Genomic DNA, 57,671 nt, shown 5'->3' with positions numbered 1-57,671 from the left:
GCGGGAGCGGCGACGGCAGCGAGGCGTGCAGCATCGTCTCGAGCGCCGCCTCCTTGCCGACGAAGCCGTACAGCGGCGGGATGCCGGCCATCGACGCGGCGGCCAGCGCGGCGATCACCGCGAGCACCTTCTGGCGGTCGCCGAGCCGGGCCAGGCGCCGGATGTCGCGCGTGCCGGTGGCGTGGTCGATGATGCCGACCACCATGAACAGCGTCGCCTTGAACAGGGCGTGCGCGGTGAGCATCGTCATGCCTGCGAGCGCGACGTTCCGCTCGCCCGTGCCGACGAGCACCATGAGCATGCCGAGCTGGCTGACCGTGCCGAAGGCCAGGATCAGCTTGAGGTCGAACTCCCGCAGGGCGCGCCAGCCGGCCAGGATCATCGTGAGGATGCCGAGGCCCAGCACGATGACCCGCCACGACGTGAGGTGCGCGAAGGCGGGAGCGAGCAGCGCGACGAGGAAGACGCCGGCCTTCACCATGGCGGCGGCGTGCAGGTAGCCGGAGACGGGCGTCGGCGCGGCCATGGCGCCGGGGAGCCAGAAGTGGAAGGGCACGATCGCCGACTTGCTGATCGCGCCGATGAGGATGAGCACGACGCCCACCTCGACGCCGATGGAGATCGTCGACGGGTCGCCGACGGCGCGGGCGATGACCTCGGAGAACAGGTACGTGCCGTAGTGCTCGCCCAGTTCGATGATGCCGACCAGCATCGCGAGGCCGCCGAGCGTGGTCACGAGCAGCGCCTGCGTCGCGGCGCGGCGGCTGGTGGCGCGCTCGGCGTAATAGCCGACGAGGAGGAAGCTCAGCACCGAGGTGAGCTCCCAGAAGACGTACATGACCAGCATGTTGTCGCTGACCACGAGGCCGAACATCACGGCCATGAAGGCGACCAGTTCGGCCGCGAAGGTGGGCAGCTTGCGAGTGTTGGTGACGCCCGTGAAGTAGCCCGCGCAGTAGACGAGGATGACCGCGCCGATACCGAGCACGAGGACCGACATGACCGCGGCGAGCGGCGTGAGCCGCAGGTCGACGTTCATGTTCAGTGCCGGGACCCACTGCAGGGACTCCGTGCGGTCGGGCTCGCCGGAGACGGGCCAGACGGTGACGATCCAGACCAGGGCCGCGGCGGGCGCCAGGGCGAGCGCCAGGAATCCGCGCGCGCCGAAGCGACCGACCACGATGGGTGCGGCTAAGGTCGCCAGTGACAAACAGACAAGGATGACAAGCAAGGGCACTCCGTCCTTTTGTGAGCGGGGTGTCGTTCTTTTGGAATTCTACCGGTAGGCATGTCGGGAGCTGCATGGACCAGTCGACGGATCGTCCGACCACTTCGATCGCGCGGGTTGCGCGGGGCGTCTTCGGCGCCCTGACCGCGGCGGCGCTGCTCCTCGGGGCCGCCGGCTGCGGGGACGAGACCAAGGACACGCCCGCCGCCACCGTCACCCTGCCCGCGTCCTTCCCGAAGGCCGAGGTGCCGATCGTCGACGGCAATCTCATCGACGCCGGGGAGCGCTCGCAGGGCGGCGTCACCGTCTACAACGTGACGGTGCAGGCCGGCGACGGTGGCTACGACGCCGCGACGCGCAAGCTCACCGACGCGGGCTACCTGGCACTCGGCGCCGGTGCCGGCACGCCCGACAACGCCACCCGGTCCGCGCAGTTCTCGGGCAAGGGCTACGTCGTCACCGTGAGTTCGGTCCAGGCCGGTGCCGTCCCCAACGCCGTCTTCTACTCGGTCAGCAAGGCCTAGGTCTACGTCGCCCGACGGTCCGCGTACGCCTGCAGGTCCGCGACCTGCACCGGGTCCAGCGACGGCCGCACCGCCAGCCGCGCGGCCTCGACGTCGGCCGCGGTCACGGTGGCCGCGTCCATGTCGCGCCGCATCGCGGTGAGCGCGGCCTCGCGCAGCAGTGCGCTGCAGTCGGCGGGAGAGTAGCCGTCCAGCTGCTCGGCCAGCGCCGGGAGATCCACGTCGTCGGCCAGCGGGATGGAGCGCGAGCTGGTCTTGAGGATCTCCGCGCGGGCCTCGGCGTCCGGCGGCGGCACGAAGATCAGCCGCTCCAACCGGCCCGGACGCAGCAGCGCGGGATCCACGAGGTCGGGGCGGTTCGTCGCGCCCAGGACCACCACGTCGCGCAGCGGCTCGGCGCCGTCGAGCTCGGTGAGCAGCGCGGCGACCACCTTGTCGCCCACGCCCGAATCGCTCGACTGACCGCGCCGCGGCGCCAGGGCGTCCACCTCGTCGAGGAAGATCAGCGACGGCGCGCTGCCCCGCGCCCGCGCGAACAGGTCGCGGACGGCCTTCTCCGACTCGCCGACCCACTTGTTCATCAGCTCCGCGCCCTTGACCGCGTGCACCGACAGCTGCCCCGACGCCGCGAGCGCGCGCACCACGAAGGTCTTGCCGCAGCCGGGCGGGCCGTAGAGCAGCACGCCGCGCGGCGGCTCCACGCCGAGCCGCGCGAAGGTGTCCGGGTGACGCAGCGGCCACAGCACCGTCTCGGTGAGGGCCTGCTTGGTCTCGACCATGTCGCCCACGTCGTCGAGGGTGATCGACCCGACGGACACCTCCTCGGTGGCGGACCGCGACACGGGCCGGATCACGCCGAGCGCCCCGAGCAGGTCCGGCTGGGTGATGGCGATCCGCTCGTCGGTGCCGACCACCCGCGCCGCGGCGCGCAGCGCGCCCTCCCGGCACAGCGCCGCGAGGTCGGCGGCGACGAAGCCCGGGGCCCGCAGCGCGACCTCGTGCAGGTCCAGGTCCAGGGTCGGCGCGTCGCGCAGCAGCAGGTCCAGCAGCTGCTCGCGCTGCTTCGCGTCCGGGAGGTCGACGGCGACCGTCCGCTCGGCGAGGTCGGGCTCGCGCAGCCGCGAGTCCAGCTCGCCCGGCGCGGAGGTGGTGGCGAGCAACGCGACCCGCGGCGTCCCGACAGCGCGGCGCAGCTCGTCGAGGATCATCGTCGAGACGGGCTCGCGGGTCGCGGGCAGCAGCGCCTCCACGTCGCGGACCAGCAGCGCCGCGCCCGAACCGTTCACCGCCTCCCGGACGCGCGCCACCGCGGAGCGCACGCGCTCGAGCCGCGCCTGCGGCTCCAGGGCGCCGGTCAGCGCACCGTCGAGCTCGACGATCGGCCGCGGCGCCACGACGGACCGGGCCACGGTGGCCTTGCCGCCGCCCGTGGGGCCGGTGATGAGCACGCCGAGCCGGGCGGGCGCGCCCAGCTTCTCCAACAGCTCGGGCTCGTCGAGCGCGAGGGACAGCCACTCGGTGAGGCGGCGGACCGCGCCGTCGGCCCCGACCAGGTCGGCGACGGGGCGGACGGCCGGCGTCTCGACGTCCGGGACCTCCTCCGTGAAGGTCACGACCTCGGTGGCGGACGATGCGACGGCCGGCGCGGCCGGAGCGCCGGAATCGTCGGCCCACAGCACCGCGGAGTTCGGCTGGATCGACACCGGCCCCGGCGACGGGTCGACGGAGACCACGGTGAGCAGCTCGTTCGTCCACGTGATCCCGACCAGCCGCGACAGCTGCTGCACCGCCTCCGCGGTCGACGTGCCCGGCCCCAGGTCGCGGGGCAGCAGCGAGACGCTGTCGCCGGGCATCATCACCTTGCCGAGCAACGCCTGCCGTAGCGCCGCGCCGTCGAGGGCGTTGCGGGTGAGTGCGCTGCCGCGCAGGAGGACCCGCTTCGCGCCGTAGACCGTGGCGGGCGTGATCACGACGGTCGCGTCCTCGCGGAGGCCGCAGTTGGTGATGGTCAGCTCGTCCAGCAGCGCGACGCCGGGAGCGCTGCCCGCCGGCGCCGCCGCCACGACCGCGGCGGTGCGGCGCGCGCCGAGCAGCTCGATCCCGTCCCACTCGCGCAGGCCGAGCGCCGCGAGGGCCTCGGGGTGGATCCGGACGATGCCCCGTCGCGCCTCGAGGGCCGAGGTCTGCAGGCGGACGGTGAGCGAGAGGTTCGACACGCGATCCACCCTAGTTCGCGTCGCCGGACGGCGGCGGGCCGCGACGCGACCGGTTCAGTCCTCGCGCGTCGGGCGGCGCAGGCCCAGGCGGGCGGTGGAGCGCCGGGGACCGCGGCCGGCGGTGGCGGCGCGACGGTGCGGGCGCACCGCGCGGCGCTGCTCGCGGCGCATCTGCCGGCGCTCGGCGGGCTTGTTGTCCCAGGCCTCGGGGCGGGCGGTGACCCACCGCTTGGACCGCCACGCGAAGGGGATGTGCAGCAGGTACAGCGCGATCACCAGGAGCAGCGCGATGTACGGGTAGGTCAGCATCAGCGCCGCGAGGCCCGCGACCGCCACCAGCACGCCGGCGGCCTTCGCAGGCTGCACGGTCATCGTCTTGAAGCTGGAGGTGGGGATGCGGGAGACGGTGAGCGCGGCGACGAACAGCGTCCACGCCGCGACCATCGGGGTGCTGACCCACCAGCCGTCGCCCCACTCCTGCTGGGCGGCCAGCGGGGCCAGGACCAGCAGCGCGCCGGCGGGCGCGGGCACGCCGACGAAGAAGTCCTTGGTGTACGCGGGCGCCGTTGGGTCGGCGGCGAGGGTGTTGAACCGGGCCAGCCGGAGCACCATCGCCACGACGTAGAGCAGCGCGACGATCCACCCGGCGGGCGATCCGGGGAAGCACACGAAGTACAGGATCAGCGCGGGCGTGACGCCGAAGTTGATGGCGTCCGCGAGGGAGTCCAGCTCGGCACCGATCCGGGTGGAGGCGCCCAGCAGCCGCGCGACGCGGCCGTCGAGCCCGTCGAGGATCGCGGCGACGACGACCAGCATGATCGCCAGATCGACCTTGCCGTCCGCCGCGAACCGCACGCCCGTCAGGCCCGCGCACAGCGCGGCCACCGTCAGCATCGACGGCAGGATCATGACCCCGACGGGGCGGTGCGGCGCGGTGGACGAGTCGGTCACGGCAGGCGCGCGATCACGGTCTCGGCCGCCACCGCGCGCTGGCCGCTGTAGACGGTCAGCTCGGTGCCGGCGGGGAAGTACGTGTCGACGCGGGAGCCGAAGCGGATGATCCCGTAGGTTTCGCCCAGCTCCAGGGTGTCGCCGGGCGCGCAATCGGTGCGGATGCGCCGCGCCACGAGGCCGGCGATCTGCACGACGCCCACGGGGCCGTGCTCGGTGGCGAGACGCACCGAGTTCCGCTCGTTCCGGTCGCTGGCCTCGGGGAGGTCGGCGGGCAGGAACTTGCCGTCGGTGTGCACCACGGAGTCGACGACGCCGGCCAGCGGCGCGCGCTGCACGTGCGCGTCGAAGACCGACAGGAAGATCGACACGCGGGGCAGCGGCGCGTCGCCGAGGCCCAGCTCGCGGGGCGGGACGTGCTCGTCGACGAGGGTCACCTCGCCGTCGGCGGGGGCCACGGCGATGCCCTCGGTCTCCGGAACCACGCGGGCGGGGTGCCGGAAGAAGCCGGCGCACGCGGCCGCGGTGAGCAGGGCGGGAACCCGGATCCAGCTCTTGCGGTAGCCCACCGCGGCGACCCCGAGGGAACCCGCGATGAACGGGGTCCCCGCGGGGTGCAGCGGAGGAACGGTGTGCCGGATGAGCTCGGTGATGTGCTCGATGCCGGAGGTGTGCTCGGTCAGATGGCCGTCGACCGGCGTGCGAGGTCGGCGTGCCACCTAATCGTCCTTACTGTTCGCTGTCATATCGGGTGACATCTTCTCACCCGAGGGTGTGATCACTTGCGTCCGGTGACCAGCTTCACTGCTCCGATCACCACGCAGGCGCCGACCAGCGCGGTGACGAAGGTGAGGACCCAACCGAAGGTCCCGGTGTCGACGCCGGCCAGGCGTAGCACGTAGCCGCCGAGCCAGCCGCCGATGATGCCCGCGAGGACGTTCTTGATGATGCCCATCTGGCCGTCGGACTTCATGATCTTGCTGGCGATCCAGCCGGCGAGGCCGCCGATGATGATCCACGCGAACCAGCCGGGGCTGAAGTTGGCCGATGCGAGCATGACGGTGTCTGCGTACTGCGCGACCATGAGAATCTCCTCGTTAGTGGGTCAAGAGGATCAGTTCCACCGGGGTCCCCGCGGCCAGATGCTCGACCTCGGCGGGGACGTCCAGCAGGCAATCCGCCTGTGACAGCCATCGTAGGTAGTGCGAACCCGGCCCGCCGAGAACCGAGACCGAATCGGTACCGTCGTCGTTCCTCGTGAGGAGTCCGCGCAGGTACTGGCGCTTCCCGGGGATCGAGTCGACGGGCTCGGCGAGCCGCGCGACGCGACGGGCGCGGTCGGGCAGTCCCAGGGCGGCCCGCAGCGCCGGCCGCAGGAAGACCTCGAAGGAGACGAGCGCGCTCACCGGGTTCCCGGGGAAGGTCACGAACTTCACTCGCACGCCGCCCAGGTCGACGGTGCCGGAGCCCTGCGGCATGCCGGGCTGCATCGCGACCTTGACGAAGTCGACGCCCCGCGACGCGAGGGCGTCCTTGACCACCTCGAACGCGCCGGCGCTGACGCCGCCGCTGGTGACGACCAGGTCGACGCCGCCCGCGGAGATCCGCTCAGTGAGCCGGGCGAGGAAGGCGTCGGCGTCGTCCGCCACGAACCGCACGACCTCCGCGGTGGCCCCGGCCTCGCGGATCGCGCTCGCCAGCATCGGGGCGTTCGACTCGTAGATCTGCCCGGGCCGTAGCGGCGTGCCCGGTTCCACCAGCTCGGAGCCGGTGGACAGCACGGCGACGTGGGGCGGGGCCAGCACGGGCACCGTCGTCAGGCCCAGGGCCGCCGCGAGCCCGACGACGGCGGGCCCGACGGTCTCGCCGCCCCGCAGCGCGGTCTCTCCGGCCTCGATGTCGCTGCCGGCGGCGCGGAAGAACCGTCCGGGCTCGGGCGCCTCGTCGATCCGGACGCGCTCGACGCCGCCGTCCGTCCGCTCGACGGGGACGACGGCGTCGGCACCGTCGGGCACGGGGGCGCCGGTCATGATGCGGCACGCGGCCCCCGGCGGGAGCGCGGGCACGTCGGTGCGGCCGGCTGGCACGTCGAAGGCGACGGGCAGCACGGCGCCCGCGACGGCGTCGGCAGCGCGGACCGCGTAGCCGTCCATCGCGGAGTTGGTGAACGGCGGCAGCGAGAGCGGCGCGGGCACGTCGCGCGCCAGGACGAGGCCCAGGGCGTCCGCCACCGGCAGGTCGACGGTCCGCGGTGCGGGGACCAGCGCGGCGACAGCGGCGCGGTGCTCGTCGACGGGCCTCACGCGCCGGCCAGCCGGGTGAGCAGCAGCGCCTCGGCCAGCGCGGTGCGCCGCAGCTCGGACGGGTCGACGGACTCGTTGGGCGCGTGGATGCGGCACTGCGGCTCCTCGACGCCGAGCAGCGCGATCTCGGCCGTCGGGGCGGCCTTGCGCAGCTGGGTGCACAGCGGGATCGAGCCGCCCTGGCCGCTGAAGGCGACCTCGGCACCGTCGTACGCCTCGACGAGGGCCTCCTGCAGCACCCGGTAGGCGGGGCCGGTGGTCTCGGCGGCGAAGGGCTCGCCCACGGACTCGACGACCGCGTCGACGTGCGCACCCCACGGGGCGTGGTTGGTCAGGTGCGCGACGAGCAGCGCGCCGGCGTGGTGCGGGTCGGTGCCCGGCGGCACCCGCAGGTTCAGCAGGGCCGCGGCGCGGGGCTGGATCGCGGCGGCGGCGGTCGCCGTCGCGGGGGCGTCGAGGCCGATGACGGTGACCGCGGGCCGCGCCCACAGCTGGTCGGCGATGGCGCCGGAGCCGAGGATCGCGGCGTCGTCGTAGATCGCGGCGTCGGCGGCGAACTGCGCCGTCTCGTAGGGCTCGCCGGCCCAGCGCGCGGAGCTGTCGAGCCCGTCGATCGTGGTGTTGCCGAAGCCGTCCCGCAGCGTCGCGAGCAGCGCGATGAGGGCGGCGATCGCGTCGGGGGCGGCGCCGCCGAAGGCGCCGGAGTGCAGGTCGGAGGTGCCGGTGCTGAGCTCGACCCGCACGCTCGCGACGCCGCGCAAGGAGGTGGTGAGGGTCGGGCGGCCGACGGCGACGTTGCCGGTGTCGCCGATGACGATGAGGTCGGCCTGCGCCAGCTCGGGCCGCTCGGCGACGAGGTCCTCGAGGCCCGCGCCGCCGCCCTCCTCGGAGCCCTCGATGATGATCCGCACGCCGACGGGGAAGGCACCGTCCTCGCCGCGGACCGCCCGCAGTGCGGTCAGGTGCGCGACGAGGTTGCCCTTGCAGTCGGCGGACCCGCGGCCGTACCAGCGGTCCGCGCCGTCGGGGCCGGGACGGGTGGTGAGGGTGAACGGATCGGACTCCCAGGCCTCACGCGGCCCGGGCGGCTGCACGTCGTGGTGGCTGTAGAGCAGCACCGTCGGGGCGCCCTCCGGCGCGGGCGTGTGCCCGACGATCGCGATCGACCCGTCGGACGTGGTGACCTGCTCGATGCCCGCGATCCCGGCCTCCGTGAAGGCCTTCGCGACCCATGACGCCGACGCCGCGTTGGGCTCGGCGCCGAACTCGGGGGAGTCGTGCACGGACGGGTGCGCGACCAGCTCCGCCAGGTCCGACCTGGCCCTGTCCATCAGGTTCTCGACGGTGTCCTGCAGGCTGCGCGCGGTCATCGGCTCACCTTAGCGCGGCTTAAGTACGCGACAGGTTGCTCGTGGTGGACTAGTGACTCATGTGGAGAAGAGCAGCCCTGGGCGTGTTCGCCGCCGTGACGGCGGGTGTCCTCTCGGCGGGGTGCGCAGCCGGCCCGGGTGGCGATGCCGTTCCGGATCCGTCGGCCGTACCGCGGCCGGACACGGGCTCGTTCCCGACGTCCCCTCGGGCGGTGGGGACGCCGGACCGGGGCGACTTCGTCAAGCAGGAATCGATGCGCATGCTGGGCGCCCTCCCGCTGGTGTCGGATATCGACCCGGTGTACCGGTACGGCGGCGGCGGGGCGCGGGACTACGCCGGTGATTTCGATGTGCGGTACCGGGGCGAGCTCGGCTCGGTACCCGCGGGCAGGGTGGCGTCGGCCGAGCTGGTCGCCGAGGTGCGGGGTTCAACGGCCTACTGGGGCGCGCCGGGGCGGCCCGACGTGATCGGAGTCATCCTGTTTCGGATGCCGTCCGAGAAGGCGGCCGCGGACGCGGTATCACCCGCGCTGCTCGGCCGGGACGCCCCGTCGTTGGGACAGGAGTCGCCCGACAAGGTACCGGTCGACATCCCCGGGAGTCCCGGGATCGTCGCCTACTCGAAGACGTCGGCCCGCGAGGGCAAGGACGTCTTCGCCTTTGCCGCGATCAGGCAGTTCGTGCTCGCGGTGGTCGGTGACTTCGATGCCGATCGGATCAGGAAGTACACGGACGCCGCAGCGGCGGCGCTGGCCGGATTCACCGCGACCCCGATCGATCGGCTCGGCACCCTCGCGGTCGACGGCTACGACCTGGCTCGCCTGACGCTGCCACCACAGTCCGGCGGCGGCATGTCCGACTCCGCCCGCGCGATCCTCCCGGTGCGCTACGACGTCGTCGGCTCGAAGAAGTACTTCGACGACGCGGGGGTCGACGCCGCCGGTGCGGGTGCGAACGTCGTCTATCGCGCGCGCGACCGGGTTGGTGCCCTCGGCCTGGCGAAGGCGATGGTCGCCGAGATCCGGGACAACCGTCCGGGAGTCCAGTCGGAGGGGGTGCGGGGCGCCCCCGGAGCGGACTGCATGTCGTATACGACGGGGATTCTGACCCGGACGGAATGCGTGGTCCCGGTCGGGAGGTACGTCGCCCACTACGAGAGCTCGCAGAAACAGCTGGCCGTCCAGGCGATCGGCGCGTCCTACCTGATTCTGCGTGATGTCGGGTGACGGGCGGGCGCAGTACTGTGACCTTGAGATTCGCCATCACATAGTCTCGGGGGGAGCGAGCCTCCGCAGGTGGCGAGGCGGAGTTCCAGGCCGGATCGTCCGGCCGTCGTGCAGGGGAGTGCAGTGATGAAGAGGCATGCAGTGGTGTCGCTGGTGGGGGCCGCGGTGCTGCTCGCGGGATGCTCGACGACGGTGCCGGGCTCGCCCGTCGCCGACCCGTCGGGGGTGCCGAAGCCGGACACGGGGTCCTACGCGACCGCGCCGCGCCAGCTCGGTGCCATGACGGAGAAGATGCACATCGCGGCGGAGGCGTTCCGGATGGTCGAGATCATCCCGCTGGCGTCGGAGGTCGACCCTGCGCTCCGGTACGGCGGGCGCCCGTCCGTGGGACGGATCGAGAGCACCGTCAAGATGGCGTTCGGTGACGGGGTCGCAACCGCGGTCGGCGGCATGGAGGTCGGCGCCTACATCTCGGCGGACGACAAGGCACCCGGGTCCGATGCCAAGTCCTCGAGGAGCCTGATCACCGGCCTGTTCCGGTTCAAGGACGAGGCCGCGGCGCGGGCGGCGGTGGCGAACCCGGCGGTCCTGTCGCCCGACAAGGCGTTCGGTTCCGAGACACCGAGGCCCAAGAAGGCGGAGACCGTACCCGGTTACTCGGAGGCGACGGCGTACTCCAAGTCCGCGGGGGACTCGACCTCACGGGTCGGGCTCCTCGCGAGCGGCCGGTACGTGATCGGCGCCTGGACGAACAGTTCCGTCGACCTGATCAAAAAGTACTTCGACCTGCAGGTCAAGTCCCTCGCCGGCTTCGTGCCGACCCCCGTCGACAAGTTCTCGACCCTCACCCGCGCGGACGAGGACCTGTTGCGGTACACGCTCGTAGAGGAGTCGCCGACGGTGTTCGAGACGACCTACTCGCCGCGGGGCTTCGCGCCGTTCGCCTCGGACACGACGGGCGCGCTGGCGGACTTCGCCGCCACGGGCGTCGACCGGATCGCGAACGCGGACAACGTCGTCTACCGGGCGCGCGACGCCGCTGGTGCAGCGCAACTCGCGGACAGAGTCATCGCGGAGAACACGCGCTTCTATCCCGGAGGTGAGTCCTCCACGGTGCGGGGCGTTCCGGGAGGCCGATGCCGGTCGTTCCCGCAGTACACGGGTTCGAAGGACAAGCGGACGTACTGCGTCGTGCCGGTGGGGCGCTATCTGGCCGAGGTCAGCGACATGCAGGACGCACGGGCGAAGCAGGCTCTCGGCGCCTCGTATCTGATTCTGCAGCAGGCGAAGTGAGGATGAACATGAAGAAGTCCCTGGCGGCGCTCGCGGCGTCGGCCCTGTTCCTGGCGGGATGCTCGTCGACGGTGGCCGGCACCCCCGTCGCCGATCCGTCCGGCGTGCCCAAGCCGGAGACCGGATCGTTCGCGACCGCGTCCCGGACCATCGGCTCGACGACTCAGGCCGACGGGGAGACACTCGACGGATACCGGATGGCGGAGACCGTGCCGTACCTCTACGAGATCGATGCGGCCATGCATTTCCGCGGCAGTGCGCGCGCGACGTCCCGGTCGGCCATTCAGGGGATGGTCAAGGGCGTCTTCGGTCAAGCGGCGGGAGATGTACTGGGCACCAAGGCCGAGGTCGCGGCTTCGGTGGGCGCCAGTGACACGCAGCAGGGCACCAAGTACGACTCGAAGAGGAAGGAACGCGGCGAGACCGTCGTCCTGGTCCGCATGGCGAGCCCGGCCGACGCTTCGGCCGCTGTGGGCCAGGCGCTGCGGGCGCGCGAGAAGGACTCCTCCGGCGAGGATCTGCCGGCGAAGGTGGAGACAAGGATTCCCGGCTACGACGCAGCCGTCGCCTACACGCAGACGTACGGCGCCCCCGTCGGCACCGCGACGGTGGGCTTCCTCGCATACAAGCAGTACGTGATCGGCGCCTTCGGCGACCTCTCCGTGGACCAGCTGCGCACCTACTTCGACCGGCAGACCAAGGCGCTCGACGGCTTCCAGCCGACGCCGCTCGACAAGGTGAGCACACTGCAGCTCGATCCCGAGGGCGTCGCGAAGCTGACCCTCGCACCGTCGAAGGGCGACGGAGGCTACTCCCTGCCCGCCCGGTCCGCCGTACTACGGCAGACCGACGTCTCGCGGTCGGTGAAGACCTTCGCCGACGCGGGCGTCGACGTCGTCGGCACCGGCGGCAGCACCGTCTACCGGGCGAAGGACGCAACGGGTGCGCAGCACGTCGTGGACGAGTTCACCGACGAGAACCGGAAGGCCTTCACGAAGGTCGAGGAGGAGAAGGTCAAGGGTGTGCCGGGCGGGGTCTGCCTGACCTTCGCCACCTACGAGGGGTCGACCTCGAGGCTCACCTGGTGCTCGGTCGCCGTCGGGCGGTACGTGGCGGAGTTCACCTCGTCGCAGCGGCAGCAGGCGGTCCAGGCCATCGGCGCCGCGTACCTGATCCTGAAGAACAACACGTAGCGTCCGATCCGCAGACGACGAAGGGGCGCACCCACCGGGTGCGCCCCTTTCTCGATCTCGGGAGGTTACTTCGCCTCGGACTCGGTCTTGATGTGCGAGAGCGTCTGCTTCATGCCGACCAGCAGGCCGCGCTCGAAGTCCTCGTTGCCGCCGAGGAGCGCGGCGATCAGACCGCTGCTCAGCGCAGTGGTCTTGCCATCCTTGGCCTCGCGGCGCTCGACGACGGTGGTCTTGTCGCCGTCGGGCACCAGGGTGAAGCTCCAGGTGGTGTGGTTCTCGGCCACGCGGAACGCGACGCGCTCGTTCGGCGTGAACTCGGTGACCTGGGTGTTGGTGGGCCAGACCTTCCAGCCCTGACGGTTGATGTTCAGCATGCGGGTGCCCACCTTGAGCGGGCCGCCGAACACGAACACCTTCTTGCACTGCGGGCTGCGACGGCCCATCGCCTCGAGGTCGGACACGACCGACCAGACCTTCTCCACGGGCGCGTCGATCACGACGCTCGACTCCAGAACGGGGGTTGCCATGACCGGATCCTACCCACGAGTAGGAAGGGTCCGTCCAGCCCACGGCGAACGACCTTGCACTCGACCCTGCCGAGTGCTAGAAACGACTTAGCACTCGGATTACGTGAGTGCTAGGTCGAAGAGGTGAGACCGGGCCCTGTGCGCAACCCGCGCAGGTGACACGCCGGGTCGTCCGTCGCGGGCATCGAATCGACCTAGAAGACGTGTCCAAAGTAGGGCCGAACCGGCCCCTATCTGGAGGAATCACTTCGCAATGGCCAAGATCATCGCGTTCGACGAAGAGGCCCGCCGCGGTCTCGAGCGGGGCCTGAACGCCCTCGCCGACGCCGTCAAGGTGACGCTCGGCCCCAAGGGCCGCAACGTCGTGCTGGAGAAGAAGTGGGGCGCCCCCACGATCACCAACGACGGTGTTTCCATCGCCAAGGAGATCGAGCTCGAGGATCCCTACGAGAAGATCGGCGCCGAGCTCGTCAAGGAGGTCGCCAAGAAGACCGACGACGTCGCGGGCGACGGCACCACCACCGCCACCGTTCTGGCCCAGGCGCTCGTGCGCGAGGGTCTGCGCAACGTGGCCGCGGGTGCGAACCCGCTGGGCCTCAAGCGGGGTATCGAGAAGGCCGTCGAGGCCGTCACCGAGCACCTGCTGAAGGCCGCCAAGGAGGTCGAGACCAAGGAGCAGATCGCTGCTACCGCGGGCATCTCGGCCGGCGACCCCGCCATCGGCGAGCTCATCGCCGAGGCCATGGACAAGGTCGGCAAGGAAGGCGTCATCACCGTCGAGGAGAGCAACACCTTCGGTCTCCAGCTGGAGCTCACCGAGGGCATGCGCTTCGACAAGGGCTTCATCTCGGGCTACTTCGCCACTGACGCCGAGCGTCAGGAGGCCGTGCTCGAGGACGCCTACGTGCTGCTCGTCTCGGGCAAGATCTCGACCGTCAAGGACCTGCTGCCGCTGCTGGAGAAGGTCATCCAGTCGGGCAAGCCGCTCGCGATCATCGCCGAGGACGTCGAGGGCGAGGCCCTGTCGACGCTCATCGTCAACAAGATCCGCGGCACCTTCAAGTCGGTCGCCATCAAGGCCCCCGGCTTCGGCGATCGCCGCAAGGCGATGCTGCAGGACATGGCGATCCTCACCGGCGGCCAGGTCATCTCCGAGGAGATCGGCCTGTCGCTCGACACCGCCGGCCTCGAGGTCCTGGGCCAGGCGCGCCAGGTCGTCGTGACCAAGGACGAGACCACCATCGTCGACGGTGCCGGCTCCAAGGAGCAGATCGCGGGCCGCGTCTCGCAGATCCGCGCCGAGATCGAGAACAGCGACTCGGACTACGACCGGGAGAAGCTGCAGGAGCGCCTCGCGAAGCTGGCGGGCGGCGTCGCCGTCATCAAGGCCGGTGCCGCCACCGAGGTCGAGCTCAAGGAGCGCAAGCACCGCATCGAGGATGCCGTGCGCAACGCCAAGGCCGCCGTCGAGGAGGGCATCGTCGCCGGTGGTGGCGCTGCTCTCGCGCAGTCGGGCACCGTCTTCGACAGCCTCGCGCTCGAGGGTGACGAGGCCACTGGCGCGAACATCGTCAAGGTCGCGCTCGACGCCCCCGTCAAGCAGATCGCCGTCAACGCCGGCCTCGAGCCCGGCGTCGTCGCCGAGAAGGTCCGCAACTCGCCCGCCGGCACCGGCCTCAACGCCGCCACCGGTGTGTACGAGGACCTGCTGGCCGCCGGCATCAACGACCCGGTGAAGGTCACCCGCTCGGCGCTGCAGAACGCAGCCTCGATCGCGGCTCTGTTCCTCACCACCGAGGCCGTCGTCGCCGACAAGCCGGAGAAGGCCGGTGCCCCGGTCGATCCGACCGGCGGCATGGGCGGCATGGACTTCTAAGTCCTGCCACTCGGCTAGGGAATTCAGGGCCCGGCATCGTCTCGACGATGGTGCCGGGCCCTCCCTTGTCGAAAGTCGAATCGTACGAGGTGGCGCGGCGATAATCTCCGTCCCGCCCCGCAGGATTCGAGTTTCAGAACGATCCAGACCAATCACACCCGACACCGTCCGTGTTCAGAAAGGCGACGACGTGACCGCAGAGACTCTCCAGTTCCAGGCCGAAACCGATCAGCTGCTGTCGCTGATGATCCACTCCGTGTACTCGGAGAAGGACGTCTTCCTGCGCGAGCTGATCTCCAACGCCTCGGACGCCCTGGACAAGCTGCGCCTGGAGGCGTACCAGGACAAGGACCTCGAGGCCGACGCCTCGGACCTGCACATCGAGCTGCGCACGGATCCCGAGGCGCACACGCTCACGATCTCCGACAACGGGATCGGCATGAGCCGCGCGGACGTCGTCGACCTCATCGGCACCCTCGCCAAGTCCGGCACCGGCGAGCTCCGCCGCAAGCTGGAAGCCGCGAAGCAGGCGAAGGAGCAGGGCGCCTCCGCGGAGCTCATCGGCCAGTTCGGCATCGGCTTCTACTCGGCGTTCATGGTCGCCGACCGCGTGACCCTGGTGACCCGCAGGGCGGGCGAGGACACCGCCACCCGGTGGGAATCCGAGGGGCACGGCACGTACACCGTCACCGACCTCACCGGCGACGACGTCCCCGCGGGCCACGGCACCACCATCACGCTGCACCTGCGCGCCGCCGACGGCGACGAGAGCCTCCACGACTACACCTCCGAGCACGTGCTGCGCTCGGTCGTGCGCCGCTACAGCGACTTCATCGCCTTCCCTATCCGCCTGGCCCCCGCCCCGGTCGCCGAGGCCGACGACGCCGAGGCCGACGATGCCGAGGCGCCCGGCCCGGAGACCCTCAACTCCATGCAGGCGCTGTGGGCGCGCCCGAAGGAGGAGGTCTCCGACGAGGAGTACGCCGACTTCTACCGCCACGTCAGCCACGCCTTCGACGAGCCGCTGGAGACCATCTCGGTCCGCGCCGAGGGCACCTTCGAGTACCAGGCGCTGCTCTTCATCCCGACCATGCCGCCGTTCGACATGTTCTACCGCAACACCAAGTCCGGCCCCGCGCTGTACGTCAAGCGCGTCTTCATCATGGACCACTGCGAGGCCCTGCTGCCGCCGTACCTGCGGTTCGTCGCCGGTGTCGTGGACGCGCAGGACCTGTCGCTCAACGTCTCCCGCGAGATCCTGCAGAACGACCGGCACCTGGTCATGATCCGCAAGCGCCTCGTCAAGCGGGTCCTGCAGACGGTCACCGCGCTGCGCGAGAACGAGCGGGAGAAGTACGACACCTTCTGGTCGGCGTTCGGCGCGGTCTTCAAGGAGGGCCTGCTCGACGATCAGGACAACCGCGAAACCCTGCTCAAGGCATCGTCGTTCGAGTCGACGTTCAGCGAGACCGGTACCACCGGACTCGCCGACTACGTCGCCCGCATGCCCGAGGGGCAGGACGTCATCTACTACGCCGCCGGCGATTCCCGCGCCCGGCTGGAGTCCTCGCCGCACCTGGAGGCATTCGCCGCCAAGGGCTTCGAGGTCCTGCTCCTCACCGATCAGGTCGACGAGCTGTGGACCACCGGTGCCGAGTTCGACGGTAAGCGGTTCGTCTCCGTCGCGAAGGGCGAGGCCGACCTCGGCGACGACGCGCCGGAGGCGGAGGGCTTCGAGCAGCTGACGGAGTGGCTGGCGACGACTCTCGACGAGGACGTGGCCGGCGTGCGTCTCACGTCGCGCCTCACGACCTCGGCGGCCTGCCTGGTCGGCGGCGAGTTCGACCTCACCCCGCAGCTCGAGCAGATGTACCGGGCGAGCGGCCAGGAGGTGCCCCGCACGCGTCGCACGCTGGAGCTGAATCCGGAGAACGAGCTCGTCAAGAGCCTGCGCGACCGGGTCGCCGCCGCAGAGGCGCCCGCCGAGGACGAGGCGCTCACCGATGCCGCCGAGATCCTCTACGGCACAGCCCTCCTCGCGGAGGGCGGCTCGGTCGCCGATCCCGCCGCCTTCGCCGCGGTCCTCGCTCGCCAGCTCGGCCGCAGCCTGGGCTGATGGACGGGGCGGGTCGCTGCGCAGGTGCGCCGCCTTCAGCCTGGCGCAAGTATCGCGAAAGACGTTCCCGGCACTCTGTCCTCGACGCGCCGATCGGCGCCGAGGACGAAGGAGTGGATGTGGCGTTGCCAGCGGTGCCTGCGCAGGGGGGGATCCGTCTGATCTGCCGGCCCGGTGACTCGGCGATGCCGGGCGTCGCCTACGAGAGTGGCGTCGATCTCGGCGTCTTCGTGGACGGTGTCGCCCGGACGTCGAACTGGGGTGAGTCGATCCTCCCCGTGACGGCGGGCGACCACGCACTCGGTATGGAGTTGAACGGGTATGTCACGCAACATCTCGGCCCCGTACGCACCATCCGGTTCGGTGCGGCGAACCTGCCGATCCGGGTGGCGCCCGGCCAGACGGTGACGGTCTTCTACGCTGCCCCGAACGGACCCAGAAGTCCTGGCCAGTTCAGCTTCAGCCCGCCGCCTCCGCCCGCGGCCAACAGGTACAGGGTGGCGCAGGTCGTGGGCTGGTGGATCCTCGCCGGCGTCGTGCTTCTCACGTTCGTCGTCATCGCGTACCTCGCTGCAACCAAGTCCTGACCGTCGCGCTATTGGCGTACCGTCGGAGACATGGACTCAGCCGCTGCACGGGACCTGCTGATCGACGCGTTCGCCCGGATCCGCGAGCACGTGGAGGACGTCACCGAGGGACTCGACCCCGACATCGCGAACAGACGGATCGTGCCGGACGCCAACACGATCGCATGGCTCGTGTGGCACAGCGCCCGGGTGATCGACGCCCAGCTCGCGCCGATCGCCGGCGTCCCGGAGGTCTGGACCGCGAACGACTGGTACGGCCGGTTCGGCCTCGACCTGCCGCCGGAGTCGACGGGCTACGGCCACACCCGTGCCGAGGCGGCCGAGGTGCACGGCAGCGATGCGCTGCTCGTCGGCTATTTCCGCGACGTCGATGCCATGGCGACCCGCTACCTCGCCGGCGTCACGCCGGACGAGCTGGCCCGCGTCGTGGACGACGCGTGGGACCCGCCGGTCACCGTCGCGGTGCGGCTGGTGAGCATCGTCGACGACTGCGCCCAGCATCTCGGCGCCGCCGCGTATCTCAAGGGTGCGCTGCAGGATTGACGCCGAAGGCGCGCACCGCGTGCAGCGCCAGCTCGACGTACACGCGGCGCTCATCGATGGGATGCCCTAGTACCTGCTCCACCTGGCGGATCCGGTAGCGCACGGTGTTCGGGTGCAGCATCAGCGCCGCGCCGGCGGCGCGCGCGTCGCCCCCGGCGCCGAGGTAGGCGAGCGCCGTCTCGCGGAGCCGCGCCGCAGCGGCGGTGTCGGCGGCGAGGTCGCCCAGCTCGCGCTCCACCAGCGTCGACGGCCCGTCCGGCCCGGCGATGCCGTGCGCGAGGCAGGCGAGCTCCACGTCCCGATAGGCCACGACGCCGCGCCCCGTCCGCCGCGCGACGGTCAGCGCCGCCGCGGATTCCGCGTGGCTGCGGCGGAAGCCGTCGAGCCCGGGATGCGCGGTGCCGAGCGCGCAGCGCACCGTCGGCGGCAGGTCGAGAGCGCCGGGTACGCCCGATCCCGCGCTCCAGCAGCGCAGCGAGCGTGCGCCGGTCCGCTGCGCCAGGCGGTGCTCGCCGCGGACCTCCCGATGCACGGCCGTCGCGGCGCGCTCGAGGAGCCGCTGCACGTCGGCGTCGGCCACGGCCTCGTCCACCCACAGCGTGTAGGCGGTGTGCGCCGCCGCGACGGGGTAGTTCAGGGCGGCGGTAGCCTCGCCGGGATCGACGTCCTGCCCGGCCAGCACCGCGTCGACGGTGGCGGCCTGCCGCGCCAGGGCGCCCCGCTGCCACTGCTCGCGCTCGGCGACGAAGGTGCCGATCATCTCCTCGATCGAGGCGTCGAGCCACTTGGTCACACGCGGCCAGAAGTGCAGCAGCACCTGCGAGCGCACCTCGGCGTCGGCGATCTCGGCGGCGGCGCGCGCGGTGAACAGGTCCCACGCCGCGTTCTGCCCCACCCGGTACACCGCGAGCAGCACGCGCAGCTCGAAGCCGCGCCGCGCCATCGTCCGCGCGAGATCGTGCGTCTCCTCGCCGGGGCGCACGACGATGGATTCGCGGATGGCGTTGCCGAGGACGCCGCGCCAGTGCGCCCGAGTGCTGGCGTCCAGCTCGGCGCGCAGGAGCGGCTCGTCCATCTCCGGCAGCGCCGCGACGATCGCGTCGTCGACCTCGCCGACCATGGCGTCGAGGGCCTGCTCGTTCTCGCCCGCCCGCGCGAACTCCGCGAGCCACCCCCGGGCCGGCGGCGTCAGCCCCGCCACGACGGCCCGCCTTGTTCCGGCGGACAAATGTCGTCGCGAATCTTGCTCATGACGCCAAGACTATGACGTGCATCACAGTGAGTATTGGAACTCCCGAACAATGCCGCACACCCAGGGAGCACCGAGATGACCTTCGCCTTCGATCCTCGCCAGCGCGCCGCACTCACCGCCGTTGTCGACACCTTCGTCGCCTCCGTCCCCCGCGACGACGACCCGACCGACTTCTGGGCGATCAAGGGCAGCGACCTCCAGGTCGACGCCGCCGTGGAGGAGTACCTGCTCGGGCACATGTCCGACGAGCAGCTCGCCGGTCTGGCCGGACTGCTCGGTGCCGCCGCGGACGCCGGGCTGGCCGAGGGCGAACAGGACGCCCGTGAGGCGCTCCTCGCGGGTCTGGCGGCGTCGGGGGCCGAGGCGGCGCTGGCGATCGCGAGCCTGTGCCAGCTGTCGACGATGATCGCTTACGGCCTCATGGACGAGCAGGGCCGCAACCCGCTGTGGGCGGGAATGGGCTACCCGGGACCGGTCTCCGCGCCGCCGGCGACACCCAAGACCATCACCACGATCACTCCCACCGGCGGTGAGGCTCTCGCCGCGGACGTGGTGATCGTCGGGAGCGGCAGCGGCGGTGGGGTCGCCGCGGCGATGCTGGCCCAGGCCGGTAAGCGGGTGATCGTGGTCGAGGGCGGAAGCTACCGCAACGAGGCGGATTTCGTGCAGAACGAGCTGTTCGCCTACCAGACGCTGTTCCTGCGCGGCGGCTTCTTCCCCTCCGCGGACGGCATGGTGATGCTGGCCGCGGGTGGCACCGTCGGCGGCGGCAGCACCGTGAACTGGTCCAACTCGCTCAGGACCCCGGAGACGGTCCGCAAGGAGTGGGCCGGCGCGGGTCTCGACGACGCCCTCGGCCCCGAGTTCGACGAGCACCTGGACGCGGTCTTCGCGCGGATGGGCTGCAACCAGGACGTCGCGCTGCAGAACGGCCCCCACGAGCGGCTGTCCGACGGCGCCGCCGGGCTCGGCTACTCCTACAAGAAGGTCGATCTCAACGTGAACCCCGATCGGTTCGACCCGGTGCGCAGCGCGTACAGCGGCATGGGCGACCAGACCGGAGCCAAGAACGGCGCCCTGCGCACCTTCCTGCAGGACGCGTCCGACGCGGGCGCCCGGCTGCTACCGAACACTCGCGTGCAGCGGATCACCACGGCCGACGGCACCGCCACCGGCGTCGATGCGACGTACACCGACCCGGCGACCGGCGTGCAGACCGCCGTCCGGATCGACGCGCCCACCGTCGTCGTCTCCGCCGGCAGCCTGGAATCGCCCGCGCTGCTGCTCCGCTCGGGGATCGGAGGCCCGGCCGTCGGCACGACGCTGCGGCTGCACCCCGCCACCCTGGTGAGCGGCATCTACGACGAGCCGCAGGACCCGTGGCACGGCCCGGCGATGGCGGGCGTGATGACCGAGTTCGCCGACGCCGATTCGGGTTACGGCTTCCTCGTCGAGTGTGTGCAGCACCTGCCGGGCCTCTTCACCAGCGTCGTCCCGTGGCTCGGCGGCGCCGCGCACAAGGAGCTCACGGCGCAGTACCGCAACCGCGCCGACTGGGTCGTGCTCGTCAAGGACCGCGGCGTCGGCTCGGTGACGATCGGCGAGGACGGCGAGGCCGTGCACGCCTACCCGTTCGACGACGAGCTGGACCGCAAGCACTTCCGCGAGGGCATCGCCGCCTCGATCCGGATGCAGGAGGCCGCCGGCGCGCGGCAGATCTACGTGGCCGGCCAGCGCTTCGCGCCGTGGACCCGCGGCGACGATCTCAACGCCTTCATCGCGCAGGTGAACGAGATTCCGATCGGACCCGGCGGCACCCCGGTGTTCAGCGCGCACCAGATGTGCAGCGCCCCGCTCGGCGCGGATCCCGTCACGTCCGTGGCGAATCCGTCGGGCGAGCTGCACGACACCCGCGGGGTCTGGATCGCCGACGCCAGTGGCATGCCCACCTGCTCCGGCGTGAACCCGATGATCACCACGATGGCGCTGGCGCGCCGCACCGCGACCAACCTCCTGGCCGCCGGCGCCTGATCTGCGTACCGAAACCGGCCCTCAGCTCGTCCTCGACGGAAATACTTCCGCGCGACCGAGCTGAGGGCCGGTTTCGGTGGCGTAGCGGCTACAGGTCGGCGACCTGCGGCAGCACCTCGGCGCCGATCCACTCGACGTGGTCGAGGTCGCTCTGGTCCAGCACCTGCAGGTACACCCGCGAGGCGCCGGCCTCGGCGAAGGTGCCCAGCTTGTCGACGATCTCGCCGGCCGAGCCGGTGAGCCCGTTCTCCCGCAGCTCGGGCAGCTCGCGGCCGATGGTCGCGGCCCGCCGCGCGACGGTCGCCTCGTCCGAACCGCCGCACACCACCTGCGCGGCGGACTTGATGATCGACTGCGGGTCCCGCCCCGCGGCGACGGCGGCGGCGTCGACCCGGGCCCACACCGCGGCGGCCTCGGCGACGGGCACGAAGGGCGTGTTGTACTCATCGGCGAAGCGCGCGGCCAGGGCGGCGCTGCGCTTCTTGCCGGCGCCGCCGAGCACGATCGGCACGTGCTTCTGCGCGGGCTTGGGCAGAGCGGGGGAGTCGGTGAGCGAGAAGTGCTCACCGCGGAAGGTGTAGGGACCCTGTGCCTCCCACAGGCCGGTCACGATCTCGAGGGTCTCCTCGAAGCGGTCGAAGCGCTCCTTCACGTCGGGGAAGGGGATCGCGTACGCGGCGTGCTCCTCCGCGAACCAACCGGCGCCCAGGCCCAGCTCGACGCGCCCGCCCGACATCTCGTCGACCTGCGCGACCGAAATCGCCAGCGGTCCGGGGAACCGGAACGTGGCGGAGGTGACCAGCGTGCCGAGGCGGATGGTGGAGGTCTCACGGCCGATCGCGCCGAGGGTGATCCACGAATCGGTGGGGCCGGGCGCCCCGTCGACGTTCATCGCCACGTAGTGATCCGACCGGAAGAAGGCCCCGAATCCGGTCTCCTCCGCGGTCCGCGCGACGGCGAGCTGGTCGGCGTAGGTGGCTCCCTGCTGGGGTTCGACGAAGATGCGTAGCTCCATGGAAGACCACTGTGCCACTAGAGCCGAGGGCGCGTGCGATCGAAGGGGGCCTGCACGAAGCGGATGTCGTGATGCCGTTCCAGGGAGCGCCGCTCGTACCGCGCGTCGAGCCGCCGTCCGTCGACGGTGCCGCACAGCCGCAGCCCGTCAGGCACCGTCGTGACCTGCAGATCGACGGGTGCGGCGCCGGCGCCCCGGCGCACGGTGAACCGGTCGCCGTCGGCCCGCAGTCCCCAGGCGGTAACGGCACCGTCGGGGGTCTGGGTGACCAGGCTGTCCTGCGCCGATCCCTTCGCCGGACGGTCCGCGGTGCCGCGCAGGGTGATCGCGATCGACGTCCAGACGGGGCCCGCATCGCCCGTGGCGAGGGCGGGCGCACCGTCGATCGTGAGGGCCGTGGCCCGCCAGACCCCGTCGCGCGGGTCACGCGGTGTGTTCATCGTGTCCACCCGCGCCAGGTTCCCGGCGACGGTGGCGGCGATGAGGACCACGGCGAGGACGGCGGCGGCCACGGTTCCGGTGCGTCGCGCGGGCGAGGCCGTGGCGGGGAGGACGGCGCGCACTAGCTCGCCGCGGTACGGGAACACCAGGACCAGGGCGATCACCAGGAGCTCGGCGGCGAGCAGCTTGACCGGGACGTCGTAGAACAGGTTGAGGAGAACGATCTGGGTGAGCGCGACGACCGAGAGCAGCGCCCCGGCGAGGCGGGTGCGTGGAACGACCAGCAGCAGGCCGGCGGTGAGCTCGATCGCGCCGGTGACCACCGTGTAGGGCGTCGAGGCGGCCATGTACCCCCAGAGCAGGGAGAAGGGCTCCGTATCGCCGACGGCCTGCAGCTGGTACGCGGGCAGGTTCATGTGGCCCATCTGCGCGGGGATCACCTTGGCCAGGCCGTAGAGCAGCATCGCGACCGCGAGCACGGCGCAGGCGATCGCGCGGAGCACGCGGGCGGCGCGGTCGACGCCCGCCGCTCCCCGCGTGCCGGACCGCACGGCGAGCGCGCCCCAGCCGAGGCCCGCGACGACGCCGATGACCAGTGCGCCCGCGTGGAACTGCCAGGCCCAGGTGAGATCGCTGCCGGTGGCCACGTCGACGGGGGCTGGGTCGCTGCCGGTGACCAGGGCCCCGACGGTGCCGATCGCCCGCCAGACCGGTGTGAACACCGACGCCGCGGAGACCGCGGCGAAGATCTGGGAGAGGAGGACGGCGGCCGTGAACAGGACCAGGACGAGGCCGGCGACGGCGAGCGCGACGGTGCGGGCGACCGTGCCGGCGGGGGTGGGGGACTCTGCGCGGCTCATGGCACCACCGTACCGATCAAGCTTTGGTTACCCTAACCTCATCGATGAGTGGGGTGGGGTGCCGCGTCAGCGCCTTTATATGCTTTGATAAGCCTGTCCTAAATATCCTGAGAAAGGGCTAGTTCATGGCCAAGCACGTGCGATACCTCGTCGCCATCCTGTGCGCCGTCGGCCTGGTCGCCGGCTGCGGGGGCGGTTCGACCGACTCCGGCACCGAGGCGTCCGCGACGCGCACCGTCAGCACGGTGAAGGGGGACATCACGATCCCCGTCAAGCCGAAGCGCGTCGTGCTGCTCAACTACAACCTCGCGGGCTACCTCTACGACCTCGGCCTCCCCGTGACCGCGATGGTCACCGAGTACACCGATCGTGATCCCGCGAAGGCCCAGCCCTTCGACGCCTGGAAGGACGACTTCACCAAGGCCGGCACGAAGTTCATGCACTGGCCCGCCGGTGGCTACGACATCGAGGCCATCGCGGCGGAGAAGCCCGACCTCATCGTCGGCGGCGGCCTCGGCTTCCCGTTCAAGCAGACGGGCGACGCCTACGACCGGCTCAAGGCCATCGCGCCGACGCTGGTGGTCGACAACAAGCTGGAGAGCTGGAACCAGCAGTTCGAGTTCCTGGCCAAGGCCTTCGACCAGCCGCAGGTCTACCAGGACGCCGTGAAGAAGTACGACGACCGCGTCGCGCAGGTCAAGGCCGCCATCACGCCGCCCCCCGGCCCCGTGGCCTTCCTGTCGATGACCGCGCAGGGCAAGGCCTACGGCCTGATCGAGAACCGCGGCGTGCCCGCCGAGTTCGCCAAGCTCGGCATCGAGCCCGCGCCGATCTTCGCGAGCGGCAAGTTCAAGCCGTACACCGCCGGTGGCGACTCCTACGAGATCACCCAGGAGGCGCTGCCCAGCACGGTGACGCAGCCCTCGGTCTTCATCGTGGGCTTCAGCGGCCAGACCTTCACCGCGGATTCGCTGCGTTCGCAGCCGGTCTACGCCTCGCTCCCGGCCTTCGCCGCGAACCGGGCCTTCGACCTGCCCTACTGGGTGCAGCGCCCCGACTTCGACAAGGCCATCGCCACGCTCGACGTCGTCGAGAAGATGTTCAAGAAGTAACGGCTCCACAACGCGACAGCCGCGGCCCGGATATCACTCCGGCCGCGGCTGTTCGCGTTCCCGCTCCCCGAGGTCAGTCCGGGAGCACCTGCACCATCGCCTCCTGGGTCACCGTGGCGACCAGCTCGCCGCCGGCGTAGAAGTGCCCGGTGGACAGGCCCCGGCCGCTGCGGGCGACGGGGGAGTCCACGACCAGCAGGTGGAACTCGTCGAACCGGGTGTGCCGGTGGAACCAGAGCGACTGGTTCAGCGTCGCCGCGCCGACCCGGTCGTACCCCCACGCCAGGCCGTGCCGGGCGATGATCGGGTCCTGCACGGTGAGGTCGGACGCCCACGCCAGGGCGGCGTCGTGGAGCACCTGATCGTCGGGCAGCGCACCGTCGGCGCGCATCCACACCAGGTTCCGGCTATCGGCGCCTTCGGCGTCCCGCTTGTCCCACACCGGATCCGACGCGAACCGTATCTCGATCGGGTGCGAGGCGTCGACGAGGGCGCGCAGCCGCGACTCGTGCCCGGCGAACCGCTCCGCCATCGTGGGCAGGGCCAGGGGATCGCCGGCCGCCGGCGCGGCTTCGGTGTGCTCCAGCGGGTTCGAGGCGTCCGCCTGGTAGGCGAGCGTCATGACCGCCAGGATCCGTCCGTCCTGTTCGACGGTGACCTGCCGGTTCGCGGTGGTCCGGCCGTCGCGCAGGCGGGTCACGCGATAGGTGAGATCCTCCGTGACCGTTCCGAGTTCGACGAAGTGGGTGTGCGCGGCGTGCAGCGGCAGGGCCGCGGCGGAGAGCGTCGTTGCCGAGGCCACGATCGCCTGCGCCAGGATCTGGCCGCCGAAGGTGTGCACGCCGACCTTGGCAGGGTGGCGCCCGGTGAAGACGTCCGGAGCGTCGGTCCCGCCGAGCCTCAGTACGTCGAGGAACTGCTCGAAGTCGCTGCCCGCCGGGGCGTCCGGCGCCGCGGATTCCACCGCGCGCGCGGCGATCCCGGCGATCGAGCGACCCTCCAGCACGTCGCGCGCGCTGAGCTCGAAGCCGAGGCGACGCGCCCGGGACACCACCTGCAGGGAGATGAGCGAGTCGCCGCCCAGCTCGGTGAAGTCGTCCGACAGCCGTACCTCCTCGGTGTCCAGCAGCTCGCGGAAGACGGCGAGGAGCGCCGCCTCGGCCGCGGTCGCGGGCTCCCGGTCGGGGCCGGTGTCGGCCCGCGCCGCGGGCTCCGGCAGGGCGTCCCGATCCAGCTTGCCGGTGGGGCCCAGGGGGAGCCGGTCCAGGACCACGTAGGCCGCGGGCACCATGTGCGCGGGGAGTTCCGCGCCCAGCGCGGTGCGGATCGCCTCGGGATCGGGCTGCGCGCCGTCGTTGCGGACCAGGTAGCCGACGAGCCGGTCGCCGCGCACCAGCACGGCCGCGGCGCGCACGCCGGGCTGCCGCGCGAGGGCGGTCTCGATCTCGCCCAGCTCGATCCGCAGGCCGCGGATCTTCACCTGGTGGTCGGCGCGGCCGTGGAAGGAGAGGTTGCCGTCCTCCCGCCACGCCACCAGGTCGCCGGTGCGGTACATCCGGGATCCGGGTTCTCCGAAGGGGTTCGCCACGAAGGTCGCCGCGGTGAGGTCCGGGCGGTGCAGGTAGCCCTGGGCCAGCGAGTCGCCCGCGAGGTACAGCTCGCCGAGCACGCCCGTCCCCACCGGGTTGAGCCCCTCGTCGAGCACGTAGCAGGGCAGGTTCGGGTCCGGCCGGCCGATGGGCAGGGGGCCCGGGTCGTCGGGCTCGTACCGCCAGGTGACGGCGTTGATCGTCGCCTCGGTCGGGCCGTAGCAGTTGAACAGGGCGCGCCGGCCCCGCCCCCAGTGGTCCGCGAGCTCCGGGTCGAGGCGCTCGGCGCCCACCATGAAGATCACCGACGGGTCCACCTCGGCGTGGTCCGGCATCGCCGCCAGGAAGGAGGGCAGCAGGTTGATCACCGAGACCCGTTGCCGCTCGATGTACTCCAGCAGTTCGTCGCCGGGAACGCGCACGGCGTCGGGCGCGATCACGGAGGTGGCGCCCGCCATGAGCGGGCCGAGGACCTGCAGCACGGAGATGTCGAAGCTCGGGGAGCCGGTCTGCAGCACCCGCTCGTCGGCGCGGAATCCCAGCGCCTCCATCACGAAGGCCATCAGATCGGGCAGGCCGCGGTGGCTCACCGCGACGCCCTTCGGCCGGCCCGTGGTGCCGGAGGTGTAGATGATGTACGCCAGGGCGTCCGGCGTGAGGCCCTCCCGCGCGTGCGCCGGATCGGTCGCCTCGCCGGCGACGTCCCACGGGTCCACCGCGCGCACGGGCACCCCGTCGGGCACGGAGGCCGTGGTCGCCTCCGGGATCGCGCCGCACGTCAGCACGGCCGACGGTGCCGCGTCCTCCAGGAGGAACTGCAGCCGCGCCGCGGGATACGAAGGATCGAGCGGCAGGTACACCGCGCCCGCCTTGAGCACGCCGAAGACCGCGACGTACCAGGGCAGTCCGCGCTCGGCGAAGACCGCCACCACGTCCTGCTGCCGCACCCCGTCGGCCAGCAGGCGGTGGGCGATCCGGTTCGCGGCCTCGTCCAGCTCGCGGTAGGTCAGCTGCTCGTCGTCGCAGACCACGGCGGGGTGGTCGGGCGTCGCGGCGACGTGCGCGCCGAACTCCTCGAGCAGCGGCCCGTACGCGCCGCGCAGGGGCACGTCGCCCAGCGCCAGCATCGCGGCCCGCTCGTCGGCCGGCAGCGTGCCGATCGCCCCGACCGGGGTGTCCGGCGCGGCGACCACGGCGCGCAGCACCGCGGTGAGCCACCGGCCGTAGGCGCGCACGGTGTCCTCGGCGAGCACGTCGGTGCGGTAGCCCAGGCCCAGGGTGAGGCGCTCGCCGGGGAGGACGACCACGGTGAGCGGATAGTGGGTGGCGTCCGTGATGTCGACGCCCGTGAGGTCGAGGCCGGGCTCGACCGGCTGCACGCTGCGGTCGGAGAGCGGGAAGTTCTCGGTGACGACCATCGTGTCGAAGAGATCGCCGAGCCCTGCGGCGCGGGTGATCTCGACGAGGCCGAGGTGATGGTGGTCGGAGAGCGCGAGGGCGCGGCGGTGCACGTCGGCGAGGACCTCGCCGACCGGCTGCTCCGGCGTGGCCCGCACGCGGATCGCGATGGACTCGCCGAGCTGCCCGACCATCGTGCCCACGTCGGGCACTTCCACCGGGCGGCCCGAGACGGGGCAGCCGAAGACCACGTCGCGGCGGCCGGTCAGCCGGCCCAGGAGCAGTCCCCACGCGGTGTGCAGCACGCTGGTCAGCGTGACGCCGCGGGTGCGCGCCAGCTCGGCGAGGCCGCGGGTCAGGTCGTCGTCGAGCTCGACGAGGATGCGCTCCGGCGCGGCGTCGGCGGCACCGGAACCGGTGGGCGCCAGCAGCGTCGGCGCCTCCAGGCCGGCCATCTCGTCGGCCCACGCCGCGCGGGCGGCGGGGACGTCCCGGTCCGCGCGCCAGCGGTAATAGCCGTCGAGTGGCGCCGACGCCGGTGCGGCCGGGCCGCCGCCCAGCTCCGCGTAGATCGCGAGCAGGGTGCGGCCCGCGATCGGCATGGACCAGCCGTCGAGTAGCGAGTGGTGATTGGTGAGCGCCAGCCGGTGCCGGTCGGGGCCGGTGCGGCACAGCAGGAACCGGATGAGCGGCGCCGTCGACGGGTCGAAGCGGCGGGCCTGCTCGGCCGCGGCGACCGCGGCGAACGCCGCCGCCGGATCCTCGCGGTCCGCGACGTCGACGAACGTGAAGTCGGGGCGCACCGTCTCCGGGATCACCTGCACCACGTCGGACGAGGCCGTGTAGCCCAGCCGGGTGCGCAGCGAGGGCACTCGGCGCAGCAGCTCCGCCGCCGCGGCCGCCATCCGGTCGGGGTCGACGGGGCCGTCGAGGTACGTCGCGGCCTGCACCGTGTAGACGTCGGGCTCGCCCTCGGCCAACACCTGCGAGTGGTACGCGAGACCCACCTGCAGCGCTGTCGCCGGCAGCACGTCGGCGATCGGGCCGTCCTGCTCCAGGTGATCGATGTCGGCCTGGTCCAGCGTCACCAGCGGCAGGTCCGACGGGGTGAGACCGCCACCGTCGGGCCCGATCCGCGCGGCGTGCGCGGCGAGCGCGCCCACGGCCTCGGCCCAGCAGGCCTGCAGCTCGGCGACCGCGGCGGCGTCCAGCACGCCGCCCGCGGCGGTCCACTCGACGGTGAGCCCGTCGGCGCCGTCGAAGCAGTTGATGGCGAGCACCTGCTCGAGCGCCTTCGTGGCCGGGTCGAGCACCGCGAACGGGGTGTCGCCGGGGAGCCGCCAGCCGTCGTCGGGCGCGGCGAACCGGCCGAGGTAGTTGAAGACCACGTCCGGCGCGGCGCCCAGCGGCCCCGCCTCGGAGTCCAAGTGCCGGAGGACGCCGTAGCCGATGCCCTGCCCGGGCACGCCGCGGCGGGCCTCCTTGACGGCGCGGACGAGCCGCCCGGCGGCGGCGCCGCCCGCGAGGGCGTCGTCGAGCTCCGCGTCGTCGAGCGGGACAGGAAGGCGGACGGGGTGTTCCACGGTGAACCAGCCCACGGTCCGGGCGAGATCCGCGGAGCGCAGCACCTGCTCGCGGCCGTGCCCCTCGACGGTGACCGCCGCGGCCGCGCGCGGGGCGAGCCCGGCGCGGCGGCGCCGCAGTCGGAGCGCCAGGGCGAGGGCCGCCAGGAGCGTCTCCTCGGCATTGGCGCGGTACGCCCGTGCCAGCCCGGAGGTCACCGGCTCGGCGAGGGGCGCGGGAGTCCGGGTTCGGGTGACCGCCGCGGTGGCGACGCGGTCGACGGCCGGGTCGAGCAGCCGCCCGCCGAGCCGTTCGGCGTCGTCCATCGTCGCCCGCCACAGGTCGACTTCGCCTCGGTACGTGCCGCGCTCGCCCTGTTCGGCGAGGGCCAGGGCGTGCGCGCGCCAGGGCGTCGCCTCGGCGCGGACGGCGGGCGCGCGGCCAGCGGCCGCGTCCCGGTGCGCCTGCGGGAGGTCCTGCAGCAGCACGCGCCAGGAGACGCCGTCGACGGCGAGGTGGTGGACCACCAGGACCAGCCGGTCCGGGGCGTCGTCGCCGCGCACGATCCGCGCGCGCAGCACGGCACCGGCGGCGGGGTCGAGTTCTGCGGCGAGCTCGGCCGCCACGGATTCGACGGTGCCGTGGCCCTCGGTGACCTCGACGGGCGGAGCCGCCTCGTCGATCGTGAGCGTCGTCGAGCCCGAGAGACGCAGCCGCAGTGCGGGATGCGCGGCGACGACTGCCTGCAGTGCCGTCCGGACCGTCTCGAGCGTGGCCCCGACGGGCAGCTCGGGGGCGATCCACTGCGCGTAGCCCGCGATGTCCCGCGGGTCCGGGTTGAGATCCAGCAGGGCGGCGACGATCGGCGGCGCGGGGAACTCGCCCTCGGCGGGGACGACGGGGCCCTCGTCCAGCGCGGCGGTCTCGGCGGCGCCGGCGGCCAGCGTCGCGAAGCTGCTGCCGGAGAGGAAGTCCCGCGGTCGCACGTCGAGCCCCTGGGCTCGGAGCTCGCTGCACACCGTGATGGCGCTGATGCTGTCGCCGCCCAGGCTGAAGAAGTCGTCGTCGACGCTCACCTCGGGGACGTCGAACGCGGCGGCGACCACCGCGCAGAGGAGCCGCTCGCGGTCGGTGCGGGGCGCCCGGCCGGCGGTCTGCACGGCGGGCGCGGGCAGGGCGGCGCGGTCGAGCTTGCCGTTGATCGTCACCGGCAGCTCGTCCAGCACGACCACGGCGGAGGGCACCATGTGATCGGGCACGGACTCGCCGAGCGCGGCGCGGACGCCGTCGGCGGTCACCGAGCCGGTCACGTAGCCGACGAGGCGGTCTCGGCCGGCGTCGGTGCGGACCACGGCGGCGGCGCTCGTCACTCCGGACACGGCGGCCAGAGCGGTCTCGACCTCGGCCAGTTCGATCCGATAGCCGCGGATCTTCACCTGGCCGTCGCCGCGTCCCAGGTACTCGTAGCCACCGTCCCCGGCCCACCGCACGCGGTCGCCGGTGCGGTACATGCGGGAGCCCGGTTCGCCGAAGGGGTCCGCCACGAACCGCTCGGCGGTCGCCGCGGGCAGGTTCAGGTAGCCGCGCGCCAGGTGCGGTCCGGCGAGGTACAGCTCGCCGATCTCTCTGTCCCGGACCGGTTGCAGCGCACCGTCGAGCGCGTAGGCGGCGGTGCCGGGCACGGCGCGCCCGATGACGGGGGTCTCCCCGGCCACGACCGCGGTGGTGGCGTCCACGGCGGCCTCGGTGGGCCCGTAGACGTTCACCGCGGGCACGCCGGCGGCCGCGATCCGGCGCCACAGCGCGGGCCCGGTCGCCTCGCCGCCCAGGATCAGCAGGGACGGGCGGTGTTCGCCGTCGAGCAGCCCGCCGTCGATGAGCGGCGCCGCCATCGACGGGGTGGTGTCCACGACGTCGATGCGGTCGGCGCGGTACGCGGCCAGCAGGGCGTCGGCGTCGCGGGCGGTCTCGGTCGAGTACAGGTGCAGCGCGTGGCCGCTGAGCAGCCACAGCAACTGGTCGAGGGAGGCGTCGAAGGAGAACGAATAGGTGTGCGCGCAGCGCAGGCGGCGCTCGGCGTCGCGGGCCGTCGCCAGATCGGCCAGCGTCGCGCGGTGGTGTCGCAGCAGGCTCGTGAGCCCGCCGGTGCGAGCCGCGACGCCCTTCGGGCGGCCGGTGGAGCCGGAGGTGTGGATGACGTAGGCGAGGTGGTCCGGGTCCCGCGGCGCGGCGAGCTCCGACTCGCTGAGCGGGGCGCCGGACAGCTCGTCGAGCCGCGCGCCGATCGCCGGATCGTCGAGCCGAAGCTGCGGGATCCCCTCGGGCGCAGCGGAACCAGTGACGCCGACCAGGAGTACGGGCCGCGAGTCCGCGACCAGCTCGGCGTGCCGGGCGGCGGGGTGCGCCGGGTCGAGGTACTGGTAGGCGCCGCCCGCGTCGAGGACCGCGAGGATCGCCACCACCAGGTCGACGCCGCGCGGCAACGCCAGGGCGACCACGTCGTCGGCGCCCGCGCCCTCTGCGCGGAGCAGCCGGGACGTGCGGTGCACCCGATCGGCGAGCTCGCCGAAGGTGAGCCGGTCGTCGCCGTGGACGAGGGCGAGGGCAGCGGGGTCGCGGCGGGCCTGCGCCTCCAGCGCGGCCGGGACGTCCTGCGCGGGGTGCGCGGATTCCGGTGTGCGGGACCGCTCGATCAGCGTCTCGCGCAGGCCGGCGGGGAGCAGCTCCACTTCGCCGAGCGCGGGCGCGGCGGGGGAGGCGAGCTCGGTGATGAGCGTGACGACGGCGTCGAGCCGGCCCTGTACCTGCTCGTGCGTCGCGGAACGAGCGTCGACCTCGAAGCCCACCAGGAGCCCACCGTTGCCGGTGGGGATGACACTCAGCCCGTAGTCCTCCGGGGGGCCGCCCGCCACGTTGCGCATCGTGCCGGCCGAGCCGGCGAAGTCGAGGGTGAGGTCGAAGGCCTTGAGGTTGATGCCCCGGCCGTGCAGCAGCGCCCCGACGGTGGGGGAGCCCAGGTCGCGGGGGAGGTCCTCGCCGCGGTAGCGCTGGTGGGCGCGCATGCGCCGCATGGTCTCCGCGACGCGGGCGCTGAGGTCGGCCAGCCGGTCGTCGGCGCGCACCGGCAGGCGCAGGGGCAGCACGTTCACCGCCATCGCGGGGGTGCGCAGGGCGACCCCGCCGCTGCGGCACATGAGCGGCATCGCGAAGACCACGTCGGACTCGCCGAGCGAGCGGTGCAGGAAGGCGGCGTAGCAGGCGATGAGGGCCTCGCCCCAGGTGGTGCCGGATTCGTCGGCGACCCGGCGCAGGGCGTCGAAGATCTCGGGGGACAGCTCCGTGCGGGCGGTGAGTACCTCGCTCGCCGGGCCGTCGAAGCCGGGGCGCTCCGGCGGTTCGGGCAGCGGGGTGAGCTCGTCGCGCCAGTAGGCGCGATCGGCCTCGTGCCGCTCGCTCGCGCGGTACTCCTGATCGGCCGCGACGAACTCGACGAAGGAGCCGAACGGGGACTTCGGCGGCTCCGCCCCGCCGATGAGCGCCGTGTAGTGCGCGGCGACGCGGCGGGAGAGCATCGCGGCGGAGTAGCCGTCGAAGACGAGGTGGTGCCCGAGCTGGGTGTACCAGACCTCGGTGTCCGACAGGCGCAGGATGCGGAAGGCGAAGAGGTCACGGTCGGTCATCGCCGTGCAATGCGCCGCCAGTCGCGCGCGCTCTGCGGCCACGGCGGCCTCGGCCTCGGCCCGCGGGTCGGGCTCGCCGCGCAGGTCCACCACGATCGGCTCGGAAACGGTACCGTCGTCGATCCACTGCCGCGGACCGTCCTCGGTCTCGACCACCCGCAGGCGGAGGCTGCCGGCCTCCGCGACGGTGCGCGTGATCGCGGTGCGCAGGGCGCCGAGGTCGACCGCGCGGCCGCCGACGATCTCCAGCACGTCGCCCACCACGTAGTACGGCGAGTCCGGTTCCAGCCGTTGCGCGTTCCAGATCCCGTGCTGGGCCGCGGTGAGCGGCAGCAGGATCGGTGCGTCGGTGCCGGCCGATGCCGGGGAAGGGGCGGCCTCTGCGAGGGTCACGTCGGGGGCTCCTGGGCGGTGGGTGGCTAGCGGGGGAGGTCGGCGCGCTGTGGGCGGAGGTCCGTCCACGCGGCCTCGATGTGCGTGCGGCAGTCCTCGCGCGAGGACGGGCCGAACTCGACGGTCCAGCCCGCCGGGATCTCGGCGAAACGGGGCCACAGCGAGCGCTGCTCGAGGTGGTTGCGGAGGACGAGGAAGCCCGCGTCGGGCTCGTCGAACGGGTTCATTCGCCGACCACGAGCCGCTGCCAATGGGCGAGCTCGGGCTGCTCGGCGAGGTCGGGGAACTCGAGCTCGGCGGCGCCGGCGTCGCGCCAGCGCTGGATCAGCGTCATCACGCGGACCGAGTCCAGGCCCAGGTCGAAGAGGTTGTCGTCGTCCGCGATCGACTGCGCGGGGACCTGCAGCAACTCGGCGACGTCGGCGCGCACGCGGTCTGCGGTCAGCGGGGAGGTGGACATATCGGAAACCGTCTCCTTGGGGTAATCTGCGGTGCGATCAGGTAGGTAAGCCTACACTTCGCTACTGGGGGTTGTGCATGCTGGACCACGCCGCGGTCGGCCGCCGGCTCGAGGGCCGCGAGCATCCGCCCATCGGCGATTTTCTCGCCGCGCTGCACCTGCCGGGCTTCGACCTGCGGGTCGTCGACCCCGATTCCGCCGACGTCGACCTCGTGCACGGCTGGATGAACACCCCGGCCGTGGCGGCGGCGTGGGGACAGGCGTGGCCCCGCGAGCGCTGGCGCACCCACCTGATCGGGCAGCTCGACGGTGGCCACACGGCTCCCGCGATCGTCGCGCACGGCGGCGTCGACATCGCCTACGTGGAGCTGTATCGCGCCCATGCCGACGTGGTCGCGCGGTGCTACGAGTCCGACCCGTACGACGTGGGCGTGCACCTCGCCATCGGCTCGCCCGCCCACCGCGGCCACGGCTGGGGCGCCCGCATCGGCGCGGCCCTCATCGACGCGGGTTTCCGCGCCGAGCCGCGCTGTCGCCGGATGCTCACCGAACCCGACGCGCGCAACACCGCCGCCGTCGGCGTGAGCGCCGCGCTGGGCATGACCAGGCTCGGCGTCATCGAGCTCCCGCACAAGACCGCCGTCCTGTTCGCCGCGGAGCGAGCGCGTTTCGCGCCGCGGCCCGACCGACCGGAGTGAACCATGAAGTGGAACGATTTCGTCCTGACCCTCACCGCGACCGCGCAGGTCGCGGAGAACCTGCTGCGCCTCGAGTTCGAGGTGGGCGACGGCACCGCCGGGGGCTACGTCCCCATCGCGCCCGGTGACGAGTCCATCGCCTTCTACTTCTCGCCGGACGGTACCGAGCTGACGGCCCGCCCCTCCGACGACCCCGGCGCGCTCGGGGGCTGGGAGATCGCCGATCCCGAGCGCAGCCTGGGTCACCGCAACTACTCGGTGCGCGCCTACGATCCGGCGACCCGCCGCATGCTCGTCGACGTGGCCGAGCACGGCCACGGTCCCGCCATCGACTGGTTCCGCGCCGCTCGCCCGGGCTGGCGGCTCCTGGCCGCCGGCCCCCGCTCTTGGTACGACCCCGCCTCCGAGGCCACGCGGCACGTGCTCGCGGGCGACCTCGCGGCGCTGCCCGCGCTCGCCCGGATCCTGGAGGAGACTCCCGCCGGCGTCGACGTCACCGTCATCGCCGAGGTCCTCGACCGCAGCGAGATCGCCTACCTCCCGGAGCGTCCCGGTACCGAGGTGATCGAGGTGATCGGCAGCGGCAACGGCGCCGCGCCCAGCCGCCTGCCCGAGGTGCTCCGCACCGTCGACTTGCCGGCCGACGGCTACCTCTGGCTGGCCGGGGAGGCGGCCGACACCCGTGCTGCGAAGAAGCACGTGCGCGGCCTCGGGTGGGCGCGCGACCGCGCCGACGTCGTCGGGTACTGGCGGCACGACGCCGAGGCGTGGACCAAGCGCTTCGAGGCCGCGGGGGAGGAGAAGCTGCGCGCCGTCTTCGCCGACGCCCTCGCCGCGGGCAAGTCCCGCGACGAGGCGACGGACCTCTACGAGCAGGCCCTCGAGGCCGCGGGGCTGTGACGCGGTGGCGCCGCCGGACGGAGCCGCCCGGCGGCGCCGCGCGGGATCAGCCCGCGTTCTTCGCCGCGGCCGACAGGGCGGGGACGTAGCGGTCGAGGAGCCACGGCAGGTCGAGCACGTTGGGCGAGCTGACGGCGTACACGAGCGGCGGATCCGTCAGGGCGACATAGGACTTGCGCTGCACGGCCTTCAGGCTCGCGAACGACGGGTTGGCCTCGGTGGCCTCGCGCTTGGCGGGGTCGAGGTACCACGAGGTCAGCACGTCGGCGTTGTACTTCGGAACGTTCTCCCAGCTCACCGGCGCGGCGAACTTGCCGGGGGGCGTGGCCTCGCGCAGGGCGGTCAGCTCGGGCAGCACGGTGAAGCCGAAGCTCTGCAGCAGCATCACCCGCGGGTCGGTGTCGAAGTAGAAGTTGAGGCTCTCGGGGGTGGTGCCGCTGGCGGCCGCCACGGTCTTGCCGGCGAACTCCGGGTGCGCGGCCTTGACCTCGGCGATGCGCTTGTCGGTGTCCGCGATCAGCGTCTTCGCCTCGGCCTCGCGGCCCAGCGCCTTGCCGACCAGGGTCGTCTGGTCCTGCCACGAGGTCTGCCAGTTGCGGCCGGGCTGCGCGACCGTCGGCGCGATCTTGCTCAGCTGCGCGTACTGGTCCGCGGTCAGGCCCGCCTGGACCGACAGGATCACGTCGGGCTTGAGGGCCGCGATCTGCTCCAGAGGGAGCGACTTGCTCGACTCCGGCAGCAGGACCGGCTTCGCGTCGCCGAGCTTCTCCTGCACCCACGGCATGATCCCGCCGGCGTCCTTGCCGAGCTCCGAGGACATGTCGCGCATGCCCACGGGCGTCACGCCGAGCGCGATCGCGGCCTCCGTGCTGCCCCACCCGAGCGTGACCACGCGCTCCGGGCGGGCCTTGATCTCGGTGGTGCCCAGCGCGGAGGTGATCGACACGGGGAAGCCCGCGTCGTGCTGTGCGTGCTCGTCGGTCGACGAGCCGGATCCGCACGCCGCGGCGCCCGTGACCAGGGCGGTAGCGGCGGCAAGGGCAAGGGCGGTGCGAGTGATGCGGGATGACCCGAACACGGTTTCTCCTCTTCGAAGGGCGCCTGTGTCGATGGACACAGACGTTCGCACGACTGGCGAATGGTCTCTACTTTCAGGTATGCCTATCCTATCTAGATAGTCGACGAGGGAGATACATGGGACAGCAGCACGCGATCGCCGATGTGGTCGGGATCGGGGCCGGACCGTCGAATCTGGGGCTCGCCGCGGCCCTCGATGAGCGGAACCGGACGGGCCTGCCGCCGCTGTCGATGACGATCCTCGAACGCAAACCCGCCTTCGCCTGGCACCCCGGCATGCTCCTCGACGGCGCCACGATGCAGATCGCCTTCCTCAAGGATCTGGTGACGCTGCGCAACCCGCGCAGCCCGTTCACCTTCCTGAGCTACCTCGAGGCCCGCGGCCGGCTCGTCGACTTCATCAACCACCAGACCTTCTTCCCGACCCGGGTGGAGTTCACCGACTACCTCTCCTGGGTGGCCGAGAGCGTCGCCGCCCGCATCGACTACGGCACGACGGTGACCGCCGTCGAGCGCGTGGACGGCGCCGTCGACGGTGCGCGATGGCTCGTCCGGTTCACCGGTCCCGACGGTGACGGCGCCCTGCGCGCCCGGTCCGTCGTGGTGGCGACCGGACTGCGCGAGCGGCTGCCCGAGTGGGCCGCCGCCGGCCCGCGCCTGTTCCACAACCACCGGCTGCTCGAGCACCTCGCCGCGGCCGACCTGGATGTCGAAGCGCCGCACCGCTTCCTCGTCGTGGGCGGCGGGCAGAGCGCGGCCGAGGTCGCCCAGTACCTGCACCGGAGCTACCCGAACGCCGTGGTGGAGAGCGTCTACAACTCCTACGGCTTCCAGCCCGCCGACGACAGCCCGTACGCCAACCGGGTCTTCGATCCCGACGCCGTCGACGACTTCTACGACGCGCCCGCGGACGTCCGCGAGGAGCTGATGGCCCGGCACGCGACCACCAACTACGGCTGCGTCGACATCGAGCTGATCAACGAGCTCTACGCCGTCGAGTACCAGGAGAAGGTGAGCGGCCATCGTCGGCTGCTGATGCGCCCCGCCACGGTCGTGACCTCGGCGGTCGCGTCCGACACCGGCGTGCGGGTCACGCTGCGCGACCGGATCGCCGGCGAGACCACCGGCGAGGACTACTCGGCCGTCGTGTGCGCCACCGGCTTCCGCTCCATCGGCGTCTCCGACGTCCTCGCCGGCTGGGACGTCGCGCCCGAGCGGATGCAGGTCGGCCGCGACTACGTGCTGACCATCGACGGCGAGCCGCTCGACGGCCTGTACGTCCAGGGCGCCACCGAATCCACCCACGGCCTCGGATCGACGCTGCTGTCGAACGTCGCCGTCCGCGCTGGCGAGATCCTCGACGGACTCGCCGCCGACACCCGCCTGACCACCGTCGCGAAGGGAGCATGATGCGCGTCGTCACCTTCGGCTTCCAGACCTGGGGCCACCGCACACTGTCCGCCGTCCTCGATGCCGGCCACGAGGTCGCGCTCGCCGTGACCCACCCCGTCTCGAACAACCCGTACGAGATGATGTGGAACGACTCGGTCGAGGAGCTCGCCACGTCGCGCGGCGTGCCCGTGCACCTCGCCAAGAAGCCCGACGAGGCCCTCTTCGAGGCGGTCTCGGCCGCCGAGCCCGACATCATCGTCGCCAACAACTGGCGCACCTGGCTGCCGAAGTCGATCTACTCGATGCCGCGCCTGGGCACCCTCAACATCCACGACTCGCTGCTCCCGAAGTACGCCGGCTTCTCGCCGCTGATCTGGGCGTTCATCAACGGCGAGACCCACGTGGGCGTCACCGCCCACCTCATGGACGAGGGCCTCGACACCGGGCCCATCATCGCCCAGGAGTCCGTCGCCGTCGGCCCGAACGACCGCACCGTCGACCTGTTCCATCGCACCGTCGACCTGATCGGCCCGCTCGTGGCCCGGTCGCTCGGCGAGCTGGAAGCCGGGACGGCGCAGCCGATCCCGCAGGATCCCGCCGCCGCGACCTACTTCCACAAGCGCTCCGACGCCGATAGCGCCATCGACTGGTCGTGGCCCGCCGATGCGATCGAGCGGCTCATCCGCGCGCAGTCCGATCCGTACCCGAACGCCCACACCGTCTTCCGCGGCGAGCGGCTCGCGATCACCGGCGCCTCGGTGTCCACCAAGCGGTACGGGGGCACCCCGGGCCGCGTCTGCGTGCCCGACGGTGACGGCATCGCCGTGGTGGCGGGGCAGGACTCCTGGCGCGGTGGCAACCCCGCGCTGATCGTCGAGACGGTGCGCACCGCCGACGGTGCCGAGCATCCCGCCGCCAAGATCCTCGGCGACTCCGGCGCCTATCTCGGCTGACCCGGGGGACGCAGACATGCACGCATTCATCACCGGCGCAGCCTCCGGGATCGGCGCAGCGACCGCCCTGCGGCTCGCGCGGCGGGGCCCCGTCGCCCTCGCGGACCGCGACGCCGACGGGCTGGTCGCGACCGCCCGCGCCGTCGCCGACGCGGGCGGCACCGCCACCTCGCACGTCCTCGACGTGACCGACGCCGACGCCGTCGCCGCGGCGCTGGACGCCGCCGAGAAGGCGGGCGGCCCCGTCGACGCGCTCGCGCACTGCGCGGGAATCCTCGTCGCCGGGCCGGTTCTCGACACCGCGGCCGAGGACTGGGCCGCCGCGTTGGCCGTGAACCTCACCGGCACCGTGCACGTGCTCACCGCCGCCGCCCGACGGATGGCGGAGCGCGGCGCCGGCGCCGCCGTGGTCGTCGGCTCCAACGCCGGGAACGGCCCGCGCGTCGGCCTCGGCGCCTACGGGGCGTCGAAGGCCGCGGCGCACAGCGCGACCCTGACCCTCGCCCTCGAGCTCGCGGGCAGCGGCGTGCGGATCAACGTGGTCGCGCCCGGCTCCACCGCCACGCCCATGCAGACCGCCTTCGGCGGCGCCGCCGCCGCGGAGGCCGCGATCGCGGGCGACCTGGCGCGGCACCGGCTGGGGATCCCCCTGGGGCGCATCGCCGACGCCGACGACATCGCCGGTGCGATCGACTACCTGCTCTCGCCCGATGCGCGGCACGTGACCGCGCAGGTACTCACCGTCGACGGAGGCGCCACCGTATGACCAGCACCGAGACCCGCTATTTCCCGGAGGAGTTCGCCGCGCGCTACCGCGCGGCGGGCCACTGGACCGACGAGACCTTCGCGTCCTTCCTGGCCGAGGCAGCAGAACGCTTCGGCGACGCCGAGGCGCTCGTTGCGCAGGACGTCGCCGGTGCCGCGGTGCGACTGAGCTACCGCGAGCTGGACACGGCGGCCGCCGTGACCGCCGCAGGGTTGCGCGCCACGGGAATCGCCGCAGGCGATCGGGTGGTACTGCAGCTGCCGAACACCGCCGAGTTCGTCACCGTGCTGTTCGGGCTCTTCCGGATCGGCGCCGTCCCCGTGTTCGCGCTGCCCGCGCACCGCCGCAGCGAGCTCGTGCACTTCGTGCAGACGTCGGGCGCGAAGGCCATGATCACCGCGGCGACCATCAACCGCTTCGACCACCGTGCGCTGGCCGCCGAGGTCGCTGCGGAGACCGGCGCCGAGATCCTCGTCGTCGACGACCTGCCGTTCGCGGGTGACGTCGCGGACGGGGCACCGGTCACCGTCGACCCGGAATCCCTGGCGTTCCTGCAGCTCTCCGGCGGCACCACCGGTGTGCCGAAGCTGATCCCGCGCACCCACGCCGACTACCTTTACTCCGTCCGCGAGTCCGCGAAGATCTGCGGATTGGCGCCCGGCGCACGCTTCCTCGTGGTGCTGCCCGTGGCGCACAACTTCCCCATGAGCAGCCCCGGCATCCTCGGCGTCCTGTGGGCCGGCGGCACCGTCGTGCTCGGGACGGACCCGGCACCGTCGAAGGCCTTCCCGCTGATCGAGGCGGAGAAGGTGACCATGACGTCGCTGGTCCCGCCGCTCGCGATGCTGTGGCTGCAGGCCGTGCCCGGCACGACCGCCGACCTGGGCAGCCTGGACGTGCTGCAGGTGGGCGGGGCGAAGTTCCCGCCCGAGGCGGCGCGGCGCGTGACCCCGGAGCTCGGCTGCCGCCTGCAGCAGGTCTTCGGCATGGCCGAGGGCCTGGTCAACTACACCCGCGACGACGACCCCGAGGAGCTCGTCCTCGGCACGCAGGGCCGCGCCATCTCGCCCGACGACGAGGTGCGCGTCCTCGACGAGGACGGTGCGCCCGTCCCGGAGGGCGACGCCGGGCTCCTGTGGACCCGCGGGCCGTACACGATCCGCGGCTACCTGGGCGGCGTCGACGCCGAGTCCTTCGACGCCGAGGGCTTCTACCGCACCGGCGACATCGTGCGGCGGCTGCCGAGCGGGCACCTCGTGGTGGAGGGCCGCGCCAAGGACCAGATCAACCGCGGCGGCGAGAAGATCGCCGCCGAGGAGGTGGAGAACCACCTCATCGCCCACCCCCTGGTGATCGACGCGGCCGTCGTGGCCGTCGCCGACGAGTTCCTCGGGGAACGCACGTGCGCGGTGGTGCTGACCGGGGGCGAGCGGCCCACGGTGCCCGAGCTGAAGAAGTTCGTCCGCGCCCGCGGCGTGGCCGAGTACAAGGTGCCCGACCGGGTGGAGTTCGTCGACGAATTCCCCACGACGGGCGTCGGAAAGATCAGTCGCCGCGAACTGCGGCGCGCGCTGGCGGACCTCGTCGGGCGTAAGGACGAGGAGAAGCTGTGAGCCTGCCGAAGACGGTCGTCTACGACCTGCCCGAGATCGAGTGCCCCGACACCGTCGACTGGACCGTCGACCCGGCGCGCTCCGTCCTGCTGATCCACGACATGCAGGAGCACTTCGTGGGGCCGTTCGAGCGCGACGCGGAGCCGCTGCGCACCGTGGTGCCGAACATCGTGGCGCTGCGCGCCGCGGCCCGCGCCGCAGGGGTGCCCGTGGTGTACACCGCGCAGCCCGGCGACCAGGACCCCGAGGAGCGCGCGCTGCTCACCGATTTCTGGGGCCCCGGCCTCAAGACGGCCAACCAGGACATCATCGGCGAGCTGACTCCGGCCGACGACGACGTTCTGCTCACCAAGTGGCGCTACAGCGCCTTCGCCAAGTCGGATCTCGCCGAGCGGATGCGGGCCTGGGGCCGCGATCAGCTGGTCATCGCGGGCATCTACGCCCACATCGGGATCATGACCACGGCGCTCGACGCCTTCATGCGCGACGTGCAGCCCTACGTGGTCCGCGACGCCGTCGCCGACTTCTCCGCCGAGGATCACGCCAACGCGCTCACCTATGTGGCGGGCCGATGCGGCAGAGTGGAGACTACGGACAAGGTTCTGGAGGCACTGCGATGACGGCGAGCACGAGCGGGGAGAGCGACCATCCGCATTTCCTGCTGACCGCCGCCGGGCAGCGCCTCGCGGCGCGCGGCAGCGCGGGGGCGTTCACCGACCCGCACGCCGCGGCCGCCGCGCTCCGGGCCGGCACGGTCCCCGCCGTGGTGGGCGCGCTGCCCTTCGACCTGGCCGATCCCGCCGCGCTGACGGTGCCGGAGCACTTCGGCGACGTGGCCGCGGCTCCCGCCGGGACGGCCGCCGAGCTGCCCACGTTGACGCAGACCGCCCAGCACCCCGAGCCGGCCGAGCACGTCGACCGGGTGCGCCGTGCCATCGAGCTCATCGACGACTCCGAGCTGCAGAAGGTGGTGCTCGCGCGCGCCGTCGACTTCGAGGCCGCCGCGCCGCTCGACCCGCTCGCCGTGGCCGCCGCGCTCGAGCAGCGCGACCTGGAGGGCAACGCCTTCGCCGTCGACCTCGCCGCCGCCGGCGACGCCTACCGCGGCCGCTGGCTCGTGGGCTCCAGCCCGGAGATCCTCGTCGGGCGCATGGGCAACACCGTCTTCTGCCATCCCTTCGCCGGCACCGCGACCACGCCCGAGGGCCTGCTGGACTCGGAGAAGGACCGCGAGGAGCACGCCTACGTCGTCGACGAGATCGCCGCCGCGCTCGCGCCGCTGTGCGCGGAACTGGACGTGCCCGCCGCACCGTCGGTGACGAGGGCCGGGCCCGTGTGGCACCTCGGCACCAAGATCGAGGGCCGGCTCGCCGACCCCGCGACCAGCGCGCTCGACCTCGCGCTCGCGCTGCACCCCACCCCCGCCGTCTGCGGCTTCCCGCGGCGGACCGCCGCCCGCGCGATCGCCGACATCGAGGGCGAGCGGGGCTTCTACGCCGGCGCCGTCGGCTGGACCGCCGCGAACGGCGACGGGCACTGGCGGGTCAGCATCCGGTGCGCCGAGCTCGACGGTGCGCGGCTGCGCGCCTACGCGGGCGGCGGCATCGTCGGGGCCTCGGATCCGCAGGCCGAGCTGGCCGAGACCCGCAACAAGCTGCGCACCGTGCTGGGCCCGTTCCGGCTCACCGAGTCCGCGCGGAGCTGAGGGTGGCGGATTGGACCGGCAGCCGGCTGCCGGTGTTCTTCGAGGCGCCCGAGCAGCAGCCCGACCACCGGCCGCTCGCGGTCGATGCCGACACCACGCCGCGGCAGCTGGTGCTGCGCACCATGTTCGGCAACCCGTCGCGGACGCTGCCCGCGGGCCTGCTCATCATCGGCCACCAGGTCGGCGAGGCGCTGGTGCCCGTGGTGATGGGCCTCGCGATCGACCGGGCCATCCAGACCGGGGACTGGGCGGCGACGATCCGCTGGGTCCTCGTGCTCGCGGTCCTGTTCGCCTTCCTCTCGTTCAGCTTCCGGTTCGGCTCGCGAATCGGCTTCCTCGGCATGAACACCGTGCAGCACCGGCTGCGCACCCAGGTGACCGACCGGATCCTGGACCCGCGCGGCCTGGGCGGGGGCCACTCGCCCGGCGTGCTGCTCTCCATCGCCACCTCCGACGTGCAGCGCCTCGCCATGTCGGTCGCGCTCGGGCTCTACCCGGTGGGCGAGCTCGCGGCGATCGTCTTCTGCGGCGTCGTGCTCCTGTCGATCTCCTGGCAGCTGGGCCTGCTCGTGCTGCTCGGCGCGCCCGCGATGCTGTGGTGCCTCGACAAGGCGGGCGGCGCCCTGCGCGCCCGCAGCGAGGCCGAGCAGCGGGCCGCCGGCGAGGCAGCGGGGTCCGCGGCCGACCTGGTCGCCGGATTCCGCGTGGTCAAGGGCATGCACGCCGAGGCCGAGGCCGACCGTCGGTACCGGGCGGCGAGCGCCCGCGCCCTCGCGGCCGTCATCAAGGCGCGCCGCTCCGAGGGCGCCTACGTGGGCGCGATGGAGGCCGTCGCCGCGGCCTTCGTGGTGCTCGTGGGCGTGCTCGCCGGCGTCCAGACCGTGCACGGCGACCTCACCGTCGGCCAGCTCATCACCGTCGTGGGCCTCACCCAGGTGGTGATGGCGCCGCTGCAGGCCATGGGCACCAACTTCGGCAAGTTCTGGGTGGCGGGCAACGCCTCCGCCAAGCGCGTGCTCATGGTGCTGCAGGCGCCCTTCGCGCGCGACGAGGGCGTGCTGCACGCGCACGACGGGGACGAGGTGCCCGTGCGGCTCTCCGGCGTCCCCGCGGGCGAGGGCGTCGTCGACCTGGAGTTCCCGCCCACCGGGGTCACCGCCGTGGTGTGCGGCGCCGAGACCACCGCCGCCGCGACCGCGCTGCTCGCGCGGTCCGGGGCGCCGCGGCCGGGCGCCGGGGTCACCGTCGGCGGCACCGACCTGTACACGCTCACTCAGCCCGTGGCGCTGCGGGCCGTGCGCGTCGCGCCGCACGCGACCACCCTGTTCGAGGGCACCGTCGAGGAGAACGTCGCCGCCGGCGGCGCCCCCGACCGGATCGCGGCCGCGCTGCTCGCCGCTGCCTGCGACGACGTTCTCGAGGTCCTGCCGGACGGGCTGCAGACCTCCGTGGGCGAGGCCGGCCGGCTGCTCTCGGGCGGCCAGCGCCAGCGCGTCGCGCTGGCCCGCGCGCTCGCCACCGACACCCGCACGCTGGTGCTCGTCGACCCGACCAGCGCGGTCGACTCCGTCACCGAGGCCGCGATCGCCGACCGGCTGGGCGCGGCCCGCGAGGGCCTCGCCACCGTCGTCTTCACCGGCTCCCCGACGTTGATCGCCGCGGCCGACACCGTGCTCACCGTCAGCCCCGCCGGAGCGGAGGTCCGCGCATGAGCGCCTCCACCACGACCGGCACCACCGGCGCCCTGCCGATCGCCGACGGGGCGGAGACCTTCCGCTTCGCCCGCGGCCTGCTCGCGGGGAAGCGCGGCGCCCTCGCCCTCGTGTTCGTGGTCCTGCTCGTGGGCGCCGCCCTCGGGCTGGCCGTGCCGTGGGGCTTCGGCGCGATGGTCGACGTCGCGATCGACGGCGGCGGCTACCCCGACGTACTGCGGATCGGCGGTCTCATGGCGGCCGCCGCGATCGCCTCGGCGGTGTTCACCGGCCTCGGTATCGCCCTCTCCGCGCAGGTCTTCGAGACCGCGCTCGCCCGGCTGCGCGAGTCGATGGTCGGTGCGGCGCTGCGACTCTCCCAGTCGCGGGTCGAGGAGGCCGGGTCCGGCGACCTGGTCTCCCGCGCGACGGACGACGTCGGCGCGGTCAGCCAGGCCATCTCCCGCGGCGTGCCCGCGCTCGCCCGGTCCGGCTTCTCCGTCGCCGTGACCGTCGCCGGTTTCGCCGCGCTCGACTGGCGGTTCCTGCTGGTGGTCGTGGTGGTGCTCCCGGTCTACGTACTCGGCGCGCGGATGTACGTGCGCGTCGCGCCGCCGGTCTACCGCTCCGAGCGGGCGGCCATGGCGGAGCGGGCGCACCACATGCTCGGGTCGATCCGCGGCCTGCCCACCGTGCACGCCTACGACCTCATGGACCGCGCGAGCCTGCGGGTCAGCGACGGTTCGTGGCGCGTCGTGCGCTGGACCATGCGCGCGCGGATCGTGCAGAACCGGCTCTTCGGGCGGGTCAACCTCGCCGAGTTCGTCGGCATGGCCGCGATCCTCGTGCTCGGCTTCGCCCTCGTCGACGGGGACCTGGTCACCGTCGGTGCCGTCACCACCGCGATGCTGCTGTTCCTGCGCCTGTTCGGGCCGATCGGCGCGCTGCTGCTGGTGATGGACGACATCCAGTCCGCCGGAGCCTCTCTCGCCCGCATCGTCGGGGTGATCGGGGTGGCCGACAACGAGGCATCGGGACCGGCACCGTCGGGCGTGGTGGACGCGCGCGGCGAGCCGCCCAGCGTCGAGGTCGACGGGGTCGCCTTCGGGTACGGCGGCGGGCGCCGCGTGCTCGACGGGGTGACTGTGCGCCTCGAACCGGGGGAGACGGTGGCCGTGGTCGGCACGTCGGGCGCGGGGAAGACGACCCTCGCCGCGCTCATCGCGGGCGTGCACGTGCCCGACGCCGGAGTGGTGCGGATCGGCGGTACCGACCTCGCGACGCTGCCGGATTCCGCTGCGCCGGTGCTGCTCACGCAGGACGTCCACGTCTTCGCCGGCTCGCTCGCCGAGGACCTGCGGATGGCGGCGCCGTCGGCGTCGGACGCGGAGTTGCACGCCGCCCTGGAGCGGGTGGGCGCGCGGGAGTGGGTGTCCCTGCTCGATGCCGGGCTGGACACCGTCGTCGGCGCGGGCGGACAGGCGCTCACCCCGCAGCGGGAGCAGCAGCTCGCGCTGGCCCGCCTCGTGCTGCTCGACCCGCCCGTCGCGATCCTCGACGAGGCCACCGCCGACGCCGACAGCGCCGACGCCGACCTGCTCGAGGAGGCCGCGCAGGCCGCGCTCGCCGGGCGCACCGCCCTCGTCGTCGCACACCGTCTCAGCCAGGCCGCCCGGGCCGACCGGATCCTGGTGATGGAGCGCGGCGCCATCGTCGAGCAGGGCACGCACGACGAACTCCGCAGCGCGGGCGGACGGTACGCCGCCCTCTGGGCGGCGTGGAGCCGTCACCGGTGAGGTGACGGCGGACCGTCAGGCGCCGTGGAAGGCGCGGTAGACGGCGGAGCCGTAGAACTTCCCGATCCCTTCGGAGTCGCCGCGCCACTGCGTCCCGGCGTCGTCGGGGCGGCCGGCGAGCATGGATCGGACGGCGGCCTCGCACGCCGAGACGAACAGCTCCATGAGCATGGGCAGCTTCTCGTCGAGGTCCTGCATGTCCCACCAGCGGATGAGGGCGGGCCGGATCCACTCCTCGGCCTGCTTCGCCAGGGTCGCGCGGGCGCCGCGGACGCGGTGCACGACCTCGGGGTCGGTGACGCCGGAGAACAGCAGCTGCCAGGTGTCGGCGCGCTCGTTGACCGCGGCCAGTAGGCCGCGCATGCCGATGATGAACGCGGTCTCCGGGTCCTCCCCGTGGGCGTTGTGCAGCGACGTGAGGACGTAGGTCATCATCGTCTCGGTCTCGCGATCGAGCAGTTCGGTGATGAGCGCGACGCGGTCCGGGAAGCACGAGTAGATGACGGGGCGCGTGACCTGCAGACGGTCGGCGACGGTGCCGATGGTCACGGCGGCCAGCCCGTCGCGCGCGGCGATCTCCAGCGCGGCGTCGAGGACCTGGGGGCGGCGGCGCTCGGGCCCGAGGTGTTCGGCGCGCCGGCGTCCGCGGTTGGCGGTGGTGGGCATTCCGCACAGTTTACCGATCACAGGGCACCGCGCGTTCACGCGACGTTCACCCGCCGGTCCGCGCCTGCCCGTAGCCTTCGGCGCGTGATGGATCTCGACCTGCCCGTGGGCATCGACTTGAGCGCGGTCAGCGGCCGCGAGGCGCTGCAGAAGATCGTCGACCTGCGGGCGACCGAGGGCTTCTCCGTGAACGACGACGATGACGACGATCCGGTGCTGCTCACCCCCGAGCGGCACGTCGTCGACACCTGGCGCGAGGGCTACCCCTACTCGGAGCGCCTCGCCCGGTCCGAGTACGAGCGGGACAAGCGCCTGCTGCAGATCGAGCTGCTCAAGCTGCAGCGTTGGGTCAAGGACACCGGGCAGCGGCTGGTCATCGTGTTCGAGGGCCGCGACGCCGCCGGCAAGGGCGGCACCATCAAGCGCTTCATGGAGCACCTCAACCCGCGTGGCGCCCGCGTGGTGGCGCTGGTCAAGCCCACCGAGCGCGAGGCCGGCGAGTGGTACTTCCAGCGCTACATCGACCACTTCCCGACCAAGGGCGAGATCGTCCTGTTCGACCGCTCCTGGTACAACCGCGGCGGCGTCGAGCGGGTGATGGGCTTCTGCTCCGACGAGCAGCACGAGCGCTGGACCCACCAGGTGCCGCTGTTCGAGAAGATGCTGGTCGAGGACGGTATCGACGTCACGAAGTTCTGGTTCTCCGTGACCCAGCTCGAGCAGCGGACCCGCTTCGCGATCCGCCAGATCGACCCCGTGCGCCAGTGGAAGCTCTCGCCGATGGACCTCGCCTCGCTGGACAAGTGGGACGGCTACACCGCGGCGAAGGAGGAGATGTTCACCGCGACGGACACCGACTACGCGCCGTGGACCGTGGTGAAGAGCAACGACAAGAAGCGCGCCCGCCTCAACGCCATGCGCTACATCCTCGACAAGTTCGACTACGACAACAAGGACATGGACGTCCTGGCCGCCGGCCCGGACCCGCTCATCGTCGGGCGCGGTCGCGACCTGATCAGCGACTGACGGTGACCCGAGTCGACCGGGGCCGACGGCACCGTCGAGTACCGTTGTCGCCGTGCGTTCTCTGACGGCCTTCCTCCTCGTTCTCGTGGCGATCGCGGCCACGTTCGTGGCGGTCCCCGCGGCGTGGGCGAAGAACACGGTGCTCGACCGCGCCGAGTTCATGAAGCTCATGGAGCCGCTGGGTCGCGACAGCGCCGTGCAGGACGCGATGGCGCAGGAGATCGCCCAGCAGGTGCAGCGGCTGCTCACCGAGCAGGGCGACGCCCGGCCGCCGCTCGACGCGATCACGCCCTACGTCTCGACCTACGTGCACGGCCCGCAGTTCCCGGGCGCCTTCACCGAGGCCGTGGGCCAGGTGCACACCTGGCTGCTGGTGCGGCCCACCGCCGAGCAGCGGCTGCGCGGCGCGACCACCGCGGAGATCGACCTCGCGCCGATGATCCGCGACGTCGCCGCCGCGAACAACGTGAAGGTGACCGTGCCGGAGCGGGTCACCATCGACCTGTCCGGGACCGGCGCCAACCGGGACCTGTTCCGGGCCGGACGGTACGCGTCCGTCGCCGACACCATCCGGTCGGCGGCGTGGATCGCGCCTCTGACCGCGCTCGCCGCGGCCCTGCTCGCGCTGCTGGCAGCGCATCGCCGCGGGTTCATGATGTTCTACCTGGGGCTCGGCGTCGCCGTCGCCGCGGGCGTGACGTGGATGCTGTGCGTGGCGGCACCGTCGTACGTGTCGAGCCGCAGCGGGACCGGGGGGCTCAGCCCCGTGGTGGACGCCGCGCTCGCGCAGGTGACGAAGAGCCTGACGCCGTGGATCGCGACCGAGGCCGCGGTCGGCGGTGCGCTGGCCCTGCTGGGGCTGATCTTCGGCGGGCTGGGCGCCGTGGCCGCGCGGCGGGCGGAACGGCGCGCCTGGTGACGTCGACGGCGCGGCCCACCGTCGCGACGCTCACCTACAAGGACGGCACCACCAATCCCGTCCGGATCTTCCGCGGCCCCGATCCCACGGCGCCCGTGGTGATGATCTGGCCCGGCGTGAACGTGCCCGCCGGCTACTTCGACGACTTCGGACGCGGGCTCATCGACGCCGGGTTCAACGCCGTCGTCGCCGAGCTGCGCGGACAGGGCGATTCGCGGCCCCGCGGCGCCGGGGGAAAGCACGGCTTCCAGGACGTGGTGGTCGAGGACTACCCGGCCGTCTCCGCGCTGGCCCGGCAGAAGTTCCCCGGCGCGCCGCGGATCCTGCTGGGACACAGCCTCGGCGGGCTGATGGGCGCGATGTACGCGGCGCGGGCCCGCCGGAATCTCGCCGGGGTGATCCTGATCGCCTGCGGCACGGGGTATTACAAGCTCGACGGGCTGTCGGGGACCGCGCGCCGGATCGGGACGTCCGTCGCCGCCCGCGCCGCCGCCCGGCGGGGCCACTGGTCCGGCCCGGACGGGCTCGGCGAGGTGCCCGCCGGGATCGTGGCCGATTTCGATCACCTGGTGCAGACCGGCGACTTCAACGTCGCCGGCGCGGATGTGGACTACGAGGCGCGTCTGGCGGGGACGAGGACGCCCGTGCTCACCGTGGCGATCGCCGGCGACGAGCTCGTCTCGGATCGGCAGTCGCGGTTCGTGGGGGAGAAGTTCCCGTCGTCGGTGCACCGGCGGATCGCGGATCCGCTGGGGCACAACCAGTGGATCCTCTCGCCCGGTGCGGTGATCCCCGCGCTGTCGGGGTGGATCGCGCAGTCCGTGCCGCGCGGCTGAGGGCCATCGGCTCCGAGTCCGCGGCGCCGGTGGGTAGTCCCGCACGGAAGTGATGCGCCCCGCGCATCCCCTGTGAATGTGCTGGTCAGCGCTGTATCTCGACGATCGGGCTATGCAAGAACTGCATAGCCTCGCGCGTGGACGTCGTTCGGGACGGAATCGGTGATCGTGCGAGGAAATCCGTGGTGGGTATGCAGTTTTCGCATAGCCCGATCGTCGAATTCTGTCTTTGACCAGGGCTTTCCAGGGTATGCGCGGGGCGCATCACTTCTCTGCGCGACTACACCCCACGCCTGTGGCCCTACTCCGTGGCCTCGCCGGCCCACCGTCCGAGGTTGTGCGCCGGCCGGGTACCGCGGATCAGCCGGCGAGACCGGTGACCAGGACCGGGTTGTGCGCGGGCGCCAGCCATTTCAGCAGAGTGATCATGCCGTCGCGGCTGATCGCGACGCAGCCGAGCGTCGGCTTGCCGTCGGTGACGTGCAGGAACATCGCGCCGCCCTTGCCCGGGGTGTGGGTGGGGTTGTTGTCGAAGTGCACGGCGTAGTCGTAGACGGGGCCGATGTCGTAGAGGTTCTCGCTCTCGGGCCCGGGGCTGGCGGCCTGCACGACCATGCGGTCGTAGGTGGGGGAGTTGACGTTCCCGTCCCACCAGTGCTGATTCGTCACCTTCGTGTAGGGCAGGGTGGTGCCCGGGTTGTCCTGGCGGCCGAACGCGAGGTCGAGCTTGAAGACGCCGAACGGGGTGCGGGGCACGCCGTCCTTGCCCTCGCCGATGCCCTGCTGCCCGACCTTGCCGGGGATCGGCCCGTAGACCTTGGTCCAGCCCTGCGCGAGCAGTGCCCACGCCGAGACCTGGACGTCCGTCGAGGAGAACGACGGTGCCGCCACCGTGATGACCTCGCGGGCCGTCGGCGCGGCCGCGACGGCGGCGTCGAGCAGCGCCTTGTCGGCGTCGGCAGCGGCGGCGTGCGGGACCGTCAGCGACGTGGCGACCGCGGCGGCGGGCAGCGCAGCAAGTCCCACCAGCACCTGACGCCTCTTGAGCAACATGCGTCACAGTATGGCACGAGCTGGGGTTTCACGTGAAGCCGGCGAGTCCACTGCCGCATGGCGCGCTGCGATGGGGGCTCGTCTTCCGTACCTTCGGGGGCGTGAACACGACGAGGGACATCTGGCTGCTGGTGGCGCGGGCGAGCGTCGGGGTGATGTTCTTCCTCAGCGGATGGGGGAAGGTCGCGAACCCGAAGCGGTTCGCCGCGGACTTCGCCGCGTGGGGGATCCCGGAACCCGACCTCGCGTCGACCGGGACGGCGTGGGCGGAGCTGGTCCTCGGCGCCCTGCTGGTGCTCGGGCTGCTCACTCGGTTCGCGGCCGCGGGGCTGGCGGTCACGATGGTGGGCGCGATCTACTACTCGGTCTGGCCCGCGGCGACCGAGGCGTCCACCACGGTCACCGGATTCCTGAGCCGGTTCTTCTACAGCCCCGAGTGGCTGCTGCTCCTGGTACTCCTCGCCCTCGCGGGCGCGGGCCCGGGCCGCTTCGCCCTCGACGAGCCGTTCGGCATCGAGGCCCGACTGCAACGCCGGTGACGGTCCGCCGGATCAGTCCGACGGGGCCGCGAACAGCAAGAGGTTCCCGTCCGCGTCGCGGACGGTGACGGTGTCGGAGCCCCACGGCTGCCGAGTCAGCGGCTCGGCGATCTCCGCGCCCCGCGCGGCGAACTCGTCCGCCAGCGCGGAGAGATCCGCCGCGGAGGCGAGGCCGAAGGTCGCCGCGAGCAGGTGCTCGCGGTCCCGGAGTTCCGGCCGGATCACCGGCTCGTCGACATGGCGGAGATTGAGCGCCAGCCCGTCCCGCGCCACCTGCGCGTAGAACGCGGGCTCGCCGTGCACGAACCGCGCCTCGAAGCCGAGGCGGTCGACGTAGTACGCGACCGCGGCGACGACGTCGGCGACGAACAGCTGCGGCTCGACGGAGCGGAGCGTCATCGCCCGGAATCCCGGAGGTGCTGCTCGACCCGCTCCAGCTTTGCCGTGAGCTGGCCGGTGTGCCCGGGCCGGATGTCGCACTTGACCACGAGGGAGACGCGCGGGGCGCTCTCGGCGAGGCGGTCGACGCACGCCTTGATCACGCCCATCACCTCGTCCCACTCGCCCTCGATGGTGGTGAACATCGCCGTGGTCTCGTTCGGCAGGCCGGACGCGCGGACGATGGCGACAGCTTCCGCGACGGCGGCGGCGACGCCACCGTCGGCACTCTGGTCCCCGCCCATCGGGCTGATCGAGAATGCTGCGAGCATCATTCGCCTCCCAGCTCGCGCCACAGGAATTCGTAGGCGAGGGCGGATTTGAAGGCGGCCTGCTTGTTGTCGGCCGCGCCGCCGTGGCCGCCCTCGATGTTCTCGTAGTAGTCCACCTCGATGCCGCGCTCCCGCAGCGCCGCCACGAACTTGCGGGCGTGGCCGGGGTGCACACGGTCGTCGCGGGTCGACGTGGTCACCAGGAGGGCGGGTAGGTCGGCGTCCGCGGCAGGCAGGTTCTGGTACGGCGAGTACTCGCTGATGTACGCCCACTGCGCGGGATCGTCCGGATCGCCGTACTCGGCCATCCACGATGCGCCGGCGAGGAGCTGGTGATAGCGCCGCATGTCGAGCAGCGGCACCTGGCAGACGATGGCGCCGAACAGCTCCGGGTACCGCGTGTACATCACGCCCATGAGCAACCCGCCGTTCGAGCCGCCCTGCGCGCCCAACTGCTCGCGCGTGGTGATGCCGCGGGCCACGAGATCCTGCGCGACAGCGGCGAAGTCCTCGTAGGCGCGCAGGCGGTGCTCCTTCAAAGCGGCCGTGTGCCAGTCGGGTCCGTACTCGCCGCCGCCGCGGATGTTCGCCAGCACGTAGACGCCGCCGCGCTCGATCCACGACGTCCCGGACACCGCCGTGTAGTCCGGCGTGAGCGAGACCTCGAAGCCGCCGTAGCCGTACAGCAGCGTCGGCTGCGGCCCGTCCGCGGGCTTGCGCACGACGAAGTAGGGGATCTGCGTGCCGTCGTCGCTGGTGGCGAAGAACTGCTCGGCCGTGACGCCCGTGGCGTCGTAGAACGCCGGCGCGGACTTCAGCGGCTCGACCGATCCGCCGGCCGTCCCGTGCAGCAGCGTGGGCGGCAGCGTGAAACCGCTGGCGGTGGCGAAGATCTCGTCGCCCTCGCGCGGATCGGTGTAGTAGACGCCGATCTCGGCCAGCTCGGGGAAGCCGCGGGTCTCCCGCTTCTCCCACGTGCCGGGCTCGAGGGTGTGCAACTCCGAGCGCACGTCCCGCATCGTCGACAACAGCAGGTACGACTTGGTCCACGAGTAGCCCGCCAGCGCGGTGTGCGCGTCGGGGGTGAAGACGGTGCTGTACTCGCGCGAGCCCGCCCGATAGGCGTCGAAGTCGAAGGCCACCAACGCACCCGGGGGCACCGTCCCGGTGGGCAACTCCCACGCGGACTTCGGGCGCACCAGCAGCCGCGACTCGTGCACGTCCGCATCGGAATCCGTCGGCACGTCGATCCGCTCCAGCGCCAGCGTGTCCGGCGAGAGCAGGTAGATCTCGCTGTTGTAGAAGTCGATCGCGCGCGAGACGAAATGTCGCTCGTAGCCGGGGGTGTCGTCGTAGCCGGCGCCGATCGAGACGTCCGAGTGATGGCCCTCGTAGACCAGGTCCGCGTGGCCCAGCGGGGTGTCGCGGCGCCACCGCTTGACCAGCCGCGGGTACCCCGAATCGGTGAGCGAGCCGGGCCCGAAGTCGGTGCCCACGTAGACGGTGTCCTTGTCGATCCACGAGATCCGGCTCTTCGCCTCCGGAAGGGAGAAGCCACCGTCGACGAACTCGCGGCGCGAGATGGAGAACTCCCGGACCACCGTCGCGTCGGCGCCGCCGCGCGAGAGCGAGACGAGCGCGCGGTCGTACCGCGCACCGTCGGGCGACTCGGCGCGGAGGACGGCTGCCCCGCCCCACACCCAGTTCTCGCCCTCGGCCTCGCGGAGGGCGTCGACGTCGATGACGACGTCCCACTCGGGGCTGTCGGTGCGGAAGGACTCGAGGGTGGTGCGGCGCCACAGGCCGTACGGGTGGTCGGCGTCGCGCCAGAAGTTCCACAGGTACTCGCCGCGGCGCACCGGGTAGGGGATGCGCTGGTCGGTGTCGAGGATGGCGAGCACGCCCGCCTCGAGCTCGTCGAACCTCGGTCCGGTCAGGCGCGCGGTGCTCGCGGCGTTGCGTTCCCGGGCCCAATCCAGGGCAGTGGCGGATTCCACTTCTTCGAGCCATGCGTACTGGTCCATGGACTCCACACTAGGGCTAGGCTGAAAGCCGTGGCTGATCACTTTGACACTGTTGTACTCGGCGCCGGCCCAGGAGGCTACGTCGCCGCTATTCGCGCCGCCCAACTCGGGCAGAAGGTCGCGGTCATCGAGGAGAAGTACTGGGGCGGTGTGTGCCTGAACGTGGGCTGCATCCCGTCGAAGGCGCTCCTGAAGAACGCCGAGCTGGCGCACACCTTCACGCACAAGGCGCAGCTGTTCGGCATCTCCGGTGACGTCTCGTTCGACTTCGGGGCGGCGTTCGACCGCAGCCGCAAGGTGTCGGAGGGGATCGTCAAGGGCGTTCACTTCCTGATGAAGAAGAACAAGATCACCGAGATCAACGGCTACGGCACGTTCGTCGACGCCAAGACCATCCAGGTTGGCGACCAGACGGTGACGGGCGACAACATCATCATCGACACCGGCTCGACGGTGCGCCTCCTCCCGGGCGTGACGCTGTCCGACAACGTGGTCACCTACGAGGAGCAGATCCTCACCCGCGACCTGCCCGAGTCGATCGCCATCGTCGGCGCCGGCGCCATCGGCATGGAGTTCGCGTACGTCCTCAAGAACTACGGCGTGGACGTCACCATCATCGAGTTCCTGGACCGCGCGCTGCCCAACGAGGACGCGGACGTCTCCAAGGAGATCGCCAAGCAGTACAAGAAGCTGGGCGTGAACATCCTGACCTCCACCAAGGTCGAGTCGGTCGACGACCAGGGCTCGCAGGTCGTCGTGAAGTACACCGGCCCGAAGGGTGCCGGGGAGATCACGGTCTCCAAGGTGCTCATGTCGATCGGCTTCGCGCCGCGCGTCGAGGGCTTCGGCCTGGAGAAGACGGGCGTCGCCCTCACCGAGCGCGGCGCCATCGCCATCGACGACTTCATGCGGACCAACGTGCCCGGCGTGTACGCCATCGGCGACGTCACCGCGAAGCTGCAGCTGGCGCACGTCGCCGAGGCGCAGGGCGTCGTGGCCGCCGAGACCATCGCCGGCGCGGAGACCCAGGCGCTGGGCGACTACCGCATGATGCCGCGCGCCACCTTCTGCCAGCCGCAGGTCGCCTCGTTCGGCCTCACCGAGCAGCAGGCCAAGGACGAGGGCTACGACGTCAAGACCGCGACCTTCCCGTACTCGGCGAACGGCAAGGCCCAGGGCCTCGGCGAGCCCGTCGGCTTCGTCAAGCTGGTCTCCGACGCCAAGTACGGCGAGCTGCTCGGCGGCCACCTCATCGGCCCCGACGTCTCCGAGCTGCTGCCCGAGCTGACCCTCGCGCAGAAGTGGGACCTCACGGTCAACGAGCTCGCTCGCAACGTCCACACGCACCCGACGCTGTCGGAGGCGCTGCAGGAGTCGATCCACGGCCTCGCCGGCCACATGATCAACCTGTAGGCATCGCGCTTTCCGGCGGCCCGGCACCGATCCACGGTGCCGGGCCGCCGTGCGCTTCCAGCCGAGTTGGACACTCGTGCCGGACCCTGGCAGGGTCGGGACCGCGGCGTGGCGTTGCCACGGCGCCGGGTCGAGAAGGGGCATCGGTCACCGTCGGGGACGTCCGCGCCGTGAGGCACGCAGTGGAACGCACTGCCCGGACGGAAGGAATCGATGACCCACGCAGCGACGCTCACCGACCACTACCCGACGCGCGTCGACCGGAGCGAGATCCACGACCGACCCGACCCCGTCGTCTGGCCCGGACGGTCCGGGCCCTGGCCCGACGGTGCCGTCGACGACTTCGCCGCACACGGCTTCCGCAGCGTGGAGGGCGTGCTCGACGCCGGTGGCATCCGCGACGTGTGCTCCGAGATCGATGCGGTGACGACCCGGCTCGGCGCCGATGAGCGGGTGATCCGGGAGACCTCCGACGGCAGCGTGCGGTCGGTCTTCGCGGTGCACGAACTGAGCGAGAGGATCGCGTCGATCATCGCGCGCGAGGAGATCGCCGGGGTCGCCCGGCAGCTGCTCGGCGACGACGTCTACGTGCACCAGAGCCGCGTCAACCTCAAGCCCGGCTTCGCCGGCGGACCCTTCTACTGGCACAGCGACTTCGAGACCTGGCACGCCGAGGACGGCATGCCCACGCCGCGCGCGGTGAGCGTCTCGCTGGCGCTCACGCCGAACACCCCGTTCAACGGCTCGCTGATGATCATGCCCGGCTCGCACCGCCGGTTCGTCTCCTGCGTGGGGCGCACGCCGGGCGAGTACCACCGCGAATCGCTCAAGTCCTACCGGCCGCCGTTCGGCACGCCGGAGGAGCGCGACATCGCCGCGATGGCCGACGAGTACGGGATCGAGCAGGTCACCGGCGGCGCGGGCAGCGCGCTGTACTTCGACTGCAACTGCCTGCACGCCTCGGCGGGGAACATCTCGCCGTACCCGCGGTCGAACCTGTTCGTCGTGTTCAACGCCGTGTCGAACGGGCTGGGTGAGCCGTTCGCCGCCGACGCCCGTCGACCGGATTACCTGGCGGCGCGGGAGTAGCTCACGAATTCGAGTTCTGCGGCGTCACGTGTGCTCCTGAGCACCTGTGGTGCCGCAGAACTCGACATCGTGAGCGGTCAGTGCGGGTGGCCGACGACGTTGACGACGGTGCCGTCGGGGGCGCGGACGAAGAACCGGCGCGGGCCCCACTCCTCGCTGGTGAGCGGGTGGACGATCTCGTAGCCGGAGCGCTGCGCTTCGGCGTAGGCCGCCTCGACGTCGTCGGTCATCACGGACAGGTCCGAGTCGATCTCCGCGGTCCGGTCGCCGGTCACGAGCTGCACGCTGGCGCCGTGGTCGGGGGAGGAGAAGCGGGCGACCCAGCCGAGGTTGAACTCCTCGTCCGTGAGGCCGAGGAAGTCGGCGTAGAAGCCACGGGCGGTGGCGATGTCGTCGACGGCGATGTTCGGGATCACCTTGTGCACCCGCATGATCAGGCCTTCTCGGGCTGGATGCCGAGGACGTCGATGGCGGTGGCGAGGCCGTCGTAGTTGGTCGCCAGCATGACGATCTCCACCAGCTTGCGGTCGTCGTAGAACGCGGCGAGGCGGGCCCAGGACTCGTCGGTGACCGCCTTGTCCTCGACCAGCTCGGTGACCACGTCGAGCAGCGCGGCGCTGCGCTCGTCCCAGCCCGAGCCGTCGAAGATGCGCTCGAACTGCGTGTCCGTCAGGCCGGCCTGCGCGCCGATGCGGCGGTGGTGGCCAAGCTCGTAGGCGTTCTCCCGCAGGAAGGCGACGCGGACGATGACCGTCTCCGACTCCGAGCGCTTGAGCGCACCGAAGGGCATGAGCATGCCCGAGTAGCCGAGCCAGCCGACGAACAGCCGCTTGGTGCGGCCGAGGGTGGAGAACAGGTGCATGTCGTCGGCGCGGATCGCCTTCGCGCCGATCTTGGCGATGGCGTAGTTGATGGGGCCGAGCTGGCGGAGTCCGCCGGGAGTCACGCGGGGTGTCATGACTCGACGCTACCGCCTGCGGAGCGCCGCCGGGAGACAGATATGAACGAAGTTCACTTCCGGGCCGGGGCCGGGAGGGCGGAGCTAGCGGACGAGGGAG

General features: G+C 72.2%; 48 protein-coding genes (1 of these 48 running past the window's edge). 26 read left to right on the top strand and 22 right to left on the bottom strand.

What is annotated here, in order from left to right:
* Positions 1-1,231: the 5' end (the start) of a Na+/H+ antiporter subunit A gene (locus LB823_RS02770; protein WP_224645246.1), read on the bottom strand. It extends 1,667 nt beyond the left edge of the window; 1,231 of the gene's 2,898 nt are visible here — the first part of the coding sequence; its start codon is at positions 1,229-1,231; its stop codon lies beyond the left edge, outside the window.
* Between the two features lie 71 nt (positions 1,232-1,302).
* On the opposite strand from LB823_RS02770, the gene LB823_RS02765 reads away from it, so the two are divergent.
* Positions 1,303-1,752, top strand: a complete 450-nt coding sequence (locus LB823_RS02765; RefSeq protein ID WP_224645245.1) for a hypothetical protein — start codon at positions 1,303-1,305, stop codon at positions 1,750-1,752.
* A gap of 2 nt (positions 1,753-1,754) precedes the next feature.
* Here LB823_RS02765 and LB823_RS02760 read toward each other — a convergent pair whose 3' ends face one another.
* Genes LB823_RS02760 through LB823_RS02735 form a run of 6 tightly spaced genes read right to left on the bottom strand, consistent with a single transcriptional unit; the run spans position 1,755 to position 8,592 of the window.
* Entirely contained in the window at positions 1,755-3,968 is a 2,214-nt protein-coding gene (locus LB823_RS02760; protein WP_224645244.1) for an AAA family ATPase, read from the bottom strand.
* A 54-nt stretch (positions 3,969-4,022) separates the two neighbouring features.
* Positions 4,023-4,877 (bottom strand): phosphatidylcholine/phosphatidylserine synthase, encoded by an 855-nt coding sequence (locus LB823_RS02755; RefSeq protein ID WP_224645386.1) that lies wholly within the window; start codon positions 4,875-4,877, stop codon positions 4,023-4,025.
* 38 nt (positions 4,878-4,915) lie between these two features.
* Positions 4,916-5,638: a phosphatidylserine decarboxylase gene (locus tag LB823_RS02750; RefSeq protein WP_224645243.1), complete on the bottom strand. Its 723-nt coding sequence runs from the start codon at positions 5,636-5,638 to the stop codon at positions 4,916-4,918.
* Between the two features lie 59 nt (positions 5,639-5,697).
* On the bottom strand, positions 5,698-6,003 hold the full coding sequence (locus LB823_RS02745; protein WP_374201266.1) for a GlsB/YeaQ/YmgE family stress response membrane protein: 306 nt from the start codon (positions 6,001-6,003) through the stop codon (positions 5,698-5,700).
* A gap of 13 nt (positions 6,004-6,016) precedes the next feature.
* Positions 6,017-7,222 (bottom strand): gephyrin-like molybdotransferase Glp, encoded by a 1,206-nt coding sequence (glp, locus tag LB823_RS02740; RefSeq protein WP_224645242.1) that lies wholly within the window; start codon positions 7,220-7,222, stop codon positions 6,017-6,019.
* Positions 7,219-8,592, bottom strand: coding sequence for a M20/M25/M40 family metallo-hydrolase (locus tag LB823_RS02735; protein ID WP_224645241.1), 1,374 nt, complete (start codon positions 8,590-8,592; stop codon positions 7,219-7,221). The genes glp and LB823_RS02735 overlap by 4 nt, the downstream gene beginning before the upstream one ends.
* A gap of 212 nt (positions 8,593-8,804) precedes the next feature.
* Between LB823_RS02735 and LB823_RS02730 the strand changes: the two genes are divergently transcribed.
* The 3 genes from LB823_RS02730 to LB823_RS02720 all read left to right on the top strand — a co-directional run bounded on the left by LB823_RS02730 (position 8,805) and on the right by LB823_RS02720 (position 12,304).
* Entirely contained in the window at positions 8,805-9,818 is a 1,014-nt protein-coding gene (locus tag LB823_RS02730) for a hypothetical protein (protein ID WP_224645240.1), read from the top strand.
* Between the two features lie 126 nt (positions 9,819-9,944).
* Entirely contained in the window at positions 9,945-11,111 is a 1,167-nt protein-coding gene (locus tag LB823_RS02725) for a hypothetical protein (RefSeq protein ID WP_224645239.1), read from the top strand.
* Positions 11,112-11,119: 8 nt separating this feature from the next.
* Positions 11,120-12,304 (top strand): hypothetical protein, encoded by a 1,185-nt coding sequence (locus LB823_RS02720; protein ID WP_224645238.1) that lies wholly within the window; start codon positions 11,120-11,122, stop codon positions 12,302-12,304.
* Positions 12,305-12,369: 65 nt separating this feature from the next.
* Here LB823_RS02720 and LB823_RS02715 read toward each other — a convergent pair whose 3' ends face one another.
* Complete coding sequence (locus LB823_RS02715; RefSeq protein ID WP_224645237.1) at positions 12,370-12,831, bottom strand: SRPBCC family protein; 462 nt, start codon at positions 12,829-12,831, stop codon at positions 12,370-12,372.
* A 253-nt stretch (positions 12,832-13,084) separates the two neighbouring features.
* Here LB823_RS02715 and groL point away from each other — a divergent pair, with 253 nt between their 5' ends.
* From groL to LB823_RS02695, 4 genes are all read left to right on the top strand, one after another.
* Complete coding sequence (gene groL / locus LB823_RS02710) at positions 13,085-14,707, top strand: chaperonin GroEL (RefSeq protein ID WP_224645236.1); 1,623 nt, start codon at positions 13,085-13,087, stop codon at positions 14,705-14,707.
* A gap of 190 nt (positions 14,708-14,897) precedes the next feature.
* A complete protein-coding gene (gene htpG, locus LB823_RS02705) occupies positions 14,898-16,823 on the top strand; it encodes a molecular chaperone HtpG (RefSeq protein ID WP_224645235.1) in 1,926 nt (641 codons plus the stop codon).
* The gene (locus tag LB823_RS02700) at positions 16,823-17,410 is read left to right on the top strand and encodes a hypothetical protein (RefSeq protein ID WP_224645234.1); all 588 of its coding nucleotides are present in this window, start codon (positions 16,823-16,825) and stop codon (positions 17,408-17,410) included. Before htpG ends, LB823_RS02700 begins: the two co-directional genes overlap by 1 nt.
* A 30-nt stretch (positions 17,411-17,440) precedes the next feature.
* Positions 17,441-17,953, top strand: coding sequence for a DUF664 domain-containing protein (locus LB823_RS02695; protein ID WP_224645233.1), 513 nt, complete (start codon positions 17,441-17,443; stop codon positions 17,951-17,953).
* Here LB823_RS02695 and LB823_RS02690 read toward each other — a convergent pair.
* The gene (locus LB823_RS02690) at positions 17,931-19,154 is read right to left on the bottom strand and encodes a CdaR family transcriptional regulator (RefSeq protein WP_224645232.1); all 1,224 of its coding nucleotides are present in this window, start codon (positions 19,152-19,154) and stop codon (positions 17,931-17,933) included. The two genes, LB823_RS02695 and LB823_RS02690, sit on opposite strands and share 23 nt — an antisense overlap.
* A gap of 126 nt (positions 19,155-19,280) precedes the next feature.
* Between LB823_RS02690 and LB823_RS02685 the strand changes: the two genes are divergently transcribed.
* Positions 19,281-21,236: a GMC family oxidoreductase N-terminal domain-containing protein gene (locus tag LB823_RS02685; RefSeq protein ID WP_224645231.1), complete on the top strand. Its 1,956-nt coding sequence runs from the start codon at positions 19,281-19,283 to the stop codon at positions 21,234-21,236.
* Between the two features lie 88 nt (positions 21,237-21,324).
* On the opposite strand, the gene LB823_RS02680 is transcribed toward LB823_RS02685, so the two are convergent.
* Together LB823_RS02680 and LB823_RS02675 are read right to left on the bottom strand one after the other, a co-directional pair.
* Positions 21,325-22,251, bottom strand: coding sequence for an LLM class F420-dependent oxidoreductase (locus tag LB823_RS02680; protein ID WP_224645230.1), 927 nt, complete (start codon positions 22,249-22,251; stop codon positions 21,325-21,327).
* 17 nt (positions 22,252-22,268) lie between these two features.
* Complete coding sequence (locus LB823_RS02675) at positions 22,269-23,552, bottom strand: hypothetical protein (RefSeq protein ID WP_224645229.1); 1,284 nt, start codon at positions 23,550-23,552, stop codon at positions 22,269-22,271.
* A gap of 125 nt (positions 23,553-23,677) precedes the next feature.
* On the opposite strand from LB823_RS02675, the gene LB823_RS02670 reads away from it, so the two are divergent.
* Complete coding sequence (locus LB823_RS02670; RefSeq protein ID WP_224645228.1) at positions 23,678-24,664, top strand: Fe2+-enterobactin ABC transporter substrate-binding protein; 987 nt, start codon at positions 23,678-23,680, stop codon at positions 24,662-24,664.
* Positions 24,665-24,737: 73 nt separating this feature from the next.
* Here LB823_RS02670 and LB823_RS02665 read toward each other — a convergent pair whose 3' ends face one another.
* From LB823_RS02665 to LB823_RS02655, 3 genes are read right to left on the bottom strand one after another with little or no spacing between them, the layout of a single operon-like run.
* Positions 24,738-33,287, bottom strand: a complete 8,550-nt coding sequence (locus tag LB823_RS02665) for a non-ribosomal peptide synthetase (protein WP_224645227.1) — start codon at positions 33,285-33,287, stop codon at positions 24,738-24,740.
* Between the two features lie 26 nt (positions 33,288-33,313).
* Positions 33,314-33,514, bottom strand: coding sequence for an MbtH family protein (locus tag LB823_RS02660; protein ID WP_224645226.1), 201 nt, complete (start codon positions 33,512-33,514; stop codon positions 33,314-33,316).
* Entirely contained in the window at positions 33,511-33,747 is a 237-nt protein-coding gene (locus LB823_RS02655) for a phosphopantetheine-binding protein (RefSeq protein ID WP_224645225.1), read from the bottom strand. Before LB823_RS02655 ends, LB823_RS02660 begins: the two co-directional genes overlap by 4 nt.
* 77 nt (positions 33,748-33,824) lie before the next feature.
* Here LB823_RS02655 and LB823_RS02650 point away from each other — a divergent pair, with 77 nt between their 5' ends.
* Both LB823_RS02650 and LB823_RS02645 read left to right on the top strand, forming a co-directional pair.
* Positions 33,825-34,445, top strand: coding sequence for a GNAT family N-acetyltransferase (locus tag LB823_RS02650; protein ID WP_224645224.1), 621 nt, complete (start codon positions 33,825-33,827; stop codon positions 34,443-34,445).
* Positions 34,446-34,448: 3 nt separating this feature from the next.
* On the top strand, positions 34,449-35,345 hold the full coding sequence (locus LB823_RS02645) for a siderophore-interacting protein (protein ID WP_224645223.1): 897 nt from the start codon (positions 34,449-34,451) through the stop codon (positions 35,343-35,345).
* A gap of 46 nt (positions 35,346-35,391) precedes the next feature.
* Here the strand turns inward: LB823_RS02645 and LB823_RS02640 are convergent, their stop codons facing one another.
* Complete coding sequence (locus LB823_RS02640) at positions 35,392-36,423, bottom strand: iron-siderophore ABC transporter substrate-binding protein (protein WP_224645222.1); 1,032 nt, start codon at positions 36,421-36,423, stop codon at positions 35,392-35,394.
* 116 nt (positions 36,424-36,539) lie between these two features.
* On the opposite strand from LB823_RS02640, the gene LB823_RS02635 reads away from it, so the two are divergent.
* The 8 genes from LB823_RS02635 to LB823_RS02600 are packed head-to-tail and all read left to right on the top strand — an operon-like array spanning position 36,540 to position 46,338.
* Positions 36,540-37,832: a lysine N(6)-hydroxylase/L-ornithine N(5)-oxygenase family protein gene (locus tag LB823_RS02635; RefSeq protein WP_224645221.1), complete on the top strand. Its 1,293-nt coding sequence runs from the start codon at positions 36,540-36,542 to the stop codon at positions 37,830-37,832.
* Positions 37,832-38,767, top strand: a complete 936-nt coding sequence (locus tag LB823_RS02630; protein ID WP_224645220.1) for a methionyl-tRNA formyltransferase — start codon at positions 37,832-37,834, stop codon at positions 38,765-38,767. Before LB823_RS02635 ends, LB823_RS02630 begins: the two co-directional genes overlap by 1 nt.
* Before the next feature lie 16 nt (positions 38,768-38,783).
* Positions 38,784-39,533: an SDR family oxidoreductase gene (locus tag LB823_RS02625; protein WP_224645219.1), complete on the top strand. Its 750-nt coding sequence runs from the start codon at positions 38,784-38,786 to the stop codon at positions 39,531-39,533.
* Positions 39,530-41,146 carry a (2,3-dihydroxybenzoyl)adenylate synthase gene (locus LB823_RS02620; protein WP_224645218.1) on the top strand — a complete coding sequence of 539 codons (1,617 nt, stop codon included), beginning with the start codon at positions 39,530-39,532 and terminating at the stop codon, positions 41,144-41,146. The genes LB823_RS02625 and LB823_RS02620 overlap by 4 nt, the downstream gene beginning before the upstream one ends.
* Positions 41,143-41,766 (top strand): isochorismatase family protein, encoded by a 624-nt coding sequence (locus LB823_RS02615; protein WP_224645217.1) that lies wholly within the window; start codon positions 41,143-41,145, stop codon positions 41,764-41,766. Before LB823_RS02620 ends, LB823_RS02615 begins: the two co-directional genes overlap by 4 nt.
* Entirely contained in the window at positions 41,763-42,851 is a 1,089-nt protein-coding gene (locus LB823_RS02610) for an isochorismate synthase MenF (protein WP_224645216.1), read from the top strand. The genes LB823_RS02615 and LB823_RS02610 overlap by 4 nt, the downstream gene beginning before the upstream one ends.
* A 2-nt stretch (positions 42,852-42,853) precedes the next feature.
* On the top strand, positions 42,854-44,563 hold the full coding sequence (locus tag LB823_RS02605) for an ABC transporter ATP-binding protein (protein WP_224645215.1): 1,710 nt from the start codon (positions 42,854-42,856) through the stop codon (positions 44,561-44,563).
* A complete protein-coding gene (locus LB823_RS02600) occupies positions 44,560-46,338 on the top strand; it encodes an ABC transporter ATP-binding protein (protein WP_224645214.1) in 1,779 nt (592 codons plus the stop codon). Before LB823_RS02605 ends, LB823_RS02600 begins: the two co-directional genes overlap by 4 nt.
* 15 nt (positions 46,339-46,353) lie before the next feature.
* Here the strand turns inward: LB823_RS02600 and LB823_RS02595 are convergent, their stop codons facing one another.
* On the bottom strand, positions 46,354-47,004 hold the full coding sequence (locus LB823_RS02595) for a TetR/AcrR family transcriptional regulator (protein ID WP_224645213.1): 651 nt from the start codon (positions 47,002-47,004) through the stop codon (positions 46,354-46,356).
* 87 nt (positions 47,005-47,091) lie between these two features.
* Here LB823_RS02595 and ppk2 point away from each other — a divergent pair, with 87 nt between their 5' ends.
* The 3 genes from ppk2 to LB823_RS02580 are packed head-to-tail and all read left to right on the top strand — an operon-like array spanning position 47,092 to position 49,785.
* Entirely contained in the window at positions 47,092-48,030 is a 939-nt protein-coding gene (ppk2, locus tag LB823_RS02590; protein ID WP_224645384.1) for a polyphosphate kinase 2, read from the top strand.
* Between the two features lie 52 nt (positions 48,031-48,082).
* Complete coding sequence (locus tag LB823_RS02585) at positions 48,083-48,949, top strand: hypothetical protein (RefSeq protein WP_224645212.1); 867 nt, start codon at positions 48,083-48,085, stop codon at positions 48,947-48,949.
* Positions 48,946-49,785 carry an alpha/beta fold hydrolase gene (locus tag LB823_RS02580; RefSeq protein ID WP_224645211.1) on the top strand — a complete coding sequence of 280 codons (840 nt, stop codon included), beginning with the start codon at positions 48,946-48,948 and terminating at the stop codon, positions 49,783-49,785. Before LB823_RS02585 ends, LB823_RS02580 begins: the two co-directional genes overlap by 4 nt.
* A 360-nt stretch (positions 49,786-50,145) precedes the next feature.
* On the opposite strand, the gene LB823_RS02575 is transcribed toward LB823_RS02580, so the two are convergent.
* Positions 50,146-50,838 carry a L,D-transpeptidase gene (locus tag LB823_RS02575; protein WP_224645210.1) on the bottom strand — a complete coding sequence of 231 codons (693 nt, stop codon included), beginning with the start codon at positions 50,836-50,838 and terminating at the stop codon, positions 50,146-50,148.
* Positions 50,839-50,939: 101 nt separating this feature from the next.
* On the opposite strand from LB823_RS02575, the gene LB823_RS02570 reads away from it, so the two are divergent.
* Positions 50,940-51,377 (top strand): DoxX family protein, encoded by a 438-nt coding sequence (locus tag LB823_RS02570; RefSeq protein WP_224645209.1) that lies wholly within the window; start codon positions 50,940-50,942, stop codon positions 51,375-51,377.
* Positions 51,378-51,389: 12 nt separating this feature from the next.
* Here LB823_RS02570 and LB823_RS02565 read toward each other — a convergent pair whose 3' ends face one another.
* Genes LB823_RS02565 through LB823_RS02555 form a run of 3 tightly spaced genes read right to left on the bottom strand, consistent with a single transcriptional unit; the run spans position 51,390 to position 54,153 of the window.
* Positions 51,390-51,776, bottom strand: coding sequence for a VOC family protein (locus tag LB823_RS02565; RefSeq protein ID WP_224645208.1), 387 nt, complete (start codon positions 51,774-51,776; stop codon positions 51,390-51,392).
* Complete coding sequence (locus LB823_RS02560) at positions 51,773-52,087, bottom strand: thiamine-binding protein (RefSeq protein ID WP_224645207.1); 315 nt, start codon at positions 52,085-52,087, stop codon at positions 51,773-51,775. Before LB823_RS02560 ends, LB823_RS02565 begins: the two co-directional genes overlap by 4 nt.
* On the bottom strand, positions 52,087-54,153 hold the full coding sequence (locus LB823_RS02555) for a prolyl oligopeptidase family protein (protein ID WP_224645206.1): 2,067 nt from the start codon (positions 54,151-54,153) through the stop codon (positions 52,087-52,089). Before LB823_RS02555 ends, LB823_RS02560 begins: the two co-directional genes overlap by 1 nt.
* On the opposite strand from LB823_RS02555, the gene lpdA reads away from it, so the two are divergent.
* Both lpdA and LB823_RS02545 read left to right on the top strand, forming a co-directional pair.
* Positions 54,142-55,524 carry a dihydrolipoyl dehydrogenase gene (gene lpdA, locus LB823_RS02550; protein WP_224645205.1) on the top strand — a complete coding sequence of 461 codons (1,383 nt, stop codon included), beginning with the start codon at positions 54,142-54,144 and terminating at the stop codon, positions 55,522-55,524. The two genes, LB823_RS02555 and lpdA, sit on opposite strands and share 12 nt — an antisense overlap.
* A gap of 213 nt (positions 55,525-55,737) precedes the next feature.
* A complete protein-coding gene (locus LB823_RS02545; RefSeq protein ID WP_224645204.1) occupies positions 55,738-56,613 on the top strand; it encodes a phytanoyl-CoA dioxygenase family protein in 876 nt (291 codons plus the stop codon).
* A gap of 77 nt (positions 56,614-56,690) precedes the next feature.
* Here LB823_RS02545 and LB823_RS02540 read toward each other — a convergent pair whose 3' ends face one another.
* Both LB823_RS02540 and LB823_RS02535 read right to left on the bottom strand, forming a co-directional pair.
* Positions 56,691-57,044 carry a VOC family protein gene (locus LB823_RS02540; RefSeq protein ID WP_224645203.1) on the bottom strand — a complete coding sequence of 118 codons (354 nt, stop codon included), beginning with the start codon at positions 57,042-57,044 and terminating at the stop codon, positions 56,691-56,693.
* 2 nt (positions 57,045-57,046) lie between these two features.
* Positions 57,047-57,571, bottom strand: a complete 525-nt coding sequence (locus LB823_RS02535; RefSeq protein ID WP_224645202.1) for a carboxymuconolactone decarboxylase family protein — start codon at positions 57,569-57,571, stop codon at positions 57,047-57,049.
* Between the last annotated feature and the right edge of the window lie 100 nt (positions 57,572-57,671).

The organism is Tsukamurella sp. M9C (assembly GCF_020169415.1).
Taxonomy (GTDB): Bacteria; Actinomycetota; Actinomycetes; order Mycobacteriales; family Mycobacteriaceae; genus Tsukamurella.
This window is presented reverse-complemented; position numbering and strand designations above follow the sequence as displayed.

Excerpts from the sequence above, each read along its gene's own strand:
- LB823_RS02765 (WP_224645245.1), top strand. The coding sequence starts at position 1,303 with ATGGACCAGTCGACGGATCGTCCGACCACTTCGATCGCGCGGGTTGCG.
- LB823_RS02755 (WP_224645386.1), bottom strand. The coding sequence starts at position 4,877 with ATGATCCTGCCGTCGATGCTGACGGTGGCCGCGCTGTGCGCGGGCCTG.
- LB823_RS02745 (WP_374201266.1), bottom strand. The coding sequence starts at position 6,003 with ATGGTCGCGCAGTACGCAGACACCGTCATGCTCGCATCGGCCAACTTC.
- LB823_RS02735 (WP_224645241.1), bottom strand. The coding sequence starts at position 8,592 with ATGACCGCGCGCAGCCTGCAGGACACCGTCGAGAACCTGATGGACAGG.
- LB823_RS02725 (WP_224645239.1), top strand. The coding sequence starts at position 9,945 with ATGAAGAGGCATGCAGTGGTGTCGCTGGTGGGGGCCGCGGTGCTGCTC.
- LB823_RS02720 (WP_224645238.1), top strand. The coding sequence starts at position 11,120 with ATGAAGAAGTCCCTGGCGGCGCTCGCGGCGTCGGCCCTGTTCCTGGCG.
- LB823_RS02715 (WP_224645237.1), bottom strand. The coding sequence starts at position 12,831 with ATGGCAACCCCCGTTCTGGAGTCGAGCGTCGTGATCGACGCGCCCGTG.
- groL (WP_224645236.1), top strand. The coding sequence starts at position 13,085 with ATGGCCAAGATCATCGCGTTCGACGAAGAGGCCCGCCGCGGTCTCGAG.
- LB823_RS02700 (WP_224645234.1), top strand. The coding sequence starts at position 16,823 with ATGGACGGGGCGGGTCGCTGCGCAGGTGCGCCGCCTTCAGCCTGGCGC.
- LB823_RS02695 (WP_224645233.1), top strand. The coding sequence starts at position 17,441 with ATGGACTCAGCCGCTGCACGGGACCTGCTGATCGACGCGTTCGCCCGG.
- LB823_RS02685 (WP_224645231.1), top strand. The coding sequence starts at position 19,281 with ATGACCTTCGCCTTCGATCCTCGCCAGCGCGCCGCACTCACCGCCGTT.
- LB823_RS02680 (WP_224645230.1), bottom strand. The coding sequence starts at position 22,251 with ATGGAGCTACGCATCTTCGTCGAACCCCAGCAGGGAGCCACCTACGCC.
- LB823_RS02675 (WP_224645229.1), bottom strand. The coding sequence starts at position 23,552 with ATGAGCCGCGCAGAGTCCCCCACCCCCGCCGGCACGGTCGCCCGCACC.
- LB823_RS02670 (WP_224645228.1), top strand. The coding sequence starts at position 23,678 with ATGGCCAAGCACGTGCGATACCTCGTCGCCATCCTGTGCGCCGTCGGC.
- LB823_RS02660 (WP_224645226.1), bottom strand. The coding sequence starts at position 33,514 with ATGAACCCGTTCGACGAGCCCGACGCGGGCTTCCTCGTCCTCCGCAAC.
- LB823_RS02655 (WP_224645225.1), bottom strand. The coding sequence starts at position 33,747 with ATGTCCACCTCCCCGCTGACCGCAGACCGCGTGCGCGCCGACGTCGCC.
- LB823_RS02650 (WP_224645224.1), top strand. The coding sequence starts at position 33,825 with ATGCTGGACCACGCCGCGGTCGGCCGCCGGCTCGAGGGCCGCGAGCAT.
- LB823_RS02645 (WP_224645223.1), top strand. The coding sequence starts at position 34,449 with ATGAAGTGGAACGATTTCGTCCTGACCCTCACCGCGACCGCGCAGGTC.
- LB823_RS02635 (WP_224645221.1), top strand. The coding sequence starts at position 36,540 with ATGGGACAGCAGCACGCGATCGCCGATGTGGTCGGGATCGGGGCCGGA.
- LB823_RS02630 (WP_224645220.1), top strand. The coding sequence starts at position 37,832 with ATGCGCGTCGTCACCTTCGGCTTCCAGACCTGGGGCCACCGCACACTG.
- LB823_RS02625 (WP_224645219.1), top strand. The coding sequence starts at position 38,784 with ATGCACGCATTCATCACCGGCGCAGCCTCCGGGATCGGCGCAGCGACC.
- LB823_RS02620 (WP_224645218.1), top strand. The coding sequence starts at position 39,530 with ATGACCAGCACCGAGACCCGCTATTTCCCGGAGGAGTTCGCCGCGCGC.
- LB823_RS02610 (WP_224645216.1), top strand. The coding sequence starts at position 41,763 with ATGACGGCGAGCACGAGCGGGGAGAGCGACCATCCGCATTTCCTGCTG.
- LB823_RS02600 (WP_224645214.1), top strand. The coding sequence starts at position 44,560 with ATGAGCGCCTCCACCACGACCGGCACCACCGGCGCCCTGCCGATCGCC.
- LB823_RS02595 (WP_224645213.1), bottom strand. The coding sequence starts at position 47,004 with ATGCCCACCACCGCCAACCGCGGACGCCGGCGCGCCGAACACCTCGGG.
- ppk2 (WP_224645384.1), top strand. The coding sequence starts at position 47,092 with ATGGATCTCGACCTGCCCGTGGGCATCGACTTGAGCGCGGTCAGCGGC.
- LB823_RS02575 (WP_224645210.1), bottom strand. The coding sequence starts at position 50,838 with ATGTTGCTCAAGAGGCGTCAGGTGCTGGTGGGACTTGCTGCGCTGCCC.
- LB823_RS02565 (WP_224645208.1), bottom strand. The coding sequence starts at position 51,776 with ATGACGCTCCGCTCCGTCGAGCCGCAGCTGTTCGTCGCCGACGTCGTC.
- LB823_RS02560 (WP_224645207.1), bottom strand. The coding sequence starts at position 52,087 with ATGCTCGCAGCATTCTCGATCAGCCCGATGGGCGGGGACCAGAGTGCC.
- LB823_RS02545 (WP_224645204.1), top strand. The coding sequence starts at position 55,738 with ATGACCCACGCAGCGACGCTCACCGACCACTACCCGACGCGCGTCGAC.
- LB823_RS02540 (WP_224645203.1), bottom strand. The coding sequence starts at position 57,044 with ATGCGGGTGCACAAGGTGATCCCGAACATCGCCGTCGACGACATCGCC.
- LB823_RS02535 (WP_224645202.1), bottom strand. The coding sequence starts at position 57,571 with ATGACACCCCGCGTGACTCCCGGCGGACTCCGCCAGCTCGGCCCCATC.